At 67.9% G+C, this 55,767-nt stretch carries 54 protein-coding genes and 2 pseudogenes (2 of these 56 cut by a window edge); 28 read left to right on the forward strand and 28 right to left on the reverse strand.

What is annotated here, in order from left to right:
- Nucleotides 1–632 carry the end of a D-alanyl-D-alanine carboxypeptidase/D-alanyl-D-alanine endopeptidase gene (gene dacB / locus AC0VYP_RS22435; RefSeq protein WP_285758390.1) on the forward strand. The gene continues 700 nt to the left of window position 1, outside the view, so only the last 632 of its 1,332 coding nucleotides appear in the window; its start codon lies off the left edge, out of view; the stop codon is at nucleotides 630–632.
- Between the two features lie 145 nt (nucleotides 633–777).
- Here the strand turns inward: dacB and AC0VYP_RS22440 are convergent, their stop codons facing one another.
- Nucleotides 778–1,014, reverse strand: a complete 237-nt coding sequence (locus AC0VYP_RS22440) for a hypothetical protein (RefSeq protein ID WP_285758389.1) — start codon at nucleotides 1,012–1,014, stop codon at nucleotides 778–780.
- Nucleotides 1,015–1,243: 229 nt separating this feature from the next.
- On the opposite strand from AC0VYP_RS22440, the gene AC0VYP_RS22445 reads away from it, so the two are divergent.
- The 4 genes from AC0VYP_RS22445 to AC0VYP_RS22460 all read left to right on the forward strand — a co-directional run bounded on the left by AC0VYP_RS22445 (nucleotide 1,244) and on the right by AC0VYP_RS22460 (nucleotide 4,754).
- On the forward strand, nucleotides 1,244–2,098 hold the full coding sequence (locus AC0VYP_RS22445; protein WP_475471700.1) for an exonuclease domain-containing protein: 855 nt from the start codon (nucleotides 1,244–1,246) through the stop codon (nucleotides 2,096–2,098).
- A 178-nt stretch (nucleotides 2,099–2,276) separates the two neighbouring features.
- A complete protein-coding gene (locus AC0VYP_RS22450) occupies nucleotides 2,277–4,190 on the forward strand; it encodes a BCCT family transporter (protein ID WP_475471701.1) in 1,914 nt (637 codons plus the stop codon).
- A gap of 163 nt (nucleotides 4,191–4,353) precedes the next feature.
- Nucleotides 4,354–4,512: a hypothetical protein gene (locus AC0VYP_RS22455; protein WP_285758387.1), complete on the forward strand. Its 159-nt coding sequence runs from the start codon at nucleotides 4,354–4,356 to the stop codon at nucleotides 4,510–4,512.
- Between the two features lie 89 nt (nucleotides 4,513–4,601).
- On the forward strand, nucleotides 4,602–4,754 hold the full coding sequence (locus AC0VYP_RS22460) for a hypothetical protein (RefSeq protein ID WP_285758386.1): 153 nt from the start codon (nucleotides 4,602–4,604) through the stop codon (nucleotides 4,752–4,754).
- A 49-nt stretch (nucleotides 4,755–4,803) separates the two neighbouring features.
- On the opposite strand, the gene AC0VYP_RS22465 is transcribed toward AC0VYP_RS22460, so the two are convergent.
- The 3 genes from AC0VYP_RS22465 to hemC all read right to left on the reverse strand — a co-directional run bounded on the left by AC0VYP_RS22465 (nucleotide 4,804) and on the right by hemC (nucleotide 7,041).
- Entirely contained in the window at nucleotides 4,804–5,523 is a 720-nt protein-coding gene (locus AC0VYP_RS22465) for a YidC/Oxa1 family membrane protein insertase (RefSeq protein ID WP_285758385.1), read from the reverse strand.
- Between the two features lie 130 nt (nucleotides 5,524–5,653).
- Nucleotides 5,654–5,956 (reverse strand): DUF6412 domain-containing protein, encoded by a 303-nt coding sequence (locus AC0VYP_RS22470; protein ID WP_475471703.1) that lies wholly within the window; start codon nucleotides 5,954–5,956, stop codon nucleotides 5,654–5,656.
- Nucleotides 5,957–6,099: 143 nt separating this feature from the next.
- A complete protein-coding gene (gene hemC / locus AC0VYP_RS22475) occupies nucleotides 6,100–7,041 on the reverse strand; it encodes a hydroxymethylbilane synthase (RefSeq protein WP_475471705.1) in 942 nt (313 codons plus the stop codon).
- A 221-nt stretch (nucleotides 7,042–7,262) separates the two neighbouring features.
- Between hemC and AC0VYP_RS22480 the strand changes: the two genes are divergently transcribed.
- A complete protein-coding gene (locus tag AC0VYP_RS22480; RefSeq protein ID WP_475471706.1) occupies nucleotides 7,263–7,580 on the forward strand; it encodes a hypothetical protein in 318 nt (105 codons plus the stop codon).
- Between the two features lie 36 nt (nucleotides 7,581–7,616).
- Here the strand turns inward: AC0VYP_RS22480 and AC0VYP_RS22485 are convergent, their stop codons facing one another.
- Genes AC0VYP_RS22485 through AC0VYP_RS22495 form a run of 3 tightly spaced genes read right to left on the reverse strand, consistent with a single transcriptional unit; the run spans nucleotide 7,617 to nucleotide 10,878 of the window.
- The gene (locus AC0VYP_RS22485; RefSeq protein ID WP_475471708.1) at nucleotides 7,617–8,216 is read right to left on the reverse strand and encodes a bifunctional 4-hydroxy-2-oxoglutarate aldolase/2-dehydro-3-deoxy-phosphogluconate aldolase; all 600 of its coding nucleotides are present in this window, start codon (nucleotides 8,214–8,216) and stop codon (nucleotides 7,617–7,619) included.
- A 53-nt stretch (nucleotides 8,217–8,269) separates the two neighbouring features.
- A complete protein-coding gene (locus tag AC0VYP_RS22490; protein ID WP_475471710.1) occupies nucleotides 8,270–9,280 on the reverse strand; it encodes a sugar kinase in 1,011 nt (336 codons plus the stop codon).
- Entirely contained in the window at nucleotides 9,280–10,878 is a 1,599-nt protein-coding gene (locus tag AC0VYP_RS22495) for an N-acyl-D-amino-acid deacylase family protein (RefSeq protein WP_475471711.1), read from the reverse strand. Before AC0VYP_RS22495 ends, AC0VYP_RS22490 begins: the two co-directional genes overlap by 1 nt.
- A 185-nt stretch (nucleotides 10,879–11,063) precedes the next feature.
- Between AC0VYP_RS22495 and AC0VYP_RS22500 the strand changes: the two genes are divergently transcribed.
- From AC0VYP_RS22500 to AC0VYP_RS22510, 3 genes are read left to right on the forward strand one after another with little or no spacing between them, the layout of a single operon-like run.
- The gene (locus AC0VYP_RS22500) at nucleotides 11,064–11,801 is read left to right on the forward strand and encodes an IclR family transcriptional regulator (protein WP_475471713.1); all 738 of its coding nucleotides are present in this window, start codon (nucleotides 11,064–11,066) and stop codon (nucleotides 11,799–11,801) included.
- A 34-nt stretch (nucleotides 11,802–11,835) separates the two neighbouring features.
- Nucleotides 11,836–12,960 carry an aminotransferase class V-fold PLP-dependent enzyme gene (locus AC0VYP_RS22505; protein WP_285758372.1) on the forward strand — a complete coding sequence of 375 codons (1,125 nt, stop codon included), beginning with the start codon at nucleotides 11,836–11,838 and terminating at the stop codon, nucleotides 12,958–12,960.
- Nucleotides 12,961–12,993: 33 nt separating this feature from the next.
- Complete coding sequence (locus tag AC0VYP_RS22510; protein ID WP_285758370.1) at nucleotides 12,994–13,377, forward strand: RidA family protein; 384 nt, start codon at nucleotides 12,994–12,996, stop codon at nucleotides 13,375–13,377.
- 66 nt (nucleotides 13,378–13,443) lie between these two features.
- On the opposite strand, the gene AC0VYP_RS22515 is transcribed toward AC0VYP_RS22510, so the two are convergent.
- Together AC0VYP_RS22515 and AC0VYP_RS22520 are read right to left on the reverse strand one after the other, a co-directional pair.
- Nucleotides 13,444–13,848, reverse strand: coding sequence for a C40 family peptidase (locus tag AC0VYP_RS22515; protein ID WP_285758368.1), 405 nt, complete (start codon nucleotides 13,846–13,848; stop codon nucleotides 13,444–13,446).
- 621 nt (nucleotides 13,849–14,469) lie between these two features.
- The gene (locus AC0VYP_RS22520) at nucleotides 14,470–15,090 is read right to left on the reverse strand and encodes a TetR/AcrR family transcriptional regulator (protein WP_475474339.1); all 621 of its coding nucleotides are present in this window, start codon (nucleotides 15,088–15,090) and stop codon (nucleotides 14,470–14,472) included.
- Between the two features lie 228 nt (nucleotides 15,091–15,318).
- On the opposite strand from AC0VYP_RS22520, the gene AC0VYP_RS22525 reads away from it, so the two are divergent.
- Nucleotides 15,319–16,905: an MDR family MFS transporter gene (locus tag AC0VYP_RS22525; protein ID WP_475471715.1), complete on the forward strand. Its 1,587-nt coding sequence runs from the start codon at nucleotides 15,319–15,321 to the stop codon at nucleotides 16,903–16,905.
- Nucleotides 16,906–17,007: 102 nt separating this feature from the next.
- Here AC0VYP_RS22525 and AC0VYP_RS22530 read toward each other — a convergent pair whose 3' ends face one another.
- Nucleotides 17,008–17,457 (reverse strand): N-acetyltransferase family protein, encoded by a 450-nt coding sequence (locus tag AC0VYP_RS22530; protein ID WP_475471716.1) that lies wholly within the window; start codon nucleotides 17,455–17,457, stop codon nucleotides 17,008–17,010.
- A gap of 130 nt (nucleotides 17,458–17,587) precedes the next feature.
- Nucleotides 17,588–18,799 (reverse strand): hypothetical protein, encoded by a 1,212-nt coding sequence (locus AC0VYP_RS22535; RefSeq protein WP_475471718.1) that lies wholly within the window; start codon nucleotides 18,797–18,799, stop codon nucleotides 17,588–17,590.
- Between the two features lie 363 nt (nucleotides 18,800–19,162).
- Between AC0VYP_RS22535 and AC0VYP_RS22540 the strand changes: the two genes are divergently transcribed.
- Entirely contained in the window at nucleotides 19,163–19,690 is a 528-nt protein-coding gene (locus AC0VYP_RS22540) for a gamma carbonic anhydrase family protein (RefSeq protein WP_285758361.1), read from the forward strand.
- A 347-nt stretch (nucleotides 19,691–20,037) separates the two neighbouring features.
- Entirely contained in the window at nucleotides 20,038–20,262 is a 225-nt protein-coding gene (locus AC0VYP_RS22545) for a hypothetical protein (protein WP_475471719.1), read from the forward strand.
- Nucleotides 20,263–20,375: 113 nt separating this feature from the next.
- Here the strand turns inward: AC0VYP_RS22545 and AC0VYP_RS22550 are convergent, their stop codons facing one another.
- Nucleotides 20,376–22,523, reverse strand: coding sequence for a heterodisulfide reductase-related iron-sulfur binding cluster (locus AC0VYP_RS22550; protein ID WP_475471721.1), 2,148 nt, complete (start codon nucleotides 22,521–22,523; stop codon nucleotides 20,376–20,378).
- Nucleotides 22,524–22,952: 429 nt separating this feature from the next.
- On the opposite strand from AC0VYP_RS22550, the gene dnaK reads away from it, so the two are divergent.
- The 5 genes from dnaK to clpB all read left to right on the forward strand — a co-directional run bounded on the left by dnaK (nucleotide 22,953) and on the right by clpB (nucleotide 29,946).
- Nucleotides 22,953–24,803 carry a molecular chaperone DnaK gene (gene dnaK / locus AC0VYP_RS22555; protein ID WP_475471722.1) on the forward strand — a complete coding sequence of 617 codons (1,851 nt, stop codon included), beginning with the start codon at nucleotides 22,953–22,955 and terminating at the stop codon, nucleotides 24,801–24,803.
- Nucleotides 24,804–24,837: 34 nt separating this feature from the next.
- Nucleotides 24,838–25,539, forward strand: coding sequence for a nucleotide exchange factor GrpE (gene grpE, locus AC0VYP_RS22560; protein ID WP_285758355.1), 702 nt, complete (start codon nucleotides 24,838–24,840; stop codon nucleotides 25,537–25,539).
- A gap of 136 nt (nucleotides 25,540–25,675) precedes the next feature.
- The gene (gene dnaJ, locus AC0VYP_RS22565) at nucleotides 25,676–26,839 is read left to right on the forward strand and encodes a molecular chaperone DnaJ (RefSeq protein ID WP_475471724.1); all 1,164 of its coding nucleotides are present in this window, start codon (nucleotides 25,676–25,678) and stop codon (nucleotides 26,837–26,839) included.
- Between the two features lie 5 nt (nucleotides 26,840–26,844).
- Entirely contained in the window at nucleotides 26,845–27,261 is a 417-nt protein-coding gene (locus tag AC0VYP_RS22570; RefSeq protein WP_285758352.1) for a heat shock protein transcriptional repressor HspR, read from the forward strand.
- 93 nt (nucleotides 27,262–27,354) lie between these two features.
- Complete coding sequence (clpB, locus tag AC0VYP_RS22575; protein ID WP_475471726.1) at nucleotides 27,355–29,946, forward strand: ATP-dependent chaperone ClpB; 2,592 nt, start codon at nucleotides 27,355–27,357, stop codon at nucleotides 29,944–29,946.
- A gap of 117 nt (nucleotides 29,947–30,063) precedes the next feature.
- Here the strand turns inward: clpB and AC0VYP_RS22580 are convergent, their stop codons facing one another.
- The 3 genes from AC0VYP_RS22580 to AC0VYP_RS22590 all read right to left on the reverse strand — a co-directional run bounded on the left by AC0VYP_RS22580 (nucleotide 30,064) and on the right by AC0VYP_RS22590 (nucleotide 33,547).
- Complete coding sequence (locus AC0VYP_RS22580) at nucleotides 30,064–31,350, reverse strand: glycosyltransferase (RefSeq protein WP_285758350.1); 1,287 nt, start codon at nucleotides 31,348–31,350, stop codon at nucleotides 30,064–30,066.
- Nucleotides 31,351–31,624: 274 nt separating this feature from the next.
- A complete protein-coding gene (locus AC0VYP_RS22585; protein ID WP_475471727.1) occupies nucleotides 31,625–32,914 on the reverse strand; it encodes a glycosyltransferase in 1,290 nt (429 codons plus the stop codon).
- Nucleotides 32,915–33,073: 159 nt separating this feature from the next.
- On the reverse strand, nucleotides 33,074–33,547 hold the full coding sequence (locus tag AC0VYP_RS22590; protein WP_475471729.1) for an RDD family protein: 474 nt from the start codon (nucleotides 33,545–33,547) through the stop codon (nucleotides 33,074–33,076).
- Nucleotides 33,548–33,842: 295 nt separating this feature from the next.
- On the opposite strand from AC0VYP_RS22590, the gene AC0VYP_RS22595 reads away from it, so the two are divergent.
- A complete protein-coding gene (locus AC0VYP_RS22595; protein WP_475471731.1) occupies nucleotides 33,843–35,666 on the forward strand; it encodes an acyl-CoA dehydrogenase in 1,824 nt (607 codons plus the stop codon).
- Nucleotides 35,667–35,846: 180 nt separating this feature from the next.
- Nucleotides 35,847–36,059 (forward strand): DUF6458 family protein, encoded by a 213-nt coding sequence (locus AC0VYP_RS22600; protein ID WP_285758346.1) that lies wholly within the window; start codon nucleotides 35,847–35,849, stop codon nucleotides 36,057–36,059.
- 48 nt (nucleotides 36,060–36,107) lie between these two features.
- On the opposite strand, the gene AC0VYP_RS22605 is transcribed toward AC0VYP_RS22600, so the two are convergent.
- Nucleotides 36,108–37,349: an MFS transporter gene (locus tag AC0VYP_RS22605; RefSeq protein WP_285758344.1), complete on the reverse strand. Its 1,242-nt coding sequence runs from the start codon at nucleotides 37,347–37,349 to the stop codon at nucleotides 36,108–36,110.
- Nucleotides 37,350–37,399: 50 nt separating this feature from the next.
- Entirely contained in the window at nucleotides 37,400–38,044 is a 645-nt protein-coding gene (locus AC0VYP_RS22610) for a GntR family transcriptional regulator (protein WP_285758342.1), read from the reverse strand.
- 576 nt (nucleotides 38,045–38,620) lie between these two features.
- Here AC0VYP_RS22610 and AC0VYP_RS22615 point away from each other — a divergent pair.
- Nucleotides 38,621–39,019, forward strand: a complete 399-nt coding sequence (locus AC0VYP_RS22615; RefSeq protein WP_285758340.1) for a hypothetical protein — start codon at nucleotides 38,621–38,623, stop codon at nucleotides 39,017–39,019.
- Between the two features lie 15 nt (nucleotides 39,020–39,034).
- Here AC0VYP_RS22615 and AC0VYP_RS22620 read toward each other — a convergent pair.
- The 3 genes and pseudogenes from AC0VYP_RS22620 to AC0VYP_RS22630 all read right to left on the reverse strand — a co-directional run bounded on the left by AC0VYP_RS22620 (nucleotide 39,035) and on the right by AC0VYP_RS22630 (nucleotide 41,526).
- A pseudogene (locus AC0VYP_RS22620) lies at nucleotides 39,035–39,961 on the reverse strand (IS5 family transposase).
- 95 nt (nucleotides 39,962–40,056) lie between these two features.
- Nucleotides 40,057–40,740, reverse strand: a complete 684-nt coding sequence (locus AC0VYP_RS22625; RefSeq protein ID WP_285758338.1) for a siderophore-interacting protein — start codon at nucleotides 40,738–40,740, stop codon at nucleotides 40,057–40,059.
- Nucleotides 40,741–41,166: 426 nt separating this feature from the next.
- Nucleotides 41,167–41,526, reverse strand: a complete 360-nt coding sequence (locus AC0VYP_RS22630; RefSeq protein WP_285758336.1) for a darcynin family protein — start codon at nucleotides 41,524–41,526, stop codon at nucleotides 41,167–41,169.
- Between the two features lie 238 nt (nucleotides 41,527–41,764).
- Here AC0VYP_RS22630 and AC0VYP_RS22635 point away from each other — a divergent pair, with 238 nt between their 5' ends.
- The gene (locus AC0VYP_RS22635) at nucleotides 41,765–42,337 is read left to right on the forward strand and encodes a TetR/AcrR family transcriptional regulator (protein WP_475471733.1); all 573 of its coding nucleotides are present in this window, start codon (nucleotides 41,765–41,767) and stop codon (nucleotides 42,335–42,337) included.
- Nucleotides 42,338–42,396: 59 nt separating this feature from the next.
- Here the strand turns inward: AC0VYP_RS22635 and AC0VYP_RS22640 are convergent.
- The 5 genes and pseudogenes from AC0VYP_RS22640 to AC0VYP_RS22660 form a co-directional block, all read right to left on the reverse strand.
- Nucleotides 42,397–42,582: pseudogene (locus AC0VYP_RS22640) on the reverse strand (transposase); the annotation flags it as partial.
- A gap of 267 nt (nucleotides 42,583–42,849) precedes the next feature.
- Complete coding sequence (locus tag AC0VYP_RS22645) at nucleotides 42,850–44,184, reverse strand: dihydrolipoamide acetyltransferase family protein (protein ID WP_475471735.1); 1,335 nt, start codon at nucleotides 44,182–44,184, stop codon at nucleotides 42,850–42,852.
- A gap of 28 nt (nucleotides 44,185–44,212) precedes the next feature.
- Entirely contained in the window at nucleotides 44,213–45,193 is a 981-nt protein-coding gene (locus tag AC0VYP_RS22650; RefSeq protein WP_475471736.1) for an alpha-ketoacid dehydrogenase subunit beta, read from the reverse strand.
- A 3-nt stretch (nucleotides 45,194–45,196) separates the two neighbouring features.
- On the reverse strand, nucleotides 45,197–46,312 hold the full coding sequence (pdhA, locus tag AC0VYP_RS22655; protein ID WP_285758330.1) for a pyruvate dehydrogenase (acetyl-transferring) E1 component subunit alpha: 1,116 nt from the start codon (nucleotides 46,310–46,312) through the stop codon (nucleotides 45,197–45,199).
- Between the two features lie 407 nt (nucleotides 46,313–46,719).
- On the reverse strand, nucleotides 46,720–47,319 hold the full coding sequence (locus AC0VYP_RS22660; protein WP_285758329.1) for a sigma-70 family RNA polymerase sigma factor: 600 nt from the start codon (nucleotides 47,317–47,319) through the stop codon (nucleotides 46,720–46,722).
- A gap of 398 nt (nucleotides 47,320–47,717) precedes the next feature.
- Here AC0VYP_RS22660 and purS point away from each other — a divergent pair, with 398 nt between their 5' ends.
- Both purS and AC0VYP_RS22670 read left to right on the forward strand, forming a co-directional pair.
- Nucleotides 47,718–47,960: a phosphoribosylformylglycinamidine synthase subunit PurS gene (gene purS, locus AC0VYP_RS22665; RefSeq protein WP_285758328.1), complete on the forward strand. Its 243-nt coding sequence runs from the start codon at nucleotides 47,718–47,720 to the stop codon at nucleotides 47,958–47,960.
- 144 nt (nucleotides 47,961–48,104) lie between these two features.
- Complete coding sequence (locus AC0VYP_RS22670; protein WP_285758327.1) at nucleotides 48,105–48,500, forward strand: ATP-binding protein; 396 nt, start codon at nucleotides 48,105–48,107, stop codon at nucleotides 48,498–48,500.
- Nucleotides 48,501–48,507: 7 nt separating this feature from the next.
- On the opposite strand, the gene AC0VYP_RS22675 is transcribed toward AC0VYP_RS22670, so the two are convergent.
- Nucleotides 48,508–48,693 carry a hypothetical protein gene (locus AC0VYP_RS22675; protein WP_475471737.1) on the reverse strand — a complete coding sequence of 62 codons (186 nt, stop codon included), beginning with the start codon at nucleotides 48,691–48,693 and terminating at the stop codon, nucleotides 48,508–48,510.
- 832 nt (nucleotides 48,694–49,525) lie between these two features.
- Between AC0VYP_RS22675 and purQ the strand changes: the two genes are divergently transcribed.
- The 3 genes from purQ (at nucleotide 49,526) to purL (ending at nucleotide 53,088) form a co-directional block, all read left to right on the forward strand.
- A complete protein-coding gene (gene purQ / locus AC0VYP_RS22680) occupies nucleotides 49,526–50,233 on the forward strand; it encodes a phosphoribosylformylglycinamidine synthase subunit PurQ (protein WP_475471739.1) in 708 nt (235 codons plus the stop codon).
- A 64-nt stretch (nucleotides 50,234–50,297) separates the two neighbouring features.
- Entirely contained in the window at nucleotides 50,298–50,744 is a 447-nt protein-coding gene (locus AC0VYP_RS22685) for a hypothetical protein (RefSeq protein WP_475471741.1), read from the forward strand.
- A gap of 40 nt (nucleotides 50,745–50,784) precedes the next feature.
- Nucleotides 50,785–53,088, forward strand: a complete 2,304-nt coding sequence (gene purL, locus AC0VYP_RS22690; protein ID WP_285758323.1) for a phosphoribosylformylglycinamidine synthase subunit PurL — start codon at nucleotides 50,785–50,787, stop codon at nucleotides 53,086–53,088.
- A 91-nt stretch (nucleotides 53,089–53,179) separates the two neighbouring features.
- Here purL and AC0VYP_RS22695 read toward each other — a convergent pair whose 3' ends face one another.
- On the reverse strand, nucleotides 53,180–53,368 hold the full coding sequence (locus AC0VYP_RS22695; RefSeq protein ID WP_285758322.1) for a hypothetical protein: 189 nt from the start codon (nucleotides 53,366–53,368) through the stop codon (nucleotides 53,180–53,182).
- A 247-nt stretch (nucleotides 53,369–53,615) separates the two neighbouring features.
- On the opposite strand from AC0VYP_RS22695, the gene AC0VYP_RS22700 reads away from it, so the two are divergent.
- Nucleotides 53,616–54,722, forward strand: a complete 1,107-nt coding sequence (locus tag AC0VYP_RS22700) for a baeRF2 domain-containing protein (protein ID WP_475471743.1) — start codon at nucleotides 53,616–53,618, stop codon at nucleotides 54,720–54,722.
- 15 nt (nucleotides 54,723–54,737) lie between these two features.
- Nucleotides 54,738–54,968, forward strand: a complete 231-nt coding sequence (locus AC0VYP_RS22705; protein ID WP_285758320.1) for a hypothetical protein — start codon at nucleotides 54,738–54,740, stop codon at nucleotides 54,966–54,968.
- Between the two features lie 9 nt (nucleotides 54,969–54,977).
- On the opposite strand, the gene AC0VYP_RS22710 is transcribed toward AC0VYP_RS22705, so the two are convergent.
- Nucleotides 54,978–55,767, reverse strand: the 3' portion of a protein-coding gene (locus tag AC0VYP_RS22710; protein WP_475471744.1) for a SigB/SigF/SigG family RNA polymerase sigma factor. 35 nt of this gene lie beyond the right edge of the window; only the last 790 of its 825 coding nucleotides appear in the window; its start codon lies off the right edge, out of view; it ends in the stop codon at nucleotides 54,978–54,980.

Genomic DNA, 55,767 nt, shown 5'->3' on the forward strand with positions numbered 1-55,767 from the left:
TGGTCGCGGCCGAGGCATTCGCCAAGGAGCTGGAGTCGGCGGGGATCACCGTCACCGGCGGCCTCTCGGAGGTCACCGCCCCCGAGGAACCCGACGTCCTGGGGAGTGTGGACTCCCCGCCCGTCTCCGCTCTCGTTGAAATGATGATGCTGACCAGCGACAACAACATCGCCGAGGCGCTCGCACGCCAGATCGCGCTGGCACAGGGCGAGGAGCTCACCTTCGAGGGGGCCGTGGCCGCGACCGACACGGTGCTGGCGGAGTTGGGCATCGAGGGGGTGGACATCAGCGACAACAGCGGGCTGTCCACACGGAACCGGATCTCGCCCCAGGCCCTGGTGGAACTCCTCCTGTTGGCCGCCGACCCCGATCGCCCCGACCTCTACTACACGCTGAGCGGGCTGCCCACCGCGCACTTCAGCGGAAGCCTGCGGTCCCGTTACTCACCCAGCGGCCCCGCGGAGGCCGGCGCCGGACTGGTGCGCGCCAAGACCGGGACCCTCAACGGGGTGAGTGCACTGGCCGGAACGGCCTACAACGCCGAGGGCCGTCTGGTGGTGTTCGCGTTCGTGGCCAACCACAGCGGCGCGTCGGGCTACATCCTCGACACCCTGGCAGCGGTCCTGGTCTAGGGACGGCCACCGCCGGCACGGCATGTCCGGGGAAAACGGGCGAGCACCCGGCGAAGCGCTGCGCGCCGGGTCCACCCGCCGATCGAGCGGCGCGGTCGGGTGGACACACAGCTCAAGCACCCGGTCGAAGAGGTGGATCAGGGGTTCAGGAACCGCTGGGGGTCTCCGCCTCTTCCTGCTCCTCCCTGGCCTCGGCCTCGGAGGCACGTCGCTCCAGCTCCATCCGGATCGCGTTCTCCGCGGCGTCCACGGAGGCCCGCGCGGTGATGGCGTTGGTGTGGGCCCGATCGAGTTCGTCGAGTGCGATGCAGTCGAACGTCACCCGCGCGTCGTGGATGGCCTGTTCGAGCTGGCGGGATGCCTCTTCGAGTTCGACGCTCATGTGTTCCCCTTAACCTCGTACCGGCCGTCCTCCACCACGCGATGGAGCGACCCGTCGGACCGTGCGTGCCGAAACGGTGTCCCCGTCGGCCCTGAGCCGGTGCTTACCCTCCAGGGGCCTACCCCACTCCAGTGATTTATGCATTGTGCAGTGGCTATTGTGACCAACGGCTCTGGACTGTCGCAGCAGGCACCTACGATTGCCGTGGTCGAGAGGACGGGGTCCCCCAATGCGCAATCGCTATGCCGGCAACTGCCGAACCTGCCGCACCCGGGTGGAGGCTGCGGCCGGAACCGCCGCACGCGAGTCCGGGCAGTGGCGGGTCTACTGCTCGGAGCACACACCGGTGCAGGACACCGGGGGGCGCGGCGGGCCGCCGCCGCGGGCCGATCATCCCGGCTGGCACACCGGATCGCTGGTCGGATACGACTGCGAAACCTCCTCCAATCTTCCTCGGGAAGCGTTCCTGGTCTCGGCCGCGCTGGTGGAGCCCTCCGGCGAGGCGCGCACCTGGTTGGTCAACCCGGGCGAGCGCGAGATCCCCGCGGAGGCGGTCGCGATCCACGGCATCACCACCGAGCGCGCACGGGACGAGGGCGTGCCCGCCGGTGAGGCCCTGGAAGAGATCGCCGGGCTGCTGGCCGCCCACCTCGCGGGCGCCGACCCGGTGGTGATCTTCAACGCACCGTTCGACCTCACCGTGCTGGACGAGGAGCTCGCCCGCCGGGACATGCCGACACTGACCCGGCGACTGGGCACCGCGCCCGCGCCGATCATCGATCCGCTGGTGCTGGACCGCGGCCTGGCCCCCTACCGCAAGGGTCCCCGCAACCTCGGAGCCCTGTGCGAGCTGTACGGCGTGGAGCTGCGCGAAGCGCACACCGCGACCGCGGACGCCTTCGCCTGCCTTCAACTCTCCATGGACCTGGCCTCCCGTTACCCCGAGATCGCCGCCCTGTCGTTGGCGGATCTGCACGCGCGCCAGATCGAGTGGGCCGCGGCGTACGCGAAGCAGCTCCAGGAGTGGCTGGACCGCTCCCGGCCGGAGCACGGACGGGTAATCGACGGCTCCTGGCCTGCATGAATCAGTGTTTCCCGACATCACGAATGTTACGGTCGTCCGGGATTGGGTACCGAGGTGTCGCCATCACCCCGATGAGCTGGTCCTTAGCGCAATCATCCCGACATGTGACTCTAAGTGTTGGGCCGAAAGCAAATGGTGACTCACAATTGGGTCAGGACGTAGGCGGCGCTTTGACCAAGTGATCCGCTCGGACACGGCCGGAGCCGCGTGTGCGGCCCTGGGCGTCTTGGCCCTGGCTGGAGAAGGAGGCGGCGCGGTTCCCGCGTCGATCACCGTGGCAAATCACAATCCGCACGCACAAGAGCAACAGCCCGGGAACGAACCGGACGAAGAGAATACCGAGCAGTACACCACCGAGGACCTCTTGTGGGAGCCCCCGGACGAGCTCAAGGCCGACCGCGCACCGCGGACGGACTGGCTGGTGTTCAGCGTCGCCGCGGTCCTCACCCTGGCCTTCGTGGTCTGGGGCTGGTGGGACAGCGAGGGGCTGGGCGAAACCGCCGCGAACATGCTGAACGGGCTGATCCACTACGGCGGCTGGGGTTTCGTCCTGGCCGCGTCCGCCTTCGTCGCGATCGCACTGTGGCTGGCCTTCAGCAAGTACGGCAACATCACCCTGGGCCGCGACGGTGAACCACCGCAGTTCAACACGCTGTCCTGGATCTCGATGCTCTTCGCCACCGGCATGGGCATCGGCCTGATGTTCTACGGTGTCGGCGAGCCGCTGAGCCACTTCGTGGTCAATCCGCCGGGAACGGGAGGCGGCAGCCAGTCCGAGGCCGCGGCAACGGCCATGGCCACCACCCTGTTCCACTGGTCGCTGCACCCCTGGGCCATCTACGCGGTCGTGGGCCTCGCAGTCGCCTACGGCACCTACCGGCGCGGACGCCGTCAGCTGATCAGCGCGGCGTTCATCCCGCTCATCGGCGAGAAGGCCGCCAACGGGCCGATCGGCAAGATGATCGACGTGCTGGCGATCTTCGCGACCCTGTTCGGCTCCGCCTGCTCCCTGGGCCTGGGCGCCCTGCAGATCGCCGGCGGTTTCCAACACCTCGGGTGGGTGGGCACCATCAGCACCGGGCTGCTCATCGGCATCATCTCCGCCCTGATGGTCGCATTCCTCCTCTCCGCGGTTTCGGGGGTCGAGAAGGGCATCCAGTGGCTGTCCAACATCAACATGGGAATGGCCGGCATCCTGCTGCTCTTCCTGCTGGTGACCGGCCCGACGGTCTACATCCTCGACCTGATCCCCACCGCCCTGGGCACCTACTTCCAGGACTTCTTCTCCATGGCCGCGCGCACCGACGCCATCGACGCGGTGAACCTGCCGGCCCCGCCGCCCGAAGAGAGCGCCTCGGCCTGGCTGTCCAGCTGGACGGTCTTCTACTGGGCCTGGTGGATCTCCTGGACGCCCTTCGTGGGCCTGTTCATCGGCAAGATCAGCCGCGGCCGCACCATCCGCCAGTTCGTGACAGGCGTCATCCTGGCCCCGAGCGCGGTGAGCCTCGTGTGGTTCGCGGTCCTGGGCGGCAGCGCCATCGACCTCCAGGCGTCGGGCACCGACATCATGGGCCTGGGCGCGGCAGAAGCCCAGCTCTACGGAATGCTGGAGTACTTCCCCTGGGGCACCGCGGTGAGCGTCCTGGTGGCGGTCCTGGTGGCGATCTTCTTCGTCACCGGCGCGGACTCCGCCTCGATCGTGATGGGCACGCTGTCCCAGCGCGGCGCCAACGACCCCCAGCGCATGATGACGGTGTTCTGGGGCGTGCTGATCGCCGCGGTCGCCGCGATCATGCTCGTGGTCGGCGGACAGGACGGCAACGCGCTGGAGGGGCTGCAGAAGATCACCATCCTGGTGGCCGCGCCCTGGACGGTCGTGATGCTGCTGCTGTGCGTGGCGCTGATCAAGGACGTCCAGCGTGATCCGCTGATCGTGCGCTCGCACAAGGCACGCGAGGTGGTGACGGCCGCCGTCGTCAGCGGCGCGCAGGACTACGACGGCGACTTCCAGATCGACATCTCGCCCTCCGAAGAGGAGGAGGGCGCGGTGAACGTCGCGGTCACCCCGCACAAGAAGCACCCGGAGAGCTAAACGAGGGCCGAGGCCGGGTTCCACCCCGGCCTGCGCCCCCCGTGACGGGCCCCTCCACGACGGTGGAGGGGCCCGTCCTACGTCGGGAACGCGTCGCCTGCCGGTGCTGGAAAGGGGGCTCCCCGCCGGGCCGCACCAACCCCCTGTCCGGAACGGGGTTCGCGTGGACAAGGTCATCGTGATCGTGCCGGCGGCCATCGGTGCCCTGCCGCTCCCCTTGTTGCCGGCAGTGCTCAAGGCCCTGGTGTGGATCATCGCGATCGTGGTCGTCCTGGTGGTCGGCGTCAAGGCATGGAGCCGGACGGACCGGTCCCCGCGCTGACCGCGTGCGCACCGCATAGCCGCCGGACTGCGGGGTACACCCCTGACACAACACCGACGGAGTACTAACGAGCGAGCACGAGGAACGCGATGCTGAACCTGATCCTTGTCCTACTGGCCATCTGGCTGGTGCTCTCGGTGATCGGCCTGGTCGTCAAGGGCCTGTTCTGGCTCTTCGTCATCGGCGTGGTGCTGTTCCTGGCCACCGCCGCGTGGGGCTGGTTCCAGCGGGCTTCCCGGTAATCCGACACTTCCCGTTCGGTGGCGCTTCCGCCACCGAACGGTAGCGATGTCAGCCGGTGACGAACCGGCGCAGGATCAACCGCTCGGCGAGCGTCCAGACCCCCGTGGCCACCATGTAGACCCCCGCGGCAACCGGGACGACGGCCAGGGCCGCGATCATCCCGTAGGGGAGATAGCTCATCATGGCCATCCCCGGCACCGGCGGCTGCCCCGCGGACGCGTTCTGGGCGAACGCGGGAAGGGTCAGCCAGCGCCGGGTCGCCCAGGCGATCAGTGCGAGCAGCACGATCAGGACCGCGAAGACCGGGAGCGAGCCCGCGTCCAGCGGCAGCAGGGTCGAACCCAGCGGCGTTCCCCCCAATCGATGGGTGAGCAGTTCGTTGGCCCCGCCACCGATCTCCGCGGTGACGAACAGCCCGTACACCGCGATGAACAGCGGCATCTGCGCCAGCGTGGGCAGGCAGCCCGCCAGCGGTGAGGTCTTCTCCTTCGCGTAGAGCTTCCGGGTCTCCTGGACGAGTACCTCGGGCTTGCGTGCGTGGCGCTCCCGGAGCGCGGCCAGCTGCGGCGCAAGGCGCGCGCGGGTCTTCTCGGCACGGACCTGGAGGTAGCTGAGCGGAAGCAGCACCAGGCGCACGAGAACGGTCAGACAGACGATCGCGGCGGCACCGGCGGCCGTCCCGAACAGTGGGGCGAGGCCGCCGGTCAGGGCGGTGACGGTCGCGTAGGCGATTGTGACGAGTACGGCGATCGGTCCAAAGGAATACATGTGGTGGGCCCCTCGGCTGGAGTAGTGATCACAGGCGAGAAGGCCGCGCGACGGGTGGGCCACGGGGTTGACGAAGAACGGCAGCGACAGGTGGTGTCGAAGGCGACCCTGGTGGGAGTGGGCAGTCCGGCTACGCGGCCAGGAGGGCCGCGCCGGGGGCTCGGGGCCTGGTCTTGCCCGGGGCGTCGGGGTCGCGGGAGACGATCGCGGTGGCGCGCCTCTCCCTGGTGCGCATGGCACCGCGCCATGCGTGGATGCGGGTGTCGGCGAACGGCCATGAGCCGTATCCGCGAGCGGTGATCCACACGATCGCGGTGCCGACGGCGAGGATCGCGAGCAGCGCGAAGGGCCCCAGGCCGATCTGGTCGGCAAAGACGCCGAGGCCACCGGTGCCGAAGAAGAGCGTGTGGAACAGCGTGTAGATGAGTTCCATGCCGCCCCTCCCTCTCGTCCCGGACTCCGGTTGCGTCCTCACCCTAATACGCCCGCGCAGGTCCGACGCCACCGGTCCACGTCCCGGGAGACGACGGACCGGTGGCACCCGAAAGACGCACGCCGAGCGGCCGAACCCTTCGGTCAGACCGTGATGAGCGCGCCCACACCCCTGCTGAGCAGGCCCGCAGAGACCCTGGTGCCCAGTCGGGTGGGACGGTTGGCCGCGTCCTGCTCGCAGATCTCGACCAGGTGGCGTCCGTCGCGGGTGAAGACCAGGCCGCGCATGGACAGGCGACCGTCGGGGGTGCTGGTGCAATGTCCCGCGATGGGACTGTCGTAATGGGCCCGCAGCCCGTGTTGGAGGGTGCGTTCGGCGGTGATGTGGCTGCGGGCCACCGGGACGTCGATCGTGTAGAGCAGGTCCGACAACCGGTCGTCGTTGACCCGACAGGCCACTCCGATGGCGGCGGCACCGATCGGCGGGCACATGACGTCGAGCCCGAGGACCTCGACCGCGCGGGTGGGCGGCTGTGGACGGGCGATCTCCGAGCGTGCCACGACCACCGCCTCGTACCCGCGCCCCGTGTCCAGGGTCTCGATCTGGCTGTCGGCGTCACCGTAGGTCGAGTGCACCCGTACATCGGGCCGGTGGCGAAGCAGTTGGCCGGCGCGGTGGACCGAGGCGGTGCCGACCGCGCTGCCCGTGGGGAGCTCGTCGAGCGAGCGGTAAGGGGAGCCCTGGCGAAAGACGACGACGTCGTGGACGTCGGGCCGTTTCAGGTACGCACCGAAGGTGACGCCCTCGGGCAGGGGCGCGTCGCAGGGGACTTCCTTCATCCAGTGCACGGCGAGGTCGATCTTGCCGTCGAGCAACTGTTTGTCCAGTTCGCGCTTGGCGAGCGTGCGGCCGTGCAGCGAGGCGGGACCCCCGACCCGCCGTTCGGCGGCGGGTTCGATCCCGAGAACCTCGATGTGGGCCCCCGGTAGGCGCTCGGCCACGAGGGCGCGCACTTTCCGGGCGTGCTCAAGAGCGGTGTGTGAGGTCCGAGTACCTATACGTAACAGTTCTTGTTTGGGGGACACCCCTTAACGATAGGCACGGCGAGGCACCGTCAACAGAAATTTAACGTGTTGGAAACATATGAAATCGGGACCTCCGTCTCGCTCACACCAAGCCTTGGTCATGAAACGGAATAGACATGCCCATGCGCCGACCGTGTTGCCCGCTGATCAGGCGATGCGCGGGCTAAACAACCATCAGAAGGAACAAGGAAGCCGCGCCGCTTGAATCAAGGAAGCCAACTGTGCCGATCCGCCCCAATAACCTCACCACGATGTCCGCGACCATTGCCGGGGCAGCGAGCTTCGTGAATCGGTGCCCGCGTGCGGAACTCCGCGCGACGATCGTCTTCGAATCCGGCTACCGCCAGGTGGTGGAGGAATCCAACGGGCACCCCCTGGCCCGGGGGCAAGGGGGAATCGTGGCGATGGAGACCTCCGAGGACACCCGGTACACGCTTTTCGGCGGCGCGACGTGCCATCCCACCCTCGCTCTTCGGTCCGGCCGGGGGCCGGTGCAGTTCCCGACACCGGTCAGGGCCGGATCGATCATCCTGGAGTGACCCCGGGGCACGGCCCCACTCCCCCCGGAGCCGACGTCAGTCGGCAAGCAGCGCGCCCAGCGCGTCCACCTGGGCCGGGTCCGACAGCGCCGATCCGACGGCGACCACCCGCGCCCCCGCCGCCAGGTAGTCCGGGGCGTTGTGTGCGTCCAGCCCGCCGGTGGCCACGATCTTCAGGCGCGGGAACGGCCCGCGCATCGCAGTGAACCAACCGGTGCCCAACGCGGTGGCCGGGAACGCCTTCACCCATTCCACCCCGTGCCGCATCGCCTGTTGCACCTCGCCCGGCGTGGCGACACCGGGCAGGTGCGGCAGACCGGCCGCGACGGAGGCCGCGAGCACCGCCGGGTCGAAACCCGGCGCGACCGTGAAGGCCGCTCCGGCGTCGAGCGCCTGCGCCACCTGCCCGCCGGTGATCACCGTCCCCGCGCCGACGATGCGCCCCCTCTCCACTCCGGCTGCGACGGCGGCACGGAGCGCGTCCACGGCAGCGGGGGTCTGGATGGGCACCTCGACGAGGTCGATCCCCAGGTCCCAGGCCCGGACGGCCAGTTCGACGGTTTGGGTCGGCGGCAGTCCGCGCAGGATCGCCATGATGCGGTGCCCGGTGAAGATCTCGTCGAAGTCGTGTGCCATGGTCTCTTCCCTGTCACTCGGCGCGATGGCCGGCCGGTCGGCCGGCACCCTGGTCAATGCCCTTGGGCGGTGGCGATCGGATCGGTCGGACGCACCCCCGGGCCGGGAACCGCCAGCCGTTCCCAGTCCGGCGGCGTCAGGGCGAGCAACCGGGCCCGCTCCTCCGGATCCGGCGGGTCGGCCAGATCGTTCCTGCTCCGCAGGACGGCGGCCGCCGCGATGTGCCCGAGACGCAGCCGTTCCCGGATGGGCCGGCCGTCGAGCAGACCGGAGAGGAAACCGGCGGCGAAGGCGTCCCCGGCGCCGACCGGCTCCACCACGGCCACCTCCGGAGCGGAGACGAACGTCCGCCGCCTCCCCTCGTAACAGGTCGCGCCGACGTGCGCGTCCTTGACGACCAGAAGCGGAACGGTCGGCAGCAGCGCGCGCACGGCGTCATCGGTAGGCGTTCCCCACAGTCGCTCGGCCTCGTCGCGGCCGACGAAGACGAGATCGGCGGCCGAGGCCAGCTCCAGTAGCGGACCGGCCGCCCGGGCCGTCCCCCACAGTGCCGCCCGGTGGTTGACGTCGAAGGAGACCAATGGGCCGGCCGGTTCCCGGCCGATCAGCAACCGCCGCACCAAGGCGGCGCAGTCCGGGGAGAGCGCGGGGGTGATCCCGGAGAGGTGCAGAACGCGGGTCAGACGCAGAACCGGGTCGCGGGCCAGGTCCGGGCCCATCGCCGAGGCGGCCGAGCCGTTGCGGTGGTAGTGCACGGCGCTGCCCTCGGGCGCGGGGTCCTTGAGGTAGAGCCCGGTGCGCCGCGCGGCGTCCACGCGTACCCGGGACACGTCCACCCCGTGGTCGGCCAGTGTGCGGGTGACGGTCCGTCCGAACCGGTCGTCGCCGACCCTGCTGATCCAGCCGGTGCGGTGCCCCAGCCCCGCCAGCCCGCACGCCACATTGGACTCGGCGCCGCCGATCCCGACGGCCAGCTCCGGATGTTCGTCCAGGGCGACGGTGTTGACCGGGGTGAGCAGCGCCATCGTCTCCCCCAGGCACAGCACGTCGAACTCGGGGCGCATCAGCGTGCCCGGCCGGCCGAACGCAGCGAGCGGCCGGGCAACCGCTCGGACCGCACCCCGTCGGCCACGGTGAACTCGCCGTTGACGAGCACGTGGGGGATGCCCACGGGGGTCCGCGTCGGAGCGTCGTAGGTGGCGGTGGCCGCGACGGTGTCGGGATCGAAGACCACCACGTCGGCCGCTGCCCCCGGACGCACCGTCCCCCGGTCCGCCAGCCCCAGACGTCGGGCCGGCCGGGAGGTCAGGTGGGCGACGCACTCCTCCAGGCCGAGGACCCCGAGTTCCCGAACGTAGTGCCCGAGATAGCGGGGAAAGGTCCCCCATCCCCGGGGGTGGGGTTTGGCCCCCACCAGGATCCCGTCGCTGCCGCCGGTGTGCGCGGAGTGGCGCATGATGGTGCGGACGTTCTCCTCGTTGCCGACCTTGAGCAGGCAGCCGGTTCCCATCTCGTCCTCGACCAGCAGGTCGGCGAACAGTTCACCGGGGCGCCGACCGCTTCGGGCCGCGAGGTGCGCCACCGAGTGGCCCACCGCCCAGGCCAAGGCGTCGGACCGTACACCGGTGATGACGATCGACGACCAGTCCACCGGCACCCCGTGGTTGCCGTCGGAGCCGACCACCTCGACCTCGTGCAGCAGCAGTGCGCGCTCAGCGGGGTCGCGCAGCCGCTCCACCGAGGCGGCCACTCCTCCGGCGTGCGCGCGGCTGGGCAGGAGCGAACCGAGGTACGTGGCGCTGGCCAGGTAGGGGTAGCTGTCCAGCGAGACGTCCGTGCCGGAGGCCAGTGCCGCGTCCACGGCGGCGAGCACCTCCGGGGCGCGGCCGGCGTTGAGCGGAAAATTGACGTGGCAGTGCGCGAGGTGCAGGGCGACCCCGGCGCGACGGGCGACGTCCAGGCACTCCTGATAGGACTCCACCACACGGGAGCCGTAGTTGCGGTGGTGGGGGCAGTAGTAGCCGGCTGCGGCACGCACCGGCTCCAGAAGCGCGACGATCTCGTCGTCGTCCGCGTACATGCCGGGGGTGTAGGTGAGCCCCGCGGACAGCCCGAACGCCCCGTCCGCCATGCCGCGGGCCACCAGGGCGCGCATCCGGTCCAGCTCCTCGTGGGGGGCCGGCCTGTCCTCCGTGCCCACGACCGCCATACGGATGTTGCCCTGCGGAACGAGGTAGGCCACGTTGACCGGGGCGCCGGCGTCCACCAGGTCCAGGTAGTCGGCGACACTGCGCCAGGCGTAGTCGAGGTCGGGGGTGCCGTTCCAGCCGGCGATCTGCTCGCGCACGGCCGGCATGGTGGCATCGGTGACCGGGGCGTAGCCGAGTCCGTCCTGGCCCAGGACCTCGGTGGTCACCCCTTGGGCGACCTTGGCCTCGTGTGCGGGGTCCGCGAGTACGGCGAGGTCGGAATGGGCGTGCATGTCGATGAACCCGGGCGCGACCACCAACCCGGACACGTCGATCCGCCGCCCGGGGGCGTCGCGGTCTCCGGGCTCGGTGACCGCGGTGATGCGCCCCTGGGCGATCGCCACGTCCGCACGGCGCCTCGGCGCCCCGGTCCCGTCCACCAGCACGCCGCCGGCGAGCACCAACTCGGTCACGTGTCTCCTTCGGTCGGCCGACCACTCCCGCCCACTGCGTTGCAACATATGCAACGCATGCGGCAGTATATGCACCACGGCTTCCCGGACTCCACCCCTCGGGGGGCGGTGCCCCGGCATCGGGCCGCCACCGGCGCCGTCCGCACCGGCCGCACGGCGCAACCCCACCGGAGGAGGGAGCGGACATGTCGCAGACCGTTCAACGGGCGATCACGATCATCGAATCCCTCGCCACCGAGCCGCGCACCCTGGGTGAGGTCGCCGACCTCCTGGGCGTCCACCGGTTGACCGCCCTGCGCCTACTGCAAACGCTGGAAGCGAGCGGGTTCGCCCGCCGCCTGGGCGACGGGCGCCACGCGGTGGGCACCCGGCTGATCGAGATCGCCCAGCAGACCCTGGAAACCCTGGACCTGCGCCCCCTCGCCGCGCCACACCTGCGGCGCCTCCACGCCACCTGCGGGCACACCCTGCACCTGGCCCAGCTCATCGGCGACGAGGTCCTCTACATCGACAAGCTGGAGAGCAGCGACGGCGTACGGATGTACTCCCGGGTGGGCCGTCCTGCGGCACCACACGCCAGCGGAGTGGGAAAGGCGATCCTGTCCCAGCTCCCGCGCGAACGCGCCGACCGACTGCTGGACGCCGCCGAACCGCTGACCGCCCACACCGCCGCCTCCCTCACCGACCGCGCCGCACTGGCGGTCGAGATCGCGGCCACCGCCCAACGCGGCTGGACGGTGGACGACGGCGAGTTCGAGGACTTCATCAACTGCGTGGCCGCGCCGATCCGCAACAGCACCGGCGAGATAGTCGCGGCGATCTCCATCACCTCGCTGCGCGTCATCGCCCCGCTCGACGAACTCCGGGCACTGGTCCCCGACCTGCTCGACACCGCACGCGCGATCGCGCACGAACTCGGGTAACCGACCGCCGACGACCGACAGGGAGTGTTTGGACTTGGGACTGCACGAGACGCTCGGCCTGCGCCGCGTGATCAACGCGAGCACCACCTTCACCGCCCTCGGCGGCTCACTCATGCCCCCCGAAGTGCTGGACGCGATGCGCGAGGCGGCCGGCGCGTTCGTGGACATGCACGAACTGCACCTGGCGACAGGCCGGCGCATCGCCGCCCTGACCGGCAACGAGGCCGCCTACGTCACCTCGGGCTGCGCGGCTGCCATGGTCCTGGGGGTCATGGCGTGTCGGACCGGGTCCGACCCCCGACTGATCGGCCTGCTGCCCGACGCCCCGGGGCTTCCCGACGAGGTCGTGATGCACACCGCGCACCGCATCCCCTACGACTCGGCCGTCACACTCGCCGGGGCGCGGGTCAGGGCGATCGGCAATGTCATCCAGACCTTCGACTGGGAGCTGGAAGCCGCCATCACCGAGCGGACCGCTGCGGTCCTCTACGTGGCCGGACCGCACCTGGCGCGCGGGGCCCTCCCCCTGGCGGACGTCGTGCGGATCGCACACGGACGCGGTGTCCCGGTGATCGTGGACGCGGCAGCGCAACTGCCCCCCGTCTCCAACCTGTGGCACTTCAGCACCGAGGTGGGCGCCGACCTGGTGACCTTCAGCGGCGGCAAGGCCCTGCACGGCCCCCAGGCCAGTGGGTTGATGGTGGGGCGTGCCGACCTGGTCGAGGCAGCGCGACAGAACGGCGCCCCGTTCCAGCGACTGGCCCGCCCGATGAAAGCCGGGAAGGAAGAGATCGCCGGCCTACTGGCAGCGGTCGAGCGCTACCTCGGCCTCGACCACGCGGCCATGGCACGCGGCTGGGACGCGGTCCTGGAGCACTGGCGCACGACCCTGGCGGATCTGCCCGGTGTGACGGTCGAGCGGGAGCCGCTCAACGAGGCCGGCCAACCGGTTCCTCGCCTCCGTGTGGGTATCAACCCGGAATCGGCCAGGACGGGGGCGGCGGCGCTCGTGCGCGACCTCCTCGCGCACGAGCCCGGCATCGCGGTCCTGCCGCACGAGGAGTCGGGATCGGTCCTGGGCTTCTGGCTCGGTGCCGATCTGCTCCAGGAGGGCGAGGCCGCGGTGGTGGCCGACGCCCTGCGCACCCGACTGGCCTGAGCCCCACCACCGAAAACGACTAGGAGCGATCGAATGAGCAGCAAGCAGGAAGTCCGCACCGGCGCGGCGCCGAAGCCCGCCGGAGCCTACAGCCAGGGCGTCGTGGCCGGCGGGTTCCTCTACACCGCGGGGTTCGGCCCCCAGGTCCCCGAGACCGGTGAGGTCGCACCGACGGTGGGCGAGCAGACCGCACAGGTCCTGCGCAACATCCAGGCGGTGCTGGCCGAGCACGGGCTCACCCTGGACGACGTGGTGAAAAGTACCGTGCACCTGGAGAACCTCAAGGCCGACTTCGCCGAGTACAACGCGGTCTACGCCGAGTTCTTCACCGCCCCCTACCCGGTGCGCACGACGGTGGGCTCGGACCTGATGAACATCCTGGTCGAGATCGACGTCGTCGCGAAGCTGCGGGACTAGCGGTCCACTGCGGCGCCTCGTTCCTCTGCGGAGCGGGGCGCCGCGGCACGTTCGGAGGCGAAGGGGTCAACTGATCCGGCGCGCGGAGTGGAACTTCCCGTTGTAGTACACCGACATGTCCACGACCTGGACCCGCTTGCCCGAACTGGGGGCGTGGACCATCTTGTTGTCGCCGAGGTAGATGCCCACGTGGCTGACGCTCGGGTAGAAGAACACGAGGTCCCCCGCACGCATGTTGCTCCGGGAGACCGCCGTCCCCTGCTTGACCTGTTCGTAGGTGGTCCGCTTCAGCGTGACCCCCGCCTGTCTGTAGGACCACTGCACAAGTCCGGAACAGTCGAAGGCGTTCGGGCCGGTGCCCCCGTAGCGGTAGGGCGTACCGACCTTGTTCGTGGCCGCGTCGATGGCCTCCGTGACAGCGTCCGAGCCGGCTGCTGCGGGTGCTGCTGCAACCAACCCGGCAGTGGCCATGACAGCGAGTGCCGATAGAGCCGCAGCAGTGCCGACCATACGGTGTGCACTGTTACCAGTCTGCGATCGACCGAAAACCCCGAAGAAAGACATCGCTAAATTCCCCATTGAACTGGTCAAATGCCGCATGGACAGCGGGCGACGAAGCAACGTGCCCACCGAAACACACGGGCGCGGCGGCTCCAGAAATCAATAGGAGGGCGGCGTGTCACCGGCAACGCGGGGCCCGGAGCACCCGCCGGCAAACGAGCCGGAATTGGCTCGGACAGCGGCGAGACGCGACCGCCGGAACACCCGAAACGGTCGGCACCGACCGGGACCCCGACGCCGAATTGCACAAAAAATGCGCCCTGAGCTGGAGTTTTATCCAAAACCGCACCTGGCACTGACCCGAGCATCACCATCCGCCTATTGCCAGTCCGAAACCCACGAGCACGGCGCCCGAAACTGGTGAGGATGGTCACTCTCCGCTTCGGGGGCAACGATCGAACGCCAGTCCGGCAGACCGTTTCTTTGCGCGCCCTCGACCTTTCCGAGAGCATCGAACAGCCGGGGCACCACGTCGCCCCTAGGACCGGCCCAGGCCCCGAAATGCGGCGAACAGCAGGAAAACCAGCCGGATCAGTCGCCCGGTGGCCCCGATTGCGGGGACACGGTTTCGGCCAGACACGCGGCGATGATGCTGGTGAACCGCTCGGTCAATTCCCCGGCGTCCCCCTCGGCCAGGGCGGTGGCGCCCTCGACCCGGCGCAGCGTCCCCAAACCGAGGATGGTGAGGACGGCCAGGGACGCCCGGGTGCGGGCATCCGGACCGCTGAGGTGCCCCGCCAGCGGTACCAACATCGCGGACTCCAGGCGTTCGGCGTAGATGGCCTGAAGGTCGGGGTCGCCCGCGGAGTGTTCGAGAGCCCGTTGCAGCGGTGTCGCCTCACCGCGCGCCCGGTGGACCAACTGCTCGGCGATACGGCGGGGAAGGGTGGCAGGGTCGCCTTCGAAAACGCCGGGGAAGACCGCCTCCTCGGCGACGACCTCGGCGAGCAGTCCGCGCTTGGCCCCGAAGTAACGGTTGATCAGAGCGACGTTGACCCCGGCGTGCGCGGCGATCCGCCTGGAGGACACCTGGGCGTAGCCGTCCCTGGTGAACAGTTCTCTCGCGCTGTCCAGAATGCGCTGCCGGGTGGCCTCCCGATCGCGCACCCGGGTGTGATCAGCGCACTCGTCAACTGCTTCGGGCCCATCCATCTCAGGTTCTTCCTCGCTCATATCCGGCGTCTCGTTCACTCGCGCCCCCCAATCATCCGGCATCACACCACCGCCCTCCGGACGACCGGGAACCAACTTGACAAGTCAACACCGTTTACTTATACCGGTAGAAGACTCCCGCCCATCCGCATGCCGCCGCGGCGCGCCGGCATGCCGAAACGCACGGGCGGGCGAACACGGGTCACAGACGAGTCGGGGGCTCCCAGCATGAAGCAGGACACAGCATTATCCGAGCGGCCGGCGGTCGGGGCCACCCCGACCGGACCGGACCCGGAGCGGGCCGCCCCCCGCTACACCGGCGGTCAGATCAGGAACATCCTGATCGGCCTGATGCTGGCAATGCTCACCTCGATGCTCACCAACTCGATCGTGGGCACCGCGCTGCCGACGATCATCGGTGAGCTCGGCGGACAGGACAAACTGGCGTGGGTGGCCAGCGCCTCACTGCTCACCATGACGGCCACCACCCCGTTGTGGGGCAAGCTCTCCGACATCTACGGGCGCAAGCCGCTGTTCCAGGTGTCACTGGTGATCTTCATCGCCTCCTCGGTCGCGGCCGGGTTCTCCACCGACATCTCCTGGCTGATCGGGGCCCGCCTCCTCCAGGGCGTGGGCATGGGCGGACTGGTCTCTCTCCCGCAGATCATCCTCGGCGACGTGGTGGAACCGCGCGAGCGCGGTCGCTACTCCGGGTATTTGGGCGCGGTCTTCGGGGTCTCCACCGTCGCGGGCCCCCTGCTCGGCGGATTCCTCGTGGACAGCCCGCTGGGCTGGCGCTGGTGCTTCTTCATCACGGTCCCGCTCGCCGTGGTCTCCTTCGGTGTCATCCAGTGGCTGCTTCGGATGCCCGCCCACGAACGGACCGCCAACAAGATCGACTGGTGGGGTGCGACCTGCATCGTCGGCTCGGCGGCCGCGGTCATGCTGCTGCTCAGTCTCGGCGGCAAGGAGTTCGCGTGGAACTCCCCCGTCACCTACCTGTTCATCGTGGTGGCACTCGTCCTGGCCGTCTCAGGCGTCTTCGCCGAACGCCGCGCCGAGGACCCGATCATGGCGCCGCGGTTGTTCCGCAACCCGACCTTCGTCCTGGCCGGGTCGGCCTCGCTGCTGGTCGGCGTCTCGATGTTCGGGGTGATGATCTACTTCCCGCAGTATTTGCAGATCGTGAAGGGCATGAGCCCGACCGCCTCCGGATTGATGACCCTGCCCCTCGTGGTCGGCATGCTGTCCGCCTCCATCAGCTCGGGCATGCTGGTCAGCCGGACCGGTAAGTGGAAGATCTACCCGGTCGCGGGCATGCTCCTGGTGAGCGCGGGATTCGGTGTCCTCAGCCTGCTCCAGGTGCACTCCAGCCTCGCCCTGGTCGGGACAGGGGTCGGGCTGATCGGGCTCGGGCTGGGACTGTCGATGCAGATCCTGATCCTGGCCACGCAGAACGCCCTCGACCGCGCCGACATGGCCGCCGGCACCTCGGCGGTCACCTTCTTCCGCAACCTCGGCGGGGCGATCGGCGTCTCGGCGTTCGGCGCGATCATGACGAACTCGTTCAGCAGCGGCTTCCGTTCCGTGGGTGCGGAAGCGATCGCCGCGGGAGCCTCCCCCGACGAACTGGCGGTGGCGGCGACCGGCTCGCCCGCAGCCATCCACGCGCTTCCCGACGCGGTCCGGGAACTCGTGCTGGGCGCGTTCAACGACGCCATGCACCACGTCTACGTGGTCGGCGCTCCCGTCGCCCTGGCCGCCTTCGTGGTGGTCCTCTTCTTGCGTCCCACCCCGCTGCGCTCGCACACCTGATCCGCGTCTTCCCGGCCGGTCGTCCTTCGGCGGCCGGCCCTTCGGCGTCCGCCCTGCCAGGAGGACACGGTCCGCGGCGGACACGCACCGGCACGCCGGCACTCAGAAGTACCGGCGGAAACCCTCCGCGGAGTTCTCGAAACCGACCGCGAGGTAGAAGTGGTGCGCGCCCTGCCGGGTCTCGTGCGAGAGGAGTTCGACCTTGTAGCAGCCCGCGGCAGCGGCTCGGGTCATCGCGTCGTCGATCAGCGCCCGACCGATACCGCGACGGCGGTAGGCCGCATCCACCACCACGTTGTTCACGACCGCCCACGGCTGGGCGTCATGGGTGAGGTTGGCGACCACGATGAGATCGAGGGTGCCGATGATCTGCCCGCGGCGCTCGGCGACGAGGACGGTGCGCTCGGGGTCGCTCTCGATCCGGGTCCAGGCACGTACCGCTGCCGAGGACATGCGGACGGTGCCGCTCTGCGCCGGGGCGGAGTCGCCCATGTCGCGCAGGAGCCGCAGGATGGCGCCGAGGTCGGAGCGGATGGCCGCACGGATAATCATGGTTTTCGGCATCGTAGCCGACAGCAACGGACAAGACCGACGTTGCCCCACATCAACCCACATCAGCGGGCTAAATCAATGAAGTGGGGCCGGGTTCTTCCGGCCCCACTTCATCATCGGCCCGACCGCGTCACGGGCGAATGATGCGCACACCTTCGGTGGCCTCGTCATCCGGGGACGGCTTGGCCTCGGGGTGCCGGTAGATACCGGTCATGCCGGGATCGTTGATCGGCGGCATCTGGGCGGTGGGCTCCTCGGTCGGAGTCGGCGCGGGACCCGAGTAGCGGAACCCCTGCGGACGCTGAGGGTTCTGCCGGACCGGCTGGGAGGACGGCCCGGACTGCTCCGCGGCAGCCTTGGTGTCCTCCGGGCTGATCCTGGCGGTCGCCTCGTCGTCGGGGTTCAACTTGATGGTCGCCTCGTCGGCGTCGGCGGGAGCGGGGCGTGCCGGAGCGTTCTGGGCGGGCTGCGGCTTGGCCGGAGCGGGCCGCTGCGGGGCGGGCTGCTCGTTCTTGGCCGCCGCCTCGTCCTTCACGGCCGCAGGCGCTGTCGGTGCGGGAGGCGCGCTGGGCGCGGAAGGCTTGGCGCCCTCGGCCTTGGGCTGCTGAGGCTTCGCCTCCTTGGCGTCCTTAGCGTCCTTGGCCTCGTCGCCGTCTGCGGTCTCCGTGCCGAAGTCGGCGCGGGAGAGACCGTTGTCCAGTGGACCCGCCTTGGTCTCGGCCTGGAGCAGCTCGGTGAGCGTGTCGCGCATGTCGCTGAGCCTGCGCGCGGCCTCGCCGTGGGTCGCGGTGAGCGTGGCGAGACGGCGGTCGGCGGTCTCGTGGATGCGCGTCGCGCGCGCCTCGGAGTCGGCCAGCTTGCGCTCGGACTCCTCCTTGGCCTGCTCGCGCAGCTGCTCGGCCTCCTGCTTGGCGGAGGTGACCAGCTCGTTGGCCTGGTCGCGGGCGCTGCCCACGATCCGCTCGGCGTGCTCCTGGGCGTCCTTGACCTTGGCCTGCGACTCCTCCTGCGCCGACGCGCGGATGTCACCGACTTCCTTGTTGACCTTGGAGCGCTTGTCGGAGGCTTCCTCGTCGGCGATGCGCAGGATGTTGGCCAGGCGCTCGCTGATCTGCTCGTGCTCCGGCTTCACCACGGCCTTGGCCTTGGCCTCGGCGAGCTGGCGGCGCAATTGCTCCAGCTCGTCGTGGGCGCGCGCCAGCCGCTCCTGCAGATCACGGATCTGGTTGTGGTTGCGGACGACGAAATCGTTGACCTGATGTTTGTCGTAGCCCTTGCGCGCGGTGGGGAAGGCTTCCTCGCGGAGGAGGTTCGGCAGGATCTCTGTGCTGTGCTCGTTCATGTCCTAATCAACCGGGTTGACTGAGAGTTGGAGGGGGTGCACGACTAGTCCCTGCCTATCATTCCCATAACATCTGGAACACACATAGGGGAGCGGGATTCCATATCTTTACCGGGACGGCAGGATCCGGCGAGGAGACGGGCCGTGTGCGAGGCGTGGCGCGATGGTGACCGCCAGAGGCTTCACAGTAGTAGTGAGGCGTCGGGGCCGCCCTCAGCGGCCAGTGTGTGGTGGGTGACGATACGGGCCCGCCGCATGCGCCGGAGGCGCGCACCTACTAAGGTATGCGCGTTCTCACCCCGGTGTGGCTGGATCGGCCATTCCGTTACCACGTAACGCTCGTCCGGCGAAGGAGATCGGCCCATGATCGACGCCCTGATCGGAGACGCGGCCTTCGGTGAACCGACGATCCACCCTGACGCATGGATCGCCCCCGGGGCAGTCGTTGTGGGACGGGTGCGCATAGGCGCGCACAGCAGCGTCTGGTACGGATCGGTCCTGCGCGCCGACACCGAGGACATCGTCATCGGTGAGCAGTGCAACATTCAGGACCAGTGCGGTCTGCACGCCGACCCGGGCGAGCCGGCCGTCCTCGCCGACCGGGTGAGCCTGGGGCACCAGGCGATGGTGCACGGAGCGGTCATCGAAGAGGGTGCACTGATCGGAATCGGCGCCACGGTCTTGGGGGGAGCGCGCGTGGGCGCAGGAGCGCTCGTGGCTGCCGGAGCGCTGGTGCCACCGCGCAAGGTCGTGCCCGCCGGAACGCTGTGGGCCGGGGTCCCCGGCAAAGTGATCCGGGAACTCACCGACGCCGACCTGGCCGTATTCGCCCGCACACCGGAGAAATACGCGGGCTACGCACAGGAGCACCGTCAGGTCGAGTGGCGCTAACCGATTTCCGGGCTACCCGGAAATCGGGAACACCTCCACCACACTCCGACCCGCCTGATCATCTCCGCAGTTCACAGCAATTGACCGAGTTCGCTTTTCCCTGCTCAAAAGAGAGAAAATCGGTCTACTAATTCGGTCTCCCTAGCCCATAGGGCATGCGAAATGCCACGAATCCATGGCATTGAAGAACTACATCAGCAGGCAGATCGAAAATGGTCCTGATGGGCCATGCCCCGCCTGGCTACCGCCGCGTAATCTTGATATCGACACTGAACGGCGGCCCTCCCTCGGCTCCTCCGAATCGGCAGGGCTTTCCCCTGCCGGGGGACTGTTCGTATTGGAGGCGGGTGCCGGTGGACACAAACCTCGACACGCGTCTGCACGATGACGTCGCTCTGGCCGAGATCGACCTCTACACCGACGTCCTGGTCGCAGCGGCGACTGCGGTAGGCCGGATCAGTCCCGAAGAACTCGACCGGGTGCTGGGACTTCCTCCCTCCGTTGCCCCGGTCCCGCCGGCCCCGCGTGCTCCGCACACCGTGCGTCGCCGGGTGCGCATGCCTCGCCGCTGACCGGGCCCCGGCCCCCTTCCGGTCCGCCCGACCGGCAGCCGCAACGACGCGGGCCCCTGGGGAGGGCGGTCTCGCCTTGTTCCCCCGGGGCCCGGTCCCGCACGTGACAGTGACTAGACCGCCGGCTCCTCGGCCGTCGCAGGCTGCTCGCCCTTGACCGAGCGGAGCAGGAGCTGGGAGACGTTGACGACCTCCAGAGTCTCCTTCGCCTCGCCCTTGGACTTCTTCTCGTTGATGGCATCACCGAGCATGACCTGGCAGAACGGGCAAGCCGTGGACACGGTGTCGGGGTTGGTGGTCAGGGCCTCGTTGACCCGCTCGGTGTTGATGCGCTTGCCGATGCGCTCTTCCATCCACATCCGCGCACCGCCCGCGCCGCAGCAGAAGCCGCGCTCCTTGTGGCGGTGCATCTCCACGGTCGTGATCCCGGGGACCTGGGCCATGATGTCGCGCGGCGGGGTGTAGACCTTGTTGTGCCGCCCCAGGAAGCAGGGGTCGTGGTAGGTGATGTTCTCCTCGATCGGCTGGACCGGGGTGAGCCGTCCCTCGTCCACGAGTGCGGCCAGCAGTTGACTGTGGTGGACGACGTCGTAGTTGCCGCCCAGCTGCGGGTACTCGTTGCCCAGGGTGTTGAAGCAGTGCGGGCAGCTCGCCACGATCCTGGTGACGCCGACCTCGTTGAGGGTCTCGACGTTCTGCTGGGCCAGCATCTGGAAGATGAACTCCATGCCCAGGCGGCGCGCCGGGTCGCCGGTGCACGCCTCCATCCCGCCCAGCACCGCGAACTTGACCCCGGCGATGTGCAGGAGTTCGGCAATCGCCTTGGTGGTCTTCTTCGCACGGTCCTCGAGCGCGCCCGCGCAACCGACCCAGAACAGGTACTCGGTCCCCTCGGGCAGCTTGTCCTCGACGACAGGGACCTCGAAGTTGACCTCGGAGATCCAGTCCATCCGCTTGGTCTCGCTCATCCCCCACGGGTTGCCCTTGTTCTCAAGGTTCTTGAGCAGGCTGTTGGCCTCGGAGGGGAAGTTCGACTCGATCATGACCTGGTAGCGACGCATGTCCAGGATGTGGTTGACGTGCTCGATGTTGACGGGGCACTGCTCGACGCAGGCACCGCAGTTGGTGCAGGCCCACAGGACGTCGGGGTCGATGACGCCGTTCTCCTCCTCGGTACCCACCAGCGGGCGGCTGAGCAGGGCGAGGACGTCGTCATGGATGTCGGGGGTCTGCTCGTTGATCCCGGCCGTCAGGTAGGGCGCCTTGGCATAGGCGTGGTCGCGCAGGTCCATGACCAGCTTCTTGGGCGAGAGCGGCTTGCCGGTGTTCCAGGCCGGGCACTGCGACTGGCAGCGGCCGCACTCGGTGCAGGTGGTGAAGTCGAGGAGGCCCTTCCAGGTGAAGTCCTCGACCTTTCCGACCCCGAAGGGGTCCTCGTCGGGGTCGGCCTCCTCGAAGTCCAGCGGCTTGCCGTCCTTGTTCAGCATCTGCTTGGCCGGGCCGAGCGCGACGCTGCCGTCGGCGTTGCGCTTGAAGTAGATGTTGAAGAAGGCGGTGAAGCGGTGCCACCCGATCCCCATCGTGAGGATCTTGCCGATCATCGCGAAGAACAGGAAGGACAGCACGAGCTTCACCGTGGCCACGACCGACAGACCGATCTCCGAGGGCGGCAGAACCGCACCCAGGGCGTGTGAGACGGGGGTGGCCCACACCGGGTAGGGGAAGTGGTCCATGGCCACGCGGAAGCCGCGGATCAGGAAGATGCAGAGGTAGATGCCGAAGATGTAGGCCTCGACGTAGTAGGCCTGCCAGTGGGTCGAGTTGGCGAACCGCGACTGGCGGCCCAGCCGGCGCGGTCCTCGCACCTGGCGGTAGACGGCCAGTCCCAGGATCGCCAGCGCGCCCAGGGCTGCGATGAGCTCCATGGCAAGGCCGTAGACCGCCCACTCCCCGATGATCGGGATTTCGTAGTGCGGGTTCCAGACCTCGCCGAACGCCTCGACGATAGTGAAGAACAGCGCGCCGAAGGACACCATCACGAACCAGTGCGCGACACCGATCCACCGCCACTTGAGCATGCGGGTGTGGCCGAGCGTTTCGACCAGCATGTTCGTCAAGCGCTTCCCGAACGGACCCTGACGGTCGGTCACCGGTTGGCCGAGGCGCACGGTTCGCACGACATGGCGGATGCCAATCGCGAACATCGCTGTCCCGACCACGGCGAACGCAACCGAAAAGATCCCCAGAATCACGTGGAGCATCGTCCGCGGCCTCCATCCTGCTTGGCTCAGGTCTCCCGATGCGCCACACACCGGGGATCAGAAATTTATGTTACTAGCGAGTAGTGCAATGCCGGCCGGTGCCCCTACGGGAGGGCATCCGCACCGGAAGCCAGATGACTCCTACGTTAGTGATCAGCGTGCGCACCCCCTGACGCAGGCTCGCCGCGCGAGCGCCCCCGAGAGGCCGAACGCCATCCCCTGAGCCGGGTCAAGGTCTTCCCTGAAAAGCCCCTTGGTTCGTCGATTCCACGGGAAGAAGACGATCGGAACGGGAACAAGTGACCCCACAGCCACGTTGATCCTTCATGCAAGGAAAGTTGAGCCGACCCGACTCAACTGATTTGACAGCAAGCAGATCCCGAAGCAATATTGCGCTAGTACGACTCAACTTTCACGGAGGATGCACTCATGGCACGTGCGGTCGGCATCGACCTGGGTACGACGAACTCGGTCGTCTCGGTCCTGGAGGGCGGCGAGCCCACGGTTATCGCCAACGCCGAAGGCGCCCGGACGACCCCGTCCGTCGTAGCCTTCGCGAAGAACGGCGAGGTCCTCGTCGGCGAGGTGGCCAAGCGTCAGGCGGTGACCAACGTCAACCGGACCATCCGCTCGGTCAAGCGCCACATCGGCACCGACTGGACCGTCGAGATCGACGACAAGACCTTCAACCCCCAGCAGATCAGCGCCTTCGTTCTGCAAAAGCTCAAGCGCGACGCCGAGGCGTACCTGGGCGAAGAGGTCACCGACGCGGTCATCACCGTCCCGGCCTACTTCAGCGACTCCGAGCGCCAGGCCACCAAGGACGCGGGCAAGATCGCGGGCCTCAACGTCCTGCGCATCATCAACGAGCCCACCTCCGCCGCGCTGGCCTACCACCTGGAGAAGGAGGAGGAAGCCACCATCCTGGTCTTCGACCTGGGCGGCGGCACCTTCGACGTCTCACTGCTGGACGTCGGCGACGGCGTGGTCGAGGTCAAGGCCACCCACGGCGACAACCACCTCGGCGGCGACGACTGGGACCAGGCCGTCGTCAACTGGCTGGTCGAGCGGTTCAAGAACAGCAACGGCGTCAACCTGGCCAAGGACAAGATGGCGCTCCAGCGTCTGCGCGAGGCCGCCGAGAAGGCCAAGATCGAGCTGTCCAGCTCCAGCGAGACCTCGATCAACCTCCCCTACATCACGGCGTCGGCCGAGGGCCCGCTGCACCTGGACGAGAAGCTCAGCCGAGCCGAGTTCCAGCGCCTCACCTCCGACCTCCTTGAGCGCACCAAGGCTCCGTTCCAGCAGGTCATCCGGGACGCCAGCATCGGCGTCAACAAGATCGACCACGTGGTCCTGGTCGGCGGTTCCACCCGTATGCCGGCCGTCGTGAACCTGGTCAAGGAGCTGACCGGCGGCAAGGAGCCCAACAAGGGCGTCAACCCCGACGAGGTCGTGGCCATCGGCGCGGCCCTTCAGGCCGGCGTGCTCAAGGGCGACGTCAAGGACGTCCTGCTGCTCGACGTGACCCCGCTGTCGCTGGGCATCGAGACCAAGGGCGGCGTGTTCACCAAGCTCATCGAGCGCAACACGGCCATCCCGACCAAGCGCTCGGAGATCTTCACGACCGCCGACGACAACCAGCCTTCCGTGCAGATCCAGGTCTACCAGGGCGAGCGCGAGTTCGCCCGGGACAACCGCCGCCTCGGGGTCTTCGACCTCACCGGCCTGCCCCCGGCGCCGCGCGGTGTCCCGCAGGTCGAGGTCGCCTTCGACATCGACGCCAACGGCATCGTCAACGTCACGGCCAAGGACCTGGGCACGGGCAAGGAGCAGTCGGTGACCATCTCCGGCGGGTCCGCCCTGCCGAAGGAGGACATCGACCAGATGATCCGCGACGCCGAGCAGTACGCCGACGAAGACCGCAAGCGCCGTGAGGACGCCGAGGTCCGCAACAACGCCGAGTCGCTGGTCTACCAGACCGAGAAGGTCATCGCCGACAACGACGACAAGATCCCGGCCGAGGTCAAGACCGAGACCCAGGAGGCCGTCGCCGAGCTGAAGAAGGCTCTCGAAGGCTCCGACATCGACGCCATCCGCTCCGCGAGCGAGAAGGTCGCGCTTTCCAGCCAGAAGATCGGTTCCGCGATCTACAGCCAGAACCAGCAGAGCGGCGACTCCGCGGACGCCCCGGGCCCGAACGCCTCCGCCGACGACAACGACGTCGTGGACGCCGAGATCGTTGACGAGGAGCAGCCCAAGCGCGAAGGCAACGCCTGAAGTCCGCGGCCAGTCGAAGAGGAGGCGTAGCTAAATGGCGGTGCCGGAGAACGAGAACGGCAACGAACAGCAGGGCCCGGTGATCCGCGACAAGCGGCGCATCGACCCCGAAACCGGTGAGCTGCGTACCCCGGAGCCTGCCGAGGAGCCGACTGCGGCGCCCGAGGCAGAGCCGGACGACGCTGCGGAACCCGTAGTCGCAGAGGAGGTTCCCGCGCTCGACGACACGGAACTGTCGTCGCTGCGGGAGGAACTCACCGAGCGCACGAACGACCTGAAGCGGTTGCAGGCGGAGTACGTCAACTACCGCAAGCGGGTCGAGCGCGACCGGGTGGTCGTGCGGGAGCAGGCGCTGGCCCAGGTCCTGGGCGAGCTGCTGCCGATCCTGGACGACATCGGGCGGGCCCGCTCCCACGACGAGCTGAACGGCGGGTTCAAGTCGGTCGGCGAGTCGCTGGAGTCGCTGGTGACCAAGTTGGGGTTGAAGAAGTACGCGGAGCAGGGCGACGAGTTCGACCCGAACGTGCACGAGGCCCTGACCATGGTCCCCTCCCCCGGCGTGAGCGTGCCCACCGTCCTGGAAGTGTTCCAGCCCGGTTACCTCATCGGTGAGCGCATCATCCGACCGGCCCGCGTGGTCGTGGCCGGGCCGGGTGACGATGCGCCCGCGCCGCAGCCCGCGGCCGAGACGCCCTCACCCGCCGAGGCCGAGGCCCCGGCCGAGGGCGAGCAGTAGTGAACCGGGGGCGGTGCGGCCGAAACCGCGGCACCGCCCCCGGCCTTCCGCCGAACACGGCGGATCCGGCCCTTGGCGGCCGGGATCGGCGGGGGATGCAGACACAACGGACGAGCACAGGGAGAAGCAGGCGTCGATGAGCACCAAGGACTACCTGGAGAAGGACTTTTACAAGGTCCTCGGAGTCTCAAAGACGGCCACGGCTGACGAGATCAAGTCGTCCTACCGCAAGCTCGCCCGTAAGTACCACCCCGACGCCAACAAGAGCGACGCCGCGGCGGAGAAGACCTTCAAGGAGATCTCCGAGGCGTACAGCGTCCTGTCCGACGAGAAACGCCGCAAGGAGTACGACGACGCCCGTTCCATGTTCGGCGGGGCCTACCGCCCCAATGGCGGCGGCGGGGCCGGCGACTTCAACCTCGGTGACCTGTTCGGCCAGGGAACCCCGGGTGGTGCCGGCGGCGCAGGCGGCGAGCGGCTGAGCGACCTGTTCGGGGGCCTGTTCGGCGGACGCGGAGGCCGGTTGACGACCCAGGCCAGACGCGGCGCGGACGTGGAGACCGAGGCGAAGCTGACCTTCGCGGAGGCCGCCAACGGGGTGACCCGGTCGTTCCATCTGACCTCCGAGACTTCCTGCCCGACCTGCCGGGGCACCGGGGCCAAGGACGGCAGTGCGCCGCGGGTCTGCCCCAAGTGCTCGGGGACCGGGCACGAGAACAAGAACCTGGGCGGCTTCTCCCTGTCGGAGCCGTGCAGCGAGTGCCGGGGGCGCGGACTCGTCGTCAACGACCCGTGCACCACCTGCCACGGCAGCGGACGCGGCAAGAGCACCCGCACGATTCAGGCCCGGATCCCGGCAGGCGTGTCCGACGGCCAGAAGATCCGCATCAAGGGCAAGGGCGCGCCGGGCGAACGAGGCGGCCCGGCCGGAGACCTATTCGTGGTGGTACATGTGCAGCCGCACCCGGTGTTCGGCAAGTCCGGTGACAATCTGACCATCACCGTCCCGGTGACCTTCCCCGAGGCGGTACTCGGCGCGGACGTCCGCGTCCCGACGATGAACGGTTTCCCTGTCACCGTCAAGATTCCCCAGGGCACACCCAACGGGCGCACGCTCCGGGTCCGCGGCAAGGGTGCCCAGCGACGCGACGGCACGGTCGGCGACATGCTGGTCACCATCGAGGTCGCGGTCCCGCAGAACCTCAGCAGTGAGGCTCGGCAAGCCCTGGAGCAGTTCCGCACCGCCACAGCCGACCAGGACCCGCGCAGCGACCTCGAAGCGCGGGCTAAGGGGGCGTAAGAGCCATGACCACTCCCGCGTTCGGCGATGACACTCCGGTCTATGTCATCTCGGTGGCGGCGGAGCTGTCCGGGCTGCACCCGCAGACCCTTCGGCAGTACGACCGGCTCGGTCTGGTCTCACCGGGCCGGGCGTCCGGACGTGGACGGCGCTACTCGATGCGCGACATCCAGCAGTTGCGGGAGGTACAGCGGCTGTCCCAGGTGGAGGGCATCAACCTCGCCGGGATCAAACGCATCCTGGAGCTACAGCGCGAGGTCACCGAGTTGCGCGAGCACCTGTTCCATCTCCACAACGAGATGGAGGCGGCGCGTGCGGCAGTGCGGCGGGCCGCCGGGGTCGCACGCCCGGACGCCCCGGGCGGCGAGCTGGTGCGCCGCACCCGGCTCACCATCTTCAACACCCACCCCCCCGAGCAGTAGGCCCTGGTCACGGCCCCGAGGCTCGGGGACGTGCCGGACCACAGGCACTGATCCGACTGTTCTCGTGTTTCACCAGAAGGGGGCGCAAGAGCCGTGGAGTACAAGTTCACCAAGAAGAGCCAGGAAGCGCTGTCGGGGGCGATCCGGCGCGCGACCACGGACGGCAGTCCGCAGGTCGAGCCGGTCCATCTGCTCGTCGCACTGGTCAACCAGTCCGAGGGGGTCATCCGGCCGCTCCTCAAAGAGGTCGGAGTGGACCCTGCGGTATTGAACGCACAGGTCGAAGAAGCCATCGCGGGCCTGCCCAAGGCGTCTGGCACGAGTCTGAGCACGCCGGGCAGTTCGCGTCAGCTGATCGTGTCACTGAACACCGCGGCCCAGCGCGCCGAGCAGTTGGAGGACGCGTTCGTCTCCACCGAGCACCTGCTCGTGGGGCTGGCCACCGACGGCGGGACGGCCGCGACACTGCTGCGCGAGTCGGGGGCCACCCCCGAAGCGCTGCTGGAGGCGTTCGAGCGGGTTCGCGGGCACGCCAAGGTCACCTCAGAAAATCCGGAGGAGACGTACCAGTCCCTGGAGAAGTACGGCGTCAACCTCACCGAGCGGGCCCGGGCAGGCGAGTTGGACCCGGTGATCGGGCGCGACTCCGAGATCAGGCGGGTCATCCAGGTCCTGTCGCGACGCACCAAGAACAACCCGGTTCTCATCGGCGAACCCGGGGTGGGCAAGACCGCGGTCGTCGAGGGCCTGGCCCAGCGCATCGTCGCCGGGGACGTCCCCGAGTCTCTGCGCGACAAGCGGCTCATCTCACTCGACCTCGCCGCGATGGTGGCCGGCGCGAAATACCGGGGCGAGTTCGAGGAACGGCTGAAGGCCGTCCTCAACGAGATCAAGGAGAGCAACGGGCAGGTCATCACCTTCATCGACGAGCTGCACACGGTCGTGGGCGCGGGTGCCGCCGAGGGTGCCATGGACGCGGGCAACATGCTCAAGCCGATGCTGGCCAGAGGCGAGCTGCGCATGGTGGGTGCCACCACCCTGGACGAGTACCGCGAGCGCATCGAGAAGGATCCGGCGCTTGAGCGACGGTTCCAGCAGGTCATGGTGGGTGAGCCTTCGGCAGCCGACACGATTGCGATCCTGCGGGGGTTGAAGAGCCGCTACGAGGCCCACCACAAGGTGCAGATCGCCGACTCCGCACTGGTCGCGGCGGCAACACTGTCCGACCGCTACATAACGGCGCGGTTCCTGCCCGACAAAGCCATCGACCTGATCGACGAGGCGGCCTCCCGGCTGCGCATGGAGATCGACTCCCGCCCGGTGGAGATCGACGAGCTCCAACGTGCCGTGGACCGGCTCAAGATGGAGGAGCTGGCGCTGGAGAAGGAGTCCGACTCCGCGTCCCTGCACCGGCTGGAGCGCTTGCGCGCTGACCTCGCCGACAAACAGGAGCATCTCAACGGCCTGATCGCGCGCTGGGAGCAGGAGAAGGCGGGCCTGAACCGGGTCGGTGAGCTCAAGGAGCGGTTGGACGCCCTACGCGGCCAGGCCGAACGCGCGCAGCGCGACGGAGCCTTCGAGGAGGCGTCCCGGCTGATGTACGGCGAGATCCCGCAACTGGAGCGCCAGTTGGAGGAGGCCGCGGAGGAGGACGAGGTCGAGCGCGACCAGTCCGCCATGGTCAAGGACGAGGTCGGCGCAGACGATGTCGCCGAGGTCGTCTCCTCCTGGACCGGCATCCCCGTGGGGCGACTCCTGGAGGGCGAGACCTCCAAGCTGCTGCGGATGGAGGAGGAGCTGGGCCAACGGTTGATCGGGCAGGCCAAGGCGGTCGCCGCGGTCTCCGACGCCGTACGCCGTGCCCGCGCCGGGATCTCCGACCCCGACCGGCCCACGGGTTCCTTCCTGTTCCTCGGTCCCACCGGTGTGGGAAAGACCGAGCTGGCCAAGGCTCTGGCGGAGTTCCTGTTCGACGACGAGCGCGCGATCGTGCGCATCGACATGAGCGAGTACTCCGAGAAACACTCGGTGGCACGGCTGGTCGGGGCGCCTCCCGGCTACGTCGGCTACGAGGAGGGCGGTCAGCTCACCGAAGCGGTCCGGCGCAGGCCCTACACGGTCGTGCTGCTGGACGAGGTGGAGAAAGCACACATCGAGGTCTTCGACACCCTGCTCCAGGTACTGGACGACGGCCGGTTGACCGACGGCCAGGGGCGCCAGGTGGATTTCCGCAACACCATCCTGATTTTGACCTCCAACCTGGGTTCGCAGTTCCTGGTGGACCAGTCGATGGACGAGGCGAGCCGGCACGACAAGGTGATGCAGGTGGTACGCACCACCTTCAAGCCGGAGTTCCTGAACCGGCTGGACGATGTCATCGTCTTCGACGCGTTGTCCACCGAGGAGCTGACCAGGATCGTGGATCTCCAGGTCAACAAATTGGCAAAGCGTCTGGCCGACCGCCGCCTGGGCCTGGAGGTCACTCCCGCGGCCCGCGAGTGGCTGGCCCTGACCGGCTTCGATCCCGTCTACGGCGCACGCCCGCTGCGCCGGCTCGTCCAGGCGTCGATCGGCGACCCGCTCGCGCGGGCGTTGCTCTCCGGCGAGCTTCGCGAGGGCGACACCGTGCGGGTGGACGTGGACGAGTCCAAGGACGCGCTGAAGGTGGGTGCGACGAAGGACTGAGCCGGACGCACCGCGGTACGTGACGCATGGCGCGCACGGACCGCCACGAAAAAGCGCCCCGATGCAATTGCATCGGGGCGCTTCGTCAGGGCACGGAAGCGCAGAGCGCGCGCAGGGTCAACGGACGGCGGACTCGATCAGGTCGGCCGCGCGCACGACGCCTTCGCGACTGCGGATCTCCTCTCCCGTCTCGGTGAGGCTGCGGCGCAGTGCCGCGTTGCCGAGCAGGTTCTCCACGGTGGCGCGCAACTCGTCAGGCTCGAACTGGTAGGGGTCCAGACGCTGCCCGAGACCCAGTTCGTGGACGCGCTGGGCGTTGTCGTACTGGTCCCAGAACAGCGGCAGCACGATCATCGGCTTGCCGAAGTGCAGCGCCTCGGTGACGGTGTTGTTGCCGCCGTGCGTGATGACCAGGTCCACCAGCGGAAGAATGGTGGTCTGGGGCAGGAACTCCGCGCCCCACATGTTGTCGGGCAGCCGCAGTTCTTCGTGCCGGGGGCCCATCGACACGATGTAGCGGTGCACAGTGTGCTCCAGCATGTCGATCAGACGCTGCATCAACTCCACGTCGGCCGACCCCAACGAGCCCAGGCTGAAGTAGATCAACGACCCCTCGCCCGAGGCGATGGGGGCGGGAATCTCCACGGGGATACCGGTCCGTCGAACCGAGGAGTCCAACCGGTGCCAGGAGGGGCCGAGGGGACGACGGTCCACGTAGTCGGCGACCTCCGGATAGACATAGAGGTTGAGGTCGGCCTCCGGCATGAACTGGAGGTCCGGGAGCGCCGGCGCCCCTTGGGCAACGACATAGTCGTTGAACTCCGCCCATAGCTCGCCGTGGGTTCGCGCGTACTCGGCCTGGAAGTCGGCGGCCGCGCCGCGGGCTCCGGTGGGAAGGCCGGAGAAGGCCGGCGGCACCGCCTTGCCGGGGACCTCCAACGGATTGCACGAGACGATCCGGACGAACGGCACCCCCGCGGTGGCCAGCGCCGGGAACAGCACCACGTTGTCCTCGACGATGACGTCGGGACGCACCTCAGCGATGATCTCCTTGAGCCGCGGCTCGGCGTACTTCACTCCCGCGATGAGCTCGTCGAAGATCGGTCGGATGACCGTTTCGAGCTGTTGGGAGGTGGGTTTGCGGAACTCCGGGGAGATCTGGGCGATGTAGTCCTTCCAGAACTGGCCGGCGTCCTGCTCGGCATCGTCCCCGGCCGGCGGGGAGAGCTCGACCAGGGCCTCCTCGAAACCGAGCGGCGCCAGGCGACCCTTCCATGAGGATTCCGCCGCGAACACCACCCGATGTCCCCTGGCACGCAGGATGTCACCGATCCCGATGCAGTTGTTGGTCGGACCGTAGGCGCTTTCGGGGAGGAACAGCACCGTCAGTTTCCGATCGGCCATCAGCCAGGGCACCACCTGTCGAGGAGTGGGGCGGAGGAATCCGATTCCGGACCCGCCCGGGGGTTTTCGGGGGGAGGCTATACAAGGTTCCTGTGATTCCCGTGATTCACAGAACCGATTCCTATGTGATTATCAGTTTTAAATCACGGGAAGAAGGGGCTTTGAGCCTCAAATTCCATCGCTTCGAACGAATTTTTCCTCGGAATCAGTGGCCCAACGTGCTCTTCGCCAAGGAGAAACGGCTCTCCCGGTGACCACGCCCACAATCGGCCACTCAGACCTTGCCGACCCGCTCGATCTCGTCCGCCGCCAGGTCGAGCCCGCTGCGTTCGCGGATCTCCGCACCGATTTCCCGGAGATGCTGGCGCATCCAGGCGTTGCCGAGCAACCCCTCCATCGCCTGGTGCAGCTCGCGGAACGTCACCCGGTAGGTGTCGAGCCGGGCTCCGAAGCCCAGTTCCTGGATCCGCTGGGCGTTGTCGTACTGGTCCCAGAACAGCGGCAGCACCAGCATGGGTTTGCCGAAGTGGAAGGACTCGGTGACGGTGTTGTTGCCGCCGTGCGTGATGACCAGGTCCACCAGCGGAAGAATGGTGGTCTGGGGCAGGAACTCCGCGCCCCACATGTTGTCGGGCAGCCGCAGTTCTTCGTGCCGGGGGCCCATCGACACGATGTAGCGGTGCACAGTGTGCTCCAGCATGTCGATCAGACGCTGCATCAACTCCACGTCGGCCGACCCCAACGAGCCCAGGCTGAAGTAGATCAACGACCCCTGCCCCTTGGCGATCTTCTCCGGCACCTCGAAGGGCTCGTCGGTGCGGCGGACGGAGGACTCCAACCGGATCCAGTTGGGGTTCATCTCCCTGCGGTCCACGTAGTCGGCGATCTCGGGATAGAGGTAGAGGTTGGCGTCGGCCTCGGGCAGGAACCTCAGATAGGGCAGGGGGCCCGCGCCCTGTTCCTGGACCCACTCGTTGAACTCGACCCACAGTTCCCGGTGCCGACGCTCGAATTCGTTACGGAACCCCGGCCAGCAGCTGCGGTCGTTGGAGGGGTAGCCGGAAAAGATCGGCGGCACGTCCACGCCCGGGACCTCCAAGGGGTTGCAGGAGGCGATCCGGACGAACGGCACCCCCGCGGTGGCCAGCGCCGGGAACAGCACCACGTTGTCCTCGACGATGACGTCGGGACGCACCTCAGCGATGATCTCCTTGAGCCGCGGCTCGGCGTACTTGGCCCCCTCGATGAGGGTGGCGAAGATGTCGGCGATGACGGTGTCGAGTTGCTCGAACGTGGGTTTGCGAAACTCCGGCTTGATCGCGGAGACGTAGTCCTTCCAGAACTGGCCGGGCTCTTCGGTCCGCCCGTCCTCGGGCGGGGGTTCGAGGTCCACCAGCCTTTCCTCGAAGCCCAGTGCGGACAACCTTCCCCGCCAGGATGCCTCAGCGGCGAAAACGACCCGGTGGCCTCTGCGCCGTAGCACGTCACCGATGCCGATGCAGTTGTTCGTCGGGCCGTAGGCGCTCTCCGGGAGGAACAGCACCGTCAGCCTCTGCCCGTCCATGAAACGGCCTCCGCACCGTTATCAGCGCTAAAAATTATCGATGCGCTGATTCAAGTGGGTTGCCGATCAATACGTCAACACGGGAAGTGAATAACAAAAAAGAATAATGCCCGTTTTGCCCCGACATGGTGATTATGCGGCGCCGATTCCCGATCGACTTCAGTCGCGCACGACGGCGGTGCCGGCGACCAGATCGCCGAGTCGCCGGTGCCGGACGTCGCGCAGCATGAGGACGAGGCCGACGAGCAGCAGGTCCACCGGAAGCAGCAGCCAACGGACGAAGAGCTGCCCCACCGTGGCCGGGCCGCCTCCGGCGTTGACCACGCGGATCTCCAGCAACTCCATTCCGGTGGTCTGGCCGCGCCCGTGACGCGAGGGGCGGGCCACCCAGTACCAGGCGTGCACCCAGAGCGCGAGAGCCAGGATCAGGACGGAGAACACGACGAACAGCGTCTCGCTGGCGAACTCCGCCTCCAACGGCACGAGCAGGTAGAGCGCGAGGACGAGCGCCACCAGCCCGGAGGAGAGCGCGAGATCGACCAGCCCCTGGGCAAGGCGGCGGGCGATGACGGTCGTGGTGGCGCGGGTGGGCAACCGCAGCCGGTACTTCGAGGACGCTTCGCTCGCCGTCACGGGGCCGCCTCCCATCGTCGCTTCCTGCCTGCGTCGATGTGGAAATACCCCTGTTGAGCGGCACTGAAGCGACCGACGCCGAGTCTCCAGGCTATGAACGAACCATCGCCCGGCAGGGCCATATCCCGATTCCGGCGGTTCCCGGACATTTCAGACCGGCCGATAGCGGCCACGGTCGGGCCGATCAGAGGAACCCACTGGCAAAAATCCACTACCGAGTAGTAACATAAATTTGTTACCAGTCAGTAGATCGGCTGTGCAGAAGCAGCGGCCACGACACAGCGGAGCACAGGCCATGACTCACTACAAGAGCAACCTCCGAGACATCGAGTTCAACCTCTTCGAGGTCTTCAACCGCCAGGACGTACTGGGGACGGGCCCCTTCGGGGAGATCGACGAGGAAACCGCCCGCACCATCCTGGACGAGGCCAACCGGCTCGCCACCGGCGTCGTGGCCGAGTCGTTCGAGGACGCCGACCGCAACCCCCCGGTGTTCGACCCCGCGACCGGCGAGGTCACGATGCCCGAGAGCTTCAAGCGCTCCTACCAGGCGTACATGGACGCCGAATGGTTCCGCCTGGACCTGCCCGCCGAGCTCGGCGGGACCCAGGCGCCCCCCTCTCTGGTCTGGTCCGCTGCCGAGCTGGTCCTCGGCGCGAACCCGGCCATCTACATGTACTCCGCCGGCCCGAACTTCTCCAGCGTCCTCTGGAACGAGGGCAACGAGCAGCAGAAGAGGTTCGCCCAACTGGCGATCGACCGCGGATGGGGGGCGACCATGGTCCTCACCGAACCCGACGCGGGTTCCGACGTGGGCGCCGGCCGCACCAAGGCGGTCCAGCAGGACGACGGAACCTGGCACATCGAGGGCGTCAAGCGGTTCATCACCTCCGCCGAGCACGACATGAGCGAGAACATCTTCCACCTCGTGCTGGCCCGCCCCGAAGGCCACGGGCCCGGCACCAAGGGTCTCTCCCTCTTCCTCGTCCCCAAATACCTGGTGGAGGAGGACGGCTCACTGGGCGAGCGCAACGGCGCCTATGTCACCAACGTCGAGCACAAGATGGGGTTGAAGGCGTCCACCACCTGCGAGCTGACCTTCGGCGACAGGCACCCTGCCGTCGGCTACCTGGTCGGGGACAAGCACGACGGAATCCGGCAGATGTTCCTCGTCATCGAGTACGCCCGGATGATGGTCGGGACGAAGGCGATCGCGACGCTGTCCACCGGTTACCTCAACGCGCTGGAGTACGCCAAGGAGCGCAAGCAGGGCGCGGATCTCACCCAGCAGAGCGACAAGTCGGCACCGCGTGTCACCATCACGCACCACCCGGACGTGCGTCGCAGCCTGATGATGCAGAAGTCCTACGCCGAGGCGCTGCGCGCCCTGGTCGTCTACACGGCGACCCAGCAGGACGCGGTGCAGATCGCCAAGGCCGCGGGGCAGGACGCCCCGATGGCCGAGGCCGTGAACGACCTGCTGCTGCCGTTGGTCAAGGGCGTGGGGTCGGAACGCTCCTACGCCCTGCTCTCGGAGTCGCTGCAAACCCTGGGCGGGTCGGGCTACCTGCAGGAGTACCCGATCGAGCAATACATCCGCGACGCCAAGATCGACACCCTCTATGAGGGCACCACCGCCATCCAGGGGATGGACCTGTTCTTCCGCAAGATCGTGAAGAACGGTGGCCAGGCGCTGGGCCAGGTGATGGGAGAGATCCAGGCGTTCGCCACGAGTGAGGCCGGCAACGGCCAGCTCAAGAACGAGCGGGCGCTGCTGGCACAGGCGGCAGCCGACGTCCAGGCCATCGTGGAACTGATGGTCGGTGACGCGATGCGCTCCAGCGAGGAGATCCGCGAACTTTACAAGGTGGGTCTCAACAGCACCCGCCTGCTGCTCGGACTGGGCGACGTCGTCCTGGGCTGGCTGCTGTTGCGCCAGGCCGAAGTGGCGCTGACCCGCGTCAACGGCGCGACCGGAACGGACCGGGACTTCTACACCGGAAAGATCGCGGCCGCGCGGTTCTTCGCCGACCAGGTCCTGCCGCGTTTGAGCACCGAGCGCGCGATCACCGAGCGCACCACGCTGGACCTGATGGACGTGCCCGAGTCCGCATTCTAGGTCACGGCCGTGACGGTGGGGACGGGTCCGACGGGTCCGTCCCCACCGTCATGCCCATGGGGGCGGTCCACCCCGAACGCCTTCTTTGAAGTGTCAGCGAATTCCAGTCTTGTACGGCGCGCCAGAGGGTAGTAGCACCTCGTACGAACGCCCCCCACGCACAATCCCGGAGGTAGACCGATGGGCATCGGGCTCGGAATCTTCCTGGTCGTTGTCGGAGCCGTGCTCAGGTTCGGGATCACCGCCGACGTCCAGGGCATCGACCTCGGCGCGATCGGGATCATCCTGATGCTGGCCGGCGGCGCAATCGTGGTCCTCACCGTCATGCTCACCGCGATGCGCGGGGGCAAGGAGAACCAGGAACGCCTCCCGGGCGACAACCGCACGCTCTGACGCGGGGCCGGCCCGGACTCCGCTGATGTTCGCGGAAGTGGCCGCGCGCTACCCGGCTCGCTTGGGATAGCGCCACAGCAGCACCGTCAGCACGCTGGAGGCGAGCAGGCAGAGGCTCGCCATCGGAGCGAAGGCGATCTGGAAGGCATCGGGACCGTAGATGTCCAACAGGACCCCCGCGGAAACGATGCCGCCCACCACTGAGGTGAACCCGCTCATGTTGACCAGGCCGGAAGCGGCCCCGGTCCGTGAAGCGGGCAGTCCGTCCCTGGCGTAGTCGAAGGCAATCGCCGGTGCCAGCACCGCCCCGACCGCGCTCAACGCGATGGTCGCACCGGCGACCTGGATCGGCGGCAGTCCCCCGGGCCATGCGGCAACCAGGAACCAGGCCAGGGTGATGGACCAGGCGAGGGTCAGCCCCATCGGTTTGCGCAGGTTGGGGTGGGTGCCGGTGAGCCGCGCCAGGAACGGGACGAGGATCATCGGAGGCAGCGCCACCCCGGTCAGCAACATGCCCGACCTCCCTGCCGTGAGCCCGTAGCCCTGCTCGAGGAACGGGTATCCCCAGAGGATGCCGAGCACGCAGAACGGCACCATGAGAACCGCGTGCACGGCCATACCGACCCGCGGCCCCCGCGCGGACAGCGCTTCCTTGATACTGGCCCACAGCGATATGGGGTGGAGGCGTGCGGCAGCGGCGCCGACGGGCCCGTCCCGGACCACCAGGAGGACCAGGAACCCCACGGCCACGCTGACGGCTCCGGCACCGAGGAAAGTGGTCTCCCAGCCGAAACCGCGGAGCAGCGCCGACAGCGGCGCGACGCTGACCATCTGCCCCAGACTGCCGGTCAGTCCGGTGAGTGCGCTGATGACCGCGTACTGACGGCGGGGGAACCACAGCGCGCCGAGCCTGATGACGTTGAGGAAGACCAGCGCGTCGCCGACACCGATGAGCACCCGGCCGGCGACCGCGGGAACGATGCTCGGGGCGACCGCGAACAGCAGCACACCGCACGCCATGACTCCCAGACCGATCAGGAGCGACCGGCGCGGCCCCAGGCGGTCGGCGAGTACCCCCGCGGGCACCTGGAGCGCCACGTAGACGATCAGCTGGACCATGGGCAGCACGGACAGCAGGGCGGGACCGACGTCGAACCGCTCCTGTGCCTGGAGGGCCGCTGCACTCATTCCGTTACGGTGGAACATCGCCAGGAAATAGGCCGCTGCCGCGACTCCCCAGACCAGCCAGGCCCGCGCACCGCCGGGCGGTTCCCCGGCCCCCATTGACATCCCATCGTCGGATCTTGGCAGCCCTGCCCTCGCACGTGTCGTGTCCGCTGTCATCGGGCCGCTCCCAGCAGTCGGGCCGCGTGGTCCATGTGGACCCGCACGGCGGTCGCGGCCTCGGCAGGGGCGCCGTCACGGATCGCGGCGAGAATCGCGGCGTGTTCGGCGAGGTTTCGCCGCATCCGCTCCACCGCATCGGTGCCGAGGCCCATCATGCGCAACTGGCGGTCGCGCAACGAGTCGTAGAGGCCGGTGAGGATGCGGTTGTCCGCCGCGGCGACCACTGCACGGTGGAACTCGCGGTCGGCGTGGATGAACGCCTGGCTTCTCGGCTCCAGGTTCTCGCCCATCCGGGCGAGATGGCCGGTGAGCACCTCTGCGAGCGCGGCACGGTCCGCCGGCGCGGAGGAGGCCGCCGCTTCAGCGGTGAAACCCTCGACCAGGCGGCGGGTCTGGATCACGTCGTCGATCTCCTGCTGGGAGACAGGGACGATCAGCGCCCCGCGTTTGGGGTAGAGGCGGACCAGCCCTTCGGCTTCGAGGCGCAGCAGCGCCTCGCGCACGGGAGTGCGGGACACCCCGACGTCGGCTGCGATGTCCCCCTCGCTGACGAGCTCTCCGCCGGGATAGCGCAGACTGAGGATGGCGTTTTTGGCGTGGACATAGGTGCGCTCTGCGGCGGAGGCCTTTGAATACATGTTGTATCTATGCTAACGCCGACAGCTAAGGCCTTTCGTCGCAATACGCCCAAAAGACCCCATTGAGCGATAGACCACACCGGCCAGGCCGATTGGCCACCTGACCAGGGGGTACGCCCGCGCTCAATCCCTTACCCCACAGGGGTGACAGCAGTAGGGCCACCAGGAAACGACCGGGGGCCGGCCGCGCAATCCTTCCGCCGCAACCGGCCACCGCTTCTCTCAAAAAACCCACCAAAAGCCTATGAACAGGCAAAATGCCTAAGTACCCCGATCTCAGGATGATCACAATGTGCCATGGGTCACATTTTTGACTCTCGACTCCTGCTGGCTCAACCCTGCTACTATCCGAAATCGCGAGAATAACTGCGAGGTAACGACGAACCCCGCTCCTCCTAAAAACTGAGGATTCTCCGATCAAGCCTCTAATCGGGTGCGATCTTGGCGGCCACCGCACGCGGCCACCAAAGCGGACGTAGGACCCGGGTATCGGGTCGCGGCGATGACGCGCCGCACACGACGAACGGAGCGTTGCCGCAGTAACGGCGGAACCCCTAGCCCTACCCAGGAGAAGTCTTGAGTCACCCGCGCCTGAACAACCCCCGGACCTACCGGGCGAAGTTGACGGCGGCGGCCCGTGTGAAGCGGGCGCCAAGGCACGGATTCCGTGCCGACCGGGCGGTCGAGGCCCTGTTCAGCGAACTGAACGCGCGCGCCGCCCGCCCCGTTTACCAGGGCGGCAGCGCTGACGTCGCACTCGTCTCCACCCGTTGCGGACGCAACATCTGGTGCCGGGACGGCAAGTTCATCTGGAGCGATGTCCTCGGCTTCACCATCACGCACCCCGCGAGCGACGCCTCCGGAGCTGCCACCCTTCTCCAGGGCCCCCTGTTCCGCTACACCACGGTCCCCGCGACCACCGGTGTCCCGCAACGGCACCGACGCCATCAGCCCTACCGCCTCAGCGCCGCCTAGGACGTGTCCCGTCGATCATGCACGGAGCCAAATGGCGAGGGCTGCGACAGTTGCGGTCCCGAGGAAGAGGTAGCCGCGCTTGTCATAGCGGGTGGCTACTGCTCTGGCTTGCTTGAGCCGATTGATGGCCCGTTCGACGGTGTTGCGTTTCTTGTACCGCTCTTCGTCGGAGCCAGGTGGCCGTCCGCCGCGTGACCCTTTGTGCTGGCGGCCAGCCTCGCTGTCGGTCTTTTCCGGGATCCAGTGCCGGATACCCCGTCGCCGCAGATACTCACGGCACGGGCCGTTGCTGTAAGCCTTATCTGCCGCGACGCTGTCGGGCTTCTTGCGCGGTCTGCCCGGACCGGTCCGAGGGACGCGAATCTTCTCCAGCACGGGCTCGAACTGCGTGCAGTCCGCCCGCTGTCCCGGAGTTACGATCAGGGGCAGCGGGCGGCAGCGGCCGTCCGCGCTCAGGTGGAGCTTGGTGGTGAACCCGCCCCGCGAGCGACCCGGGCCCTCACCTCCTGTACCACCTCCGCCAGGCGGGTGAGGAGGCTCTGCCACGCCGTCTCGTCCTATGTGTTCTGCCGCTGCGTTCCCCTTTGAGGCGGGCGGCGGTCCGGTTCGGGCGCCGGCGGCATGCTGATGGGCCCGCACGACGGTGGAGTTGACCGAGACGTCCCAGTCGATCTCCCCAGCCGCGTCGGCCTCGGCCCGGACCTGCCGGAGCAGGCGTTCCCAGGTTCCGTCGGCCGACCACAGACGGTGACGTTCGTAGACCGTCTTCCACGGGCCGAACCGTTCGGGCAGGTCACGCCACTGAACGCCGGTCCGCACCCGGCGCAGAATCCCGTTGATCACCTGCCGGTGATTCCGTCACCTGCCACAACGCCTGTTACTGACCGGCAGGAACGGTTGCAGGCGTTCCCACTCGACATCCGTCAGATCGCCCCGCCCCATGCGCACATCAACGACACGACTGCGAAGTAGTCACATGATCGGCCGGACAAGTCCTAGCCGGCCCGGACGGCGGGCGGAGGAGCATGCCCTTGCCGTCATTCCATGCCCTTCTTGCCCGGTGTCCAGAACGGCTTGGTCAGGACCGCGCGCCGGTCCCAGCCCGCTTCCCGGAGCACCTGCCGTACTGCTTGCACGTCCCGTGCCTCTCCGGCGACATATGCGATCCCGCCGGGTTCGGGGGCGAGTCGTCGTATCGCGTCCGGCAGTGACGTCTCGCCCCGGAGTACCCAGTCCAGCCGGTCGCCACCCGGCAGGGGAAGCCGGTCCGTGGCCGTCGCCGTCTCGATACACCCGGAGACCGCGGCGTCCCCGGGCAGTGCCGCGAGCATCGCACCGAACGCGACCGAGGCCGTCTCGTCGCCGACGAAGAGGTGGCGGGTGGCGTCGGGACGCAGCGTGAAGGTGCCCTCGGGGCGCCGCAGCCGCACCTGTTCGCCCGGTGCGACGGTGCGGCCCCACCGGGCGCCAGGACCACCCGCGGCGTGGTCCAGTACGCACAACTCGACGACGCCGGACGGGTCGTAGTGCCAGACCGAGTACGTACGGAGAGTGAGTCCACCGACCAGGACACGTACCTGCTGGCCCGGCTGGACCTCCAGACCGGCCAGTTGCCCGCTCTCGATGCGCAGCCGACGCATCCGGGCGGTGACCTGCTCGGCCTCGGTGACGGTGCCGCGTACGGTCAGAAGATCGAGAACGGGGTTCAAAACAGCGGGCATTAAGGCTCCTCAACGGGACGGGGTGTCGTACTCAGCGGGAGGCAAGACGCGATATTACGCATTTGAGAGAGTGCGCGTTGGGGCGGCGTCCCCGTAGCCGGTGAACACGGCCGGCGGCACCAGCGGCAGAGTGACCGGCACAGGCCGGAGGCCAGGTCGGCGGGGGCGGACAGGACGGTATTGGCGGGCCGCAGCGCCGAGGGCGGTGCGGGCATCCAGGGCTGTGATGCCCGGACCGGAGTCCAGGTCCGCCTGGCGCGGCGAGAGGCGAGGCCGCCGCGCCGTGGGCGAGTGCTGGCACGGCCGGATAGGTGCCGGCCGAGACGGCCGGAAGTCAGCAGGCGCACTTCCAGTACGTGGTTCGCCCAAGGTCGAACCACGGTTCGCCGGACGGTCGCCTACCGCGCAGCTCCGACGGGCGGGCACTCAGGCGTTGACGGTCGCCAGAATGCCGGGGTCGTAGTTCTTGGCATATCCGTTCTCGACACCCACGAGAATTTCGACGACCTCGAAGTAGTGGTCCCAGAACGGCGTCTCGCGCAACGCCTCGACGACCAACTGGAAGGACTGGTGATCGCGTGCCTCCCAAACCCAGACATCGGTGACGCGAGCCGTGTAGAACTCGGTGTCGAAGTAGCGCCAACGTACGTCCTCGGCCTTGTCCTTGACGGCGGGCAGAACGCTCTCCTGGAAGGCGGCCACGCGCTCCGGTACGGACAGCTCCAACCAGGCTCGATTGGTCTTGAGGAGGATGAACGCCGTTACGGCGGGCTCGAAGTCGGACATGGGGAATCTCCTTGCGGGGTGCTGGACAGTGGTCACGATGAGCCTCGACCGGGCCGGGAAGGTCGGATTCCAGCCGGGAAACTTGCGAGTGCCCGCGACCCCTGCGATGAGGGCGGACGTGACCTTCACCAACCGGTTTCGGTTCACCGTGCACCGAAACAGTAAGGGTTTCGATGCACGATGTCTAGTTATTCGGTGAGACACTGATCCCGACGGGCAGCCTCGCTACCATGGCGGGATGATCGAGACGAAACGCCGCGGCGGCCGACCCCGCAGCGAGCAGGCGCGCGAGGCCGTCCTGCACGCCGTCAACGATCTGCTGCTTGAGGTCGGCTACGCGGCGATGACCATGAAGGGCATCGCTGTACGGGCGGGCGTCGGGCGGCAGACGGTCTACCGCTGGTGGTCGACGAAGGCGGAGATCCTCTTCGAGGCGTGTGTGGACGACGCCGAGGAGGAACTCCTCGTCGAGCCGGCGGGCACCCGGCTCGACGATGTCACGTCCTACCTCGACGCGCTGATGCGCTTCCTCGCCTACTCACCGGCTGGAGCCGGCTACCGCGCCCTGCTCGCGGCCGCACAGCACGATCCGGCGGTGAAACAATTGATCGCGACCAAGGACGTTCTCAGGGACAGCGCGCGGGCGGTCCTGCATCGCATCGACCCGCACCGACCGGCCGGCGATTATGCAATCGACCTGCTGATCGGACCCACCTTCTTCTGGATCATGAGCGGGCGCGACCCGGCACAGCTCGACATCCACGAGCTGGCACGAAGCTTCTTCCATGGTTTCGGGTCTGAGGAATCCTGAAGGCGATCCCTCCGCGTCACTCCCAGCCACATACCGACGGCTGTCATCGGTGTTTCGTAATAGACCGTCTTCCACGGGCCGAACCGTTCGGGCAGGTCACGCCACTGAACGCCGGTCCGCACCCGGCGCAGAATCCCGTTGATCACCTGCCGGTGATTCCGTCACCTGCCACAACGCCTGTTACTGACCGGCAGGAACGGTTGCAGGCGTTCCCACTCGACATCCGTCAGATCGCCCCGCCCCATGCGCACATCAACGACACGACTGCGAAGTAGTCACATGATCGGCCGGACAAGTCCTAGCCGGCCCGGACGGCGGGCGACACCGGACGGCTCCCCTACGGCCCGGTACGCCACGCAGAGGCCCGCCCGGCCACGGTCAGGCCTCTCCTCCCTCAAGGGCCCTATCGCCCCGCTGTACGTCGCCCTGATGCGCACGGCGCCGCGCCTCGACAGCGCATGCAAAGGCCCTCGTCCCGGTCGTCACCGGAGAACGAGGGCCTTGTCCAGCACCTAACCCCAGGCCAGAGAAACCGTCTCCGGGTCCTCAAGCATCAGACCGACATCGCGCAGGACCTTAGAACCAAGTTCCCCGTCCACGAGGCGGTGGTCGAAGGACAGCGACAGCGTCGTCACCTTGCGAATCCGAATCCGCCCCTTGTGCACCCACGGCATGTCCCGGATCTGCCCGAAGGCCAAGATCGCGGCTTCCCCCGGGTTGAGGATGGGGGTGCCCGCGTCCACCCCGAAAACGCCGACGTTGGTGATGGTGATCGTCCCGCCGCTCATATCCGCCGGAGTGGTCCGCCCCGCTCTGGCCGTCTCGGTCAGAGCGCGCAGTTCCTGCGCCAGTTCCGGCAGCGCCTTGGTGTGGGCGTCCTTGATGTTGGGCACCACCAGCCCGCGCTCGGTAGCGGCGGCGATGCCGAGGTTGACGTAGTGCTTGACCACGATCTCCTGGGCGGCCTCGTCCCAGGACGCATTGACCCCCGGATAACGCCGGACGGCCGTCAGCAGCGCCTTGGCCACCAGTAGAAGCGGCGAAACCCGTACCTGAGCAAACTCCGGACGCTCCCGGAGCTTGCGTACGGACTTCATCATCTTGGTGACGTCAACCTGGAGGAACTCGGTCACGTGCGGTGCGGTGAACGCACTGTTGACCATGGCCGCGGCCGTGTGCTTGCGCACTCCCTTGATGGGGACCCGGGTCTCCCTGGGTTCTGCGGCAACATCCGCTTCCGGCGGCACCGCCCGGGGCTTCTCCTCCGCGACCGGGGCCGACGGGATGGCCGCGGCTCCGTGCCGACGGACGTCCTCCCGGGTCACGATCCCCCCCGGACCGCTTGCGGTGACCGATCCCAGGTCGATGCCGAGGTCCTTGGCGAGCTTGCGGACCGGCGGCTTGGCGAGCACGACCGCACGCGCGGTCGGCACGGGTGCCGACTCCTCGACTGCCACCGGCCTGCTGCGCGCCCTGCGTCGGGTTGCTCCGGCTTTTTCCCCGTATCCGACCAGGGGTTTCTCGCGGACCTCGTCGTCGGCCTCTGCGGGAGCCTCGGCCTTCGGCTTGGTCGCCCCGGCAGAGTCGGCCGTTCCTCCGGTGTCCACACTGATGATGGGGGTGCCGACGTCAACCGTGCGACCCGCCTCGACCAAGAGCTCGCGGACGGTCCCCGCGTAGGGGCTGGGCAACTCGACGGCCGCCTTGGCCGTCTCGATCTCGCAGATGATCTGGTTGACCTTGACCTCGTCCCCCGGCTGGACGGTCCAGTGCAAAATCTCGGCGTCAACCAATCCTTCGCCCACATCGGGCAGGCGGAACTGCTGGATCCCTTGGAACTGGGACATTCCCTGCTTCACCTGGCTCTCTGTGACTTCAGAACGCGAACGAGCGGTCAACACCGTCGAGCACCCGGTCGAGGTCGGGGAGGTAGTGCTCCTCCAGCCTGGAGGGCGGATAGGGGGTGTCGAAGCCGGCGACCCGGATGACCGGGGCCTCCAGGTGGTAGAAGCAGTCCTGGGTGACACGGGCGGCGATCTCGGCGCCCAGGCCGCTGCTCAGCGGGGCCTCATGGGTGATCACCAGGCGACCGGTACGCCGGACCGAGGCGTTGAGGGTCGCGTAGTCCACCGGTGAGAGGGAGCGGAGGTTGACCACCTCGATGTCGTGCTCGGTGTCTGCTTCGGCCGCCTGGATCGCGGTCTTGACCATGGGCCCGTACGCCAGAAGCGTGATATCGGCTCCCGGACGTGCCACTCGCGCACCGTCCATCCGGTAGGCCGAGGCCAGGGGGGACTCGGTGTCCACGTCGGCCTTCTCGTAGTAACGGCGTTTGGGCTCGAAGAAGATCACCGGGTCGTCGGAGGTGATCGCCTGCTGAATCATCCAGTAGGCGTCTACCGCGTTGGCCACCGTGACCACCCGGAGCCCCGGCGTATGGGCGAAGTACGCCTCCGGTGACTCGCTGTGGTGCTCGACCGCGCCGATACCGCCGCCGTAGGGGATGCGCAGCACGACGGGCATCTTCAGGGTGCCGCCCGAGCGCGCCCGCATCTTGGCGAGTTGGGTGAAGGTCTGGTTGGCGGCGGGGAAGAAGAACCCGTCGAACTGGATCTCGCAGACCGGGCGGTAGCCGCGCAGGGCCATGCCGATCGCGGTACCGATGATGCCCGACTCCGCCAGCGGGGTGTCGATGACCCGGTCCGCCCCGAAGTCCTTGTAGAGACCGTCGGTGACCCGGAAGACTCCGCCGAGTTTGCCGACGTCCTCCCCCATGATCAGGACCTTGGGGTCGGCTTCCATGGACCGTCTCAGGCCCGCGTTGATGGCCTTGCCGATCGTGAGTTTCGTCAACATGGTCTAGCGGCCTCCTTCGGTGCCCGCGCCCTCGAAGGATGCGAGGTAATCGGCGAACTCCGAGCGCTGGCGGTCCAGATGGGAGTGGGGTTCGGCGTAGGTGTGGGTGAAGATGTCGAGCGGCCGGGGGTCGGGCAGCGAGCGGCAGTCGCGGCGGACCTGCTCGGCGAGCTCCTCCGACTCGGCCTCGATGGAGGCGAAGAAGGCGTCGTCGGCGAGGCCGGTGTTGGCGAGATAGGCCCACAACCTGCTGATCGGGTCCTTGAGCCGCCACTCCTCCAGTTCCGCCGACATCCGGTAACGCGTGGGGTCGTCGTTGGTGGTGTGTGCGCCCATGCGGTAGGTGAACGCCTCGATGAGGGTCGGTCCCTGGCCTTCACGGGCGCTCTGCAACGCCTTGCGAGTCACCGCGAGGGAGGCGAAGACGTCGTTGCCGTCGATGCGTACGCCGGGGAAACCGAATCCGGCGGCCCTCCGGTAGATGGGCACCCGGGACTGCCGCTCCAGCGGCTCGGAGATGGCCCACTGGTTGTTCTGGCAGAAGAAGACGACGGGCGCGTTGTTCACAGCCGCGAAGTTGAACGCCTCGTTGGTGTCGCCCTGGCTGGTGGCTCCGTCACCGAAGTAGGTGATGACTGCTTCGCCGTCCTCCCCGACCGCTCCGTCACGCTGGACACCCATGGCGTAGCCGGTGGCGTGCAGCGCCTGGCTGCCGATGACGATCGTGTACAGGTGGAAGCCGTGTTCCGCTGGGTCCCAGCCGCCGTTGGTGACCCCTCGGTAGAGCCCGAGCAGGCTCTTGTGGCTGACTCCGCGACACCAGGCGACACCGTGGTCCCGATAGGACGGGAAGGCCATGTCACCAGGACGGAGCGCGCGACCGGAACCCACTTGGGCGGCTTCCTGGCCGAGCAGGGAGGCCCAGAGGCCGAGCTCGCCCTGGCGTTGCAGTGCAACGGCCTCGGTGTCGATGCGTCGAACCAGCACGAGGTCGCGGTAGAGGCCGCGGATCTCCTCGGGGGTGAGGTCGATCGGGTAGTCGGGGTGCTCGACGAGCTCCCCTTCGGGGGTCAGAAGCTGGATGAGATCCGGCTCCTCGTGCGAGGTGTTTTCAGGCACCGGTCGCTCCTCGGGTCTTGGGGCCGATGACACGGGGTACCGCTGGTCGGCCGACGATCCACCTGCTCACCCGGGGTAACGGGTACGAGCGGGCGGCCCTACCGACATCGTGACAGAACTCACCACGGGCAGCGCAAGGCCCCTGCGACACCTTTTAAACGATCACCCCATGATCCCGCAGAACACCGAAACCGCAAATACCAGGCTTCAATAAATAATGCAAGGCCATCAAAAGAAAAAGTCGGACTTCCTAAGGAAGTCCGAACTGTATGGCGACCAGCTCGTCGTCTCGGATGGCGCCAGGGGGCCGACGGTCACCCAAATACTTACGACGGAGACGGAGAGTGACGAAACAAAAGCACAACGACGTTCGGGGCCGCTTACCGGCCGGCCGTCGAAACGGCAGGTCAGGCGGGCTGGAGGCCGCGTTCCCTTGCGTAGTCGGCAAGGAGGACACGCAACTGACGGCGGGCGCGGTGCAGGCGCGACATCACTGTCCCCAGTGGAGTGCCCATCCGCGCGGCCACCTCCTTGTAGGAGTAGCCCTCGACGTCGATCAGGTAGACCACCAGCTGGAACTCCTCGGGGAGTTCGGCCAGGGCATGGCGGATCGCGGAGTCGGGAAGCCGGTCGAGCACTTCGGCCTCGGCCGACCGCGACCCGGTGGACGCGTGGGTGTCGGCAGCAGCCAACTGCCAGTCCTTGATCTCATCGGTGGCTTCCTGACGCGGCTCGCGCTGCTTCTTGCGGTAGCCGTTGATGAAGGTGTTGGTCAGGATCCGATAGAGCCAGGCGCGCAGATTGGTACCGGCCCGGAACTGATGGAAGTTGGCAAACGCCTTGGCAAAGGTCTCCTGGACGAGGTCCTCGGCATCGGCGGTGTTGCGGGTCATCCGCAGCGCAGCCGGATAGAGCTGGTCCGCGAAGGGCGTGACCGCCTCGGCGAAGTCAGGGGTTTCCGTGACTTCCGCGGGGTCCGCCGGACGTTGAAGTTCGATGGTCGCCAAATCTCCCCCTAGGAACGACCGTGGATGCTGACACTTACGTAGACGCGTAAAAGGACGGCCAGTGATGACAGCAAACATGGTGATTAGGGTCACGAACTGATAATTTCCGCCCCTTCCAGTGGTGAGAGTCGGGTAAAGAAGCTTTCGCCCCGCCGTATGGCGAGGCGATGACGCCTCCCGCACCGACCGCCACTTCGCCGTCTGTTGTCGGGCGACCGTTCTCACCCGACTTGTCCCCGTCCCCTGCCCGTCACGCGGCACCGCACACATGTGCCCCCACATGCCTCGGGTGGGTCACCTGGGCCTGGGTGCCGTACGCTTCTTGCTGCTCTTGCAATACCGCTGCTCGCGCGGCAGCGGTTCCCTGTACGCGTATGCGGCACAACCGTGGAGGACCCGTGGCCCGCGTCATCGTTGACGTCATGCTCAAGCCGGAGATCCTGGACCCCCAGGGCCAAGCCATCGTCGGGGCGTGCGGCCGCCTCGGTTTTCCCGGTGTGACCCAGGTGCGACAGGGGAAGCGCTTCGTGGTCGAGATCGACGGTGAGGCGGATGACGCCAAGCTCGCCGAGGTCCGCAAGCTCGCTGAGACCCTGCTCGCCAACCCGGTGATCGAGGACTTCGAACTGCACGCCGAGTAAACCCGGCAGTCCGTCCGAAAACACAGCGGTTTCACAGAAACCATGTTGGGAACGTCTTCTATCGTGCCTAAGGCTGCGTGAGGGGCGAGGATGGACGAGAACTTCTCAATCGCGTTACCTCGGGCGGCTTACACCGTCCCGGTGATGCGGGATTTCATGGGCGGGGCGCTGGAGACGAAAGGGGTCTGCGAGGAGTGTCTTTCCGACATCCTCGTGGCAACCACCGAAGCGTGCGCCAACGTCATCGACCACGGCGACCCGGCTCCCCACTACGAAGTCGTCGCCCGGGTACGCGATGGGTTCTGCAGCCTGAAGATCGTGCATGCCGGCCCCAAGTTCGACCCCGCGAGTGTGCCCCTCCCCGATCCGGACTCGGAGTCGGGCAGGGGCATCCTGATGATGCGGGAACTGATGGACCAGGTGTCCTTCGGTTCCGACGCGACCAAGCGCACGACCGTGTGGATGGCCAAGCGGCTGTGCGCGACCAGGGTGAGCCAGCTCTCGCTCTGGCAGCAGCCCCTGGCCACACAGCAGATGTGACCGCCGCCTAGCTCGCGTGCCGCCAGGAGGCCCCCGGGAGTGGTTTTTCCGCGCCGTCGGGCCCCCGGAAGACGACTCCGGGGCCCTTGGTCGCGAGACCGATCTCGAAGAACTCCGATCCGCTGTCGGCGAAAAGGGCACGAACAGCACTGACGTCGTAGGCACCGACGGTGAACACCAGCTCGAAATCCACCGAGTTTCCAGCGTGGTGGCCGTCGCCGGAATCGGACAAGCTCAGAGACACCGGGTGGGCCGTAGCGGGTGGTTCGCCGCCACCACCCCAAATCCTTTTGACCAAAAGGCGGACCCAGCTATCCGGATCACAGTTGGGAGCGGTCGTAAATTCCCCTCCGGCATCGGATACATCGTCCTCGCGATGAGGAACCAGATGGATACGGAGACGGCCGACACTCCTACCTACGACACGCCCCGCGTTCACGACTATGGTGTAACCGTGGGGCCGCACTCCTTGTCGAGGGATTTCTTGAACTCCCGGAGAAGCGCATATGTATCGCCCGCCTCGTTTACCCCAGGTCGAAGAACGACTCGACATTCCACTTCGGAACGACCCTATACCCCCAGGCGCGGCAGGAAATTTGCCACACCCCGCAAAAAGGCCCCACTCTCGCAATGAATTTTATTCATTGAACCATCGCCAATTCGACAAAAATACATGCACCCGAAGAATCCGAGTCGCCCCCGGGAACCAGAACGGGAAATTTGACCCGAAATGATTTCGACCATTTAATTGACCGCAGAAAACAAAAAAGGGATCGGAGGAAATCGGAAATCCAAATCGGCGCAGTCGGCCAAGGAATAACGAATCAACCGCCGCGAACCGTACATCAACGGGACGAAGACGTCCGTGCTCGTCATGGAGGGAGCCCGCGGCCAAGTGACGGGCCTCGCCTGCACCTCCCGACCCCGCCGGGTGAGGTCACCAGGTAATCTCGTGACCGGTCGGACCGTTCGGAATCCGACCGGCCGGCCTTGCTCCCACCCACACCGTTCGGAGAGTGCCCATCATGACTGCCCCCCGCGTGGGAGTCGTCACATTCCCTGGTTCCCTTGACGACAGGGACGCCGCGCGCGCACTGCGCCTCGCCGGCGCACAAACCGTTTCGCTCTGGCACGACGAAGCCGACCTGAAGGGTGTCAACGCCGTCGTCCTGCCCGGTGGCTTCTCCTACGGCGACTACCTGCGCTGTGGTGCGATCGCCCGTTTCGCACCGATCATGACCGAGCTCGTTCCCGCCGCTCGCGCCGGAAACCTGCCGGTGCTGGGCATCTGCAACGGGTTCCAGATCCTGTGCGAGAGCCACCTTCTGCCCGGCGCGCTCACCCGCAACGCTTCCCGGCACTTCATCTGCCGCGACCAGCTCCTGCGCGTCGAGGCCGCCGACACCGCGTGGACCAACTCCTACAGCTCCGGCCAGGAGATCCTGATCCCGCTGAAGAGCGGCGAGGGCAGCTACGCGGCCCACGCCGACACCATCGCCGAACTGGAGCGCGAGGGCCGTGTCGTGGCCCGCTACGTGGACTCCGCGCCCAACGGTTCCCAAAGCGACATCGCCGGAATCACGAACGAGCACGGCAACGTGGTGGGGCTCATGCCGCACCCCGAGCACGCGGTCGAGGCACTGACCGGCCCCTCCCGTGACGGTGTGGGGTTCTTCACCTCCATCCTCGCGCACCTCGCCAAGGGCGCCCCGGTGGGCGCGGCAGCGAGCTGAGCGCGTTGACCATCCGGCGGGGGGACGTTTCTCGATGATGGCGCTGCTGCGGTCCAGGATGACGATGGTCGCTTTGGTCGCCGTGGTCATCGTCGGCCTGGTCGCGACCATGGCCGTGGGACTGCTGACCTCCACCGAGACCCCCGGCAACGCCGTCAAGCCGCCGGACGCACCCGGCGTGGAGATGCTGGGCACCCCGCCGCAGGGCATCGAGTACACCGACCTGGGCGAACAGTGCGACCAGGCAGAGTGCTTCCGCCCGATCGCCGTAACCGCGGAGGGCCGCGACGCCGACGAGGCGATCGAGGCCGTCTACACCCAACTGCTCGACCGAGGCTGGGGGAGGCTCCTTCCCCAAGGCGAGAGCGACCCGGAAACGGTCCCGCTCGCCGATTCCGCGCTGAGCGACGGTGGACTCCTCGTCCAGGCCAGCCGCCAGCCCTACACCCCCGAGTTGACGGCCGGCCTGATCCTCGCGCACTCGGTTCCGCCTTCTCCTCCGGCCTCTTAAGCCCTGATCAGCTCCAGCATCTCGAATGGAATGACCAGTAATGTCTGAAGTATCCCAGTTCGACACGGTCACCAAGGCCGAAACCACGCCGGACACCCCGCAGCCCTTCGCCGAACTCGGCATGAAGGACGACGAGTACGCGCGGGTCCGCGAGATCCTGGGCCGCCGGCCGACCTCTGCCGAGCTGGCGATCTACTCGGTCATGTGGAGCGAGCACTGCTCCTACAAGAGCTCGAAGGTCCACCTGCGCCAGTTCGGCGAGAAGGCCCCCGAAACCGACGCACTGCTGGTCGGGATGGGCGAGAACGCCGGTGTGGTGGACGTCGGCGACGGCTACGCCGTCACCTTCAAGATCGAATCGCACAACCACCCCTCCTACGTGGAGCCGCACCAGGGTGCCGCCACCGGTGTGGGCGGCATCGTCCGCGACATCCTCACCATGGGCGCCCGCCCCGTAGCGGTCATGGACGCGCTGCGCTTCGGTCCGGCCGACGCCCCCGACACCCAGCGGGTGCTGCCCGGTGTCGTCTCCGGCATCTCCTTCTACGGCAACTGCCTCGGGCTGCCCAACATCGGCGGCGAACTGGGTTTCGACGCCGGATACTCCGGAAACCCCCTGGTCAACGCGCTCTGCGTGGGTGTCATGAAGCACGGCGACATCAAACTCGCCCAGGCCCCCGGCCCCGGAAACCACGTGATCCTGTTCGGCTCCACCACCGGCCCCGACGGGATCGGCGGCGCCTCCGTGCTGGCCAGCGCGACGTTCGACGACGAGAGCCAGGCCAAGCGGCCCAGCGTGCAGGTCGGCGACCCGTTCATGGAGAAGCTGCTCATCGAGTGCAGCCTCGAACTGTTCGCCAAGGACCTCGTGGTGGGCATCCAGGACCTGGGGGCGGCCGGTGTCTCCTGCGCCACCACCGAGCTCGCGGCCGGTGGCACCGGCGGCATGCGGGTGGAACTGGACCGCGTCCCGCTGCGCGACCACCGGCTGACGCCCGAAGAGATCCTGATGAGCGAGTCCCAGGAGCGGATGATGGCCATCGTCGAGCCGGGCAAGCTCGACGACTTCCTCGCCACCTGCGCCAAGTGGGACATCCTCGCCAGCGTGATCGGCGAGGTCACCGAGGTCACCGAGGAGGAGGCCGCACGCGGCGGCCGTCTCGTGATGACCTGGCACGGCGAGACCGTCGTGGACATGCCGCCGCGCACCGCCTCCGACGAGGGCCCGGTCTACGAGCGCCCGCTGGCCCGCCCCGACGACCTGGACGGTCTCCAGGCCGACGACCCCACCGAGTTGGAGCGTCCCTCGACCGACGCACAGCTGCGCGAGCAGGTGCTGCGCGTCCTGTCCGCCCCGGGGATCTGCGACCCCGCCTGGGTGACGGAGCAGTACGACCGCTACGTTCTCGGCAACACGGTGCTGGCCAACCCGCACGACGGCGGGATGATCCGGATCACCGACGACGGCGACCGGGGCGTGGCACTGGCCACCGACGGCAACGGCCGCTACACCCGGCTCGACCCCTACGCGGGGACTCAGCTGGCGTATGCCGAGGCGTACCGCAACGTCGCGGCAACCGGGGCCCGCCCACTCGCGGTGACCAACTGCCTGAACTTCGGCTCCCCCGAGGACCCCGCGGTGATGTGGCAGTTCTCCGAGTCGGCGAAGGGCCTCGCCGACGCCTGCCTCCAGCTGGGTACCCCGGTGACCGGCGGCAACGTGAGCTTCTACAACCAGACCGGCTCCACGGCGATCAACCCGACCCCGGTGATCGGTGTCCTCGGGGTGATCGAGGACGTGCACAACAGGCTGACCAGCTCGTTCAGCCACTCCGATGAAGGCGCCAAGATCTTCCTGCTCGGGGAGACCCGCGAGGAACTGGGCGGCTCCGCGTGGGCGGACATCGTGCACGGTCATCTGGGCGGACTGCCGCCGCAGGTGGACCTGGTCGCCGAGGCCTCGCTGGGCGAGGTGCTGGCCGATGGTGCGGACAACGGTCTGCTGGCCAGTGCGCACGACCTGTCCGACGGTGGTCTGGCGGTGGCACTCGCCGAGTCGAGCCTGCGCGGCGGGGTGGGGTGCGAGGTCAAGCTCGGCGAAGAGCCGTTCCTCGCCCTGTTCAGCGAATCGGCGGGGCGGGCGATCGTGACCGTGCGCGCCGACGCCGAGGGCGCGTTCGGCGAGCTGTGCGCGCGGCACGGTGTTCCGGCGACGCCGATCGGCATCGTGGGCGGCACGGACCTCGCCCTGACCCACGCGAACGGTGAGATCCGCATCGGTCTGGCCGAACTGCGCACGGCGCACGAGTCCACCCTGCCCCAGATCTTCAACGCTTCGCGGTAACCGCAGCGGCTCGACCGCTTGAGGACGCGCCGGTGGCCCGACCCCTGATCGAGGGGCCGGGCCACCGTTGTTCGTGCGGTGCTCTCCCCGGTTATGTGCCCGTCTCGTTGGTGCGGTCGGCCCTGGGGTCGGTGGCCGGAATGCCATCGTCGTCGACCAGCGGTTCCGGTTCCAGGTCCTCGTGGACGCGCGTGGGTTGCCCGCTCCGGAGGACGCCGTCGATCTCGGAGCTCATCTGGTCGTCGAGCCTGGGACTGTGCTTGTCGCTGCCGCGCTGCATGAGCGTCCGCCCTTTCTCGGTCTGGCCGGCGAAACCGGTTGGACTCGCCGGGTTACCCGACTCGTCCCGGGCAAAACACCACTTCGTGTACCCGGTCGGAGCAGACCGCAGCGACACTAACCTTTCAGTTAGCCATGCCTTACCCCATGCATGTCGCTCCCCCGCGCGGGCAGCCGCCAAGACGAAGACGGCCACACAGTCCGAGGGAGGTGAGTGGGCCCCGGCGAAGGCCGGCCCACCGAATTACATGCAACTAGGATTTCTGCGCTCGCTGTACGCTGTCCCCGGTCCCGTCGCCTCGGTCTTTCTGGACACGACCCGGACCTCGGAGAACTCCGACAAGGAGATCGAGCTGCGCTGGCGGGGACTGCGCGAGCACCTCGCCGAACAGGGCGCCGACGACGACACCTTGAGCGCGCTGGACCGCGTCGTCGGGGGTGCGTCCGGAGTTCCCGGCCCCCAGGGAGAAGCTCTCTTCGCCGCGGAGGGGCAGGTGCTGGCCACGTACACGCTCACCAGCCCTCCGCCCAGTGACCGGGCCTCGTGGCTGCCCATTCCCGATCCCTCCGACCTGGTCGCCGACCGCGCGCTCCAACTGCCCTACGTCGTCGTCGCGGCCGACCGGGAGGGTGCCGACGTGGACGCCTACACCCTGGACCGCCACGACCCCGTCTCCGAACGCAGTTTCAGCGGCAGCACCCTGCACATCCAGAAGATCCGCCAGGGAGGCTGGGCACACAAGCAGTACCAGCGTCGAGCGGAGAACCTCTGGGACACCAACGCCGAGGAGGTCGCCAAGGACGTCATGGCCGCGGTCAACGAGGTGAAGGCGGAACTGGTGTTCGTCGGCGGCGACGAGCGCGCCGTCGGCAAGCTCCGAAACCACCTGAGCACTCCCGTTCGCGGCATCGTGGTGGACCTGCCGGGCGGGGGCCGTTCCGACCATGCCGCGCTGGCGCGCCTCCGCGAGGCGGTGGACGAGGCGCTGTCAACCGCTGTCGCCCAGGGAAGCGCCCAGGAGGCGGAGAACTTCGCCGACGCGCTGGGGACGGGAGACGCGGTACAGGGCCGAGCCGAGACCGCAGAGGCCCTTCGTCGCGGTCAGGTCCAGACGCTGCTCCTGGGGACCGGCCGGGACATGGGTGGGACGTTGTGGACTTCGCCCACTGATCCGATGGAGGTGTCGGCCACCCGTGAGCAGCTCACGGACGCCGGGACGGCGCTGGAGGTGCCGGCGGACACGGCCCTGATCCGGGCCGCCGCCCTCAGCGATGCCGAGTTCCTCCCGCTCGCGTCTCCGCGGGGAGCCACCGAGGGCACGGGCGCTCTGTTGCGCTTCAGCGTGACCGGATAACCAGGAGGAGAGACATTGAGGGGCGGGCGGCTCAAGGGCCCCATCGGCAGTCCCGAACGGCCGGCCAGCGCGCTGACCTTCCGTCTCGTACTTGCCGTCTTCGGGGCCGCGGTGTGCCTGATCGGCGCGGTACTGGCCGTGCTGTGGGCCCACTCCGCGTCGCTGACGGTAGTGCTGGGCGCCGGGTTCCTGGCCGCCTGCCTCAATGTCTACTGGGTGAGCCGGCGCCGTCGCTACGAGCGCTGACTCCTCGGATCACTCCTCCACCAGCATCCCCTCGCGCATCGTGGCCAAGGCGTTGGACAGCAGCCGTGACACGTGCATCTGGGAGATCCCGACATCGGCGGCGATCTCGCTCTGGGTCTTGTTGCCGAAGAAGCGCAGTATGACGATGCGGCGCTCGCGGTCGGGCAGCCCCTCCAACAGCGGGGGCAGGGACTCGCGATAGTCCACGAGTTCCAACAGGTGGTCCGGCCCGCCGATCGTGTCGCCGAGGTTGATCCGCTCGTGCCCGTCGTCGCCCGTGGGCGAATCCAGTGACAGGGCACTGTAGGCGGTGGACGCCTCGATCAGCTCGGCGAGGTCGTCCCGGGTCATCTGGAGCTCCTCGGCGAGCTCGGTCGTGGTGGGCGAGCGCCCGAGCACCTGGGTGAGTCTCCGGGTGGCCTGGTTGAGCTCGCCGCGTCGTTCCTGGAGCCGGCGCGGCACACGGACGGCCCAGGTCTTGTCACGGAAGTGTCGCTTGATCTCACCGGCCATCATCGGCATGGCGTAGGCGATGAAGTCGTAGCCGAGATCGGCGTCGAAGCCGTTGATGGCCTTGACGAGGCCGAGCAGCGCGGCCTGCTGGAGGTCTTCGACGGGCTCACCGCGGTTGGCGTAGCGCGACGCGAGATGCCGGGCGAGGCCGATGTGCTCACGGGCGATGGCGGCACGCAGTTCGTCGCGTTCCAGGCTGCCTTCGGCGGATTCGGCGAGTTGGGTGAAGAGTTCGGCGACCTGGACGTCGCGCTGAGGGCGGGCCTGTGCGGGCGCTGCGGAGGAC

The sequence above is a fragment of the Nocardiopsis sp. iso_186 genome (assembly GCF_056173365.1).

Coding starts and splice junctions, on each gene's coding strand:
- AC0VYP_RS22440 (WP_285758389.1), bottom strand. CDS start 1,014: ATGAGCGTCGAACTCGAAGAGGCATCCCGCCAGCTCGAACAGGCCATC.
- AC0VYP_RS22445 (WP_475471700.1), top strand. CDS start 1,244: ATGCGCAATCGCTATGCCGGCAACTGCCGAACCTGCCGCACCCGGGTG.
- AC0VYP_RS22460 (WP_285758386.1), top strand. CDS start 4,602: ATGCTGAACCTGATCCTTGTCCTACTGGCCATCTGGCTGGTGCTCTCG.
- AC0VYP_RS22465 (WP_285758385.1), bottom strand. CDS start 5,523: ATGTATTCCTTTGGACCGATCGCCGTACTCGTCACAATCGCCTACGCG.
- AC0VYP_RS22470 (WP_475471703.1), bottom strand. CDS start 5,956: ATGGAACTCATCTACACGCTGTTCCACACGCTCTTCTTCGGCACCGGT.
- AC0VYP_RS22485 (WP_475471708.1), bottom strand. CDS start 8,216: ATGGCACACGACTTCGACGAGATCTTCACCGGGCACCGCATCATGGCG.
- AC0VYP_RS22490 (WP_475471710.1), bottom strand. CDS start 9,280: ATGCGCCCCGAGTTCGACGTGCTGTGCCTGGGGGAGACGATGGCGCTG.
- AC0VYP_RS22500 (WP_475471713.1), top strand. CDS start 11,064: ATGTCGCAGACCGTTCAACGGGCGATCACGATCATCGAATCCCTCGCC.
- AC0VYP_RS22510 (WP_285758370.1), top strand. CDS start 12,994: ATGAGCAGCAAGCAGGAAGTCCGCACCGGCGCGGCGCCGAAGCCCGCC.
- AC0VYP_RS22515 (WP_285758368.1), bottom strand. CDS start 13,848: ATGGCCACTGCCGGGTTGGTTGCAGCAGCACCCGCAGCAGCCGGCTCG.
- AC0VYP_RS22520 (WP_475474339.1), bottom strand. CDS start 15,090: ATGGATGGGCCCGAAGCAGTTGACGAGTGCGCTGATCACACCCGGGTG.
- AC0VYP_RS22525 (WP_475471715.1), top strand. CDS start 15,319: ATGAAGCAGGACACAGCATTATCCGAGCGGCCGGCGGTCGGGGCCACC.
- AC0VYP_RS22530 (WP_475471716.1), bottom strand. CDS start 17,457: ATGATTATCCGTGCGGCCATCCGCTCCGACCTCGGCGCCATCCTGCGG.
- AC0VYP_RS22535 (WP_475471718.1), bottom strand. CDS start 18,799: ATGAACGAGCACAGCACAGAGATCCTGCCGAACCTCCTCCGCGAGGAA.
- AC0VYP_RS22540 (WP_285758361.1), top strand. CDS start 19,163: ATGATCGACGCCCTGATCGGAGACGCGGCCTTCGGTGAACCGACGATC.
- AC0VYP_RS22550 (WP_475471721.1), bottom strand. CDS start 22,523: ATGCTCCACGTGATTCTGGGGATCTTTTCGGTTGCGTTCGCCGTGGTC.
- dnaK (WP_475471722.1), top strand. CDS start 22,953: ATGGCACGTGCGGTCGGCATCGACCTGGGTACGACGAACTCGGTCGTC.
- grpE (WP_285758355.1), top strand. CDS start 24,838: ATGGCGGTGCCGGAGAACGAGAACGGCAACGAACAGCAGGGCCCGGTG.
- dnaJ (WP_475471724.1), top strand. CDS start 25,676: ATGAGCACCAAGGACTACCTGGAGAAGGACTTTTACAAGGTCCTCGGA.
- AC0VYP_RS22570 (WP_285758352.1), top strand. CDS start 26,845: ATGACCACTCCCGCGTTCGGCGATGACACTCCGGTCTATGTCATCTCG.
- AC0VYP_RS22580 (WP_285758350.1), bottom strand. CDS start 31,350: ATGGCCGATCGGAAACTGACGGTGCTGTTCCTCCCCGAAAGCGCCTAC.
- AC0VYP_RS22585 (WP_475471727.1), bottom strand. CDS start 32,914: ATGGACGGGCAGAGGCTGACGGTGCTGTTCCTCCCGGAGAGCGCCTAC.
- AC0VYP_RS22595 (WP_475471731.1), top strand. CDS start 33,843: ATGACTCACTACAAGAGCAACCTCCGAGACATCGAGTTCAACCTCTTC.
- AC0VYP_RS22600 (WP_285758346.1), top strand. CDS start 35,847: ATGGGCATCGGGCTCGGAATCTTCCTGGTCGTTGTCGGAGCCGTGCTC.
- AC0VYP_RS22605 (WP_285758344.1), bottom strand. CDS start 37,349: ATGTCAATGGGGGCCGGGGAACCGCCCGGCGGTGCGCGGGCCTGGCTG.
- AC0VYP_RS22610 (WP_285758342.1), bottom strand. CDS start 38,044: ATGTATTCAAAGGCCTCCGCCGCAGAGCGCACCTATGTCCACGCCAAA.
- AC0VYP_RS22625 (WP_285758338.1), bottom strand. CDS start 40,740: ATGCCCGCTGTTTTGAACCCCGTTCTCGATCTTCTGACCGTACGCGGC.
- AC0VYP_RS22630 (WP_285758336.1), bottom strand. CDS start 41,526: ATGTCCGACTTCGAGCCCGCCGTAACGGCGTTCATCCTCCTCAAGACC.
- AC0VYP_RS22635 (WP_475471733.1), top strand. CDS start 41,765: ATGATCGAGACGAAACGCCGCGGCGGCCGACCCCGCAGCGAGCAGGCG.
- AC0VYP_RS22645 (WP_475471735.1), bottom strand. CDS start 44,184: ATGTCCCAGTTCCAAGGGATCCAGCAGTTCCGCCTGCCCGATGTGGGC.
- AC0VYP_RS22650 (WP_475471736.1), bottom strand. CDS start 45,193: ATGTTGACGAAACTCACGATCGGCAAGGCCATCAACGCGGGCCTGAGA.
- AC0VYP_RS22670 (WP_285758327.1), top strand. CDS start 48,105: ATGCGGGATTTCATGGGCGGGGCGCTGGAGACGAAAGGGGTCTGCGAG.
- purQ (WP_475471739.1), top strand. CDS start 49,526: ATGACTGCCCCCCGCGTGGGAGTCGTCACATTCCCTGGTTCCCTTGAC.
- AC0VYP_RS22685 (WP_475471741.1), top strand. CDS start 50,298: ATGGTCGCTTTGGTCGCCGTGGTCATCGTCGGCCTGGTCGCGACCATG.
- purL (WP_285758323.1), top strand. CDS start 50,785: ATGTCTGAAGTATCCCAGTTCGACACGGTCACCAAGGCCGAAACCACG.
- AC0VYP_RS22695 (WP_285758322.1), bottom strand. CDS start 53,368: ATGCAGCGCGGCAGCGACAAGCACAGTCCCAGGCTCGACGACCAGATG.
- AC0VYP_RS22700 (WP_475471743.1), top strand. CDS start 53,616: ATGCAACTAGGATTTCTGCGCTCGCTGTACGCTGTCCCCGGTCCCGTC.